Here is a 57,671-nt window from a genome sequence, read left to right on the forward strand (position 1 = left end):
TCTGAGGTGGAAGCGTGGTGACACGTGGAGCTGACAGATACTAATAGATCGAGGACTTAACCACATTTGATTGCTTTGTAATTCTTCTTCTGCATTATCTAGTTTTGAGGGAATAAAAACCTCATCTAAATAGTCTGGTGGCGATAGCGAGAAGGTCACACCCGTTCCCATACCGAACACGGAAGTTAAGCTTCTCAGCGCCGATGGTAGTTGGGGGCTCTCCCCCTGTGAGAGTAGGACGCTGCCGGGCAAACGAAGAACAGTCTTTGAGACTGTTCTTTTTTTGTGTTTTCTTAGTGAAATGGAGAAGGTTTTAATAAGAAAAGGGTTCTTGAGCGGAAATTAGTGGCGGTGTGGGCAGATTAGCAGGGTTTTTGATTAGATTGATGGGGAGAGCAGCTGCTTTGATTGCGAATTTCATTAATTTGTCCGATAATCTACCAACTTGGCGGTTTATTTAATCAATTGGCTGATTAATTTACCGACTTCCCCATTTAATTTACCAACCTTGGCATTTATTTTACCATTTGACCCAAAACAACCATATCCTGCCGCTAGAATGCTGATATTGCTGGAAAAAGAACGTCGGGTGGCCAAAGAGCAATATTTTCAATTAGAAATTTGAGAGAGCAGCGGCTTGAACCATGAATTTCTTCAATTCGCCCAATAATCTACCAGCTTCGCGATTTATTTAACCAATTGCCCCGATAATTTACCAACTCCCCATCATATTCAACCAATTGCCCTAAACCTCAACTTACCACCAACATTTTTACCAGCTGAGCTTAATCCTGTCCAATCTTCCAACCCCAACCCCCGTCAGTCAATCCGCATACTTAATAATCCAAAACCATCCTGCTGGTCCTTGACTCCTAACCGCCCCGCCAGCCCATGCCGTCTGAGAAAAAGGCATCATTCCTCGCAGCTTTCCTTCATTTCCCTGCTCACCCGCTCCCTGCAGCGGTTTTATGATTGGCAGAATAGGTTAACATAACAAAAAGATCATTTTATTTTTTTCTAAATGGTTCGCAAATGAAGATTTCTCTTGTACAATAGGGATTTACGTTGAATTAAGGCAGAGGCTTGGAGGAGGTTTATTTTTTGCTTGAAAATAGTTTAGTGATGGTTGCCATCATACTTGTCATTAATATTGTATATGTCTCCTTTTTTACAATCAGGATGATCCTTACACTGAAAGGGCAGCGTTATTTGGCTGCTTTTATCAGCATGATCGAAGTGGTCATTTATGTAATCGGACTGGGGCTAGTACTCGATAATCTGGATCAGATCCAGAATTTGGTCGCATATGCTGTGGGCTACGGAATCGGTGTTGTTGTCGGCATGAAAATCGAAGAGAAGCTTGCTCTTGGATATATAACGGTTAATGTAATAACAAAAGAATATGATAAAGACGTTCCCAGGGTGCTGAGGGAAAAAGGCTATGGTGTAACGAACTGGGCTGCCAATGGGCTGGAGGGCGACCGGATGGCTATGCAGATTCTGACGCCGAGGAAATATGAGCTTAAGCTGTACCAGACGATCAAGGAGCTTGATCCTAAAGCCTTCATTATCGCGTATGAGCCTAAGACGATCCATGGCGGCTTCTGGGTGAAATCTGTCAGGAAAGGAAAATTGTATTCATGAGCAAGGAAAAGAAAAAGAAGCAGTTTGAAGTCCTTGAAAATGAAACGATTGGCCAATGCCTGGACCGCATAGCAAAGGAAGGCTATGTGCCTGTCAGAAGGACGGAGAAGCCGATATTTAAAGAAGTGAAGACCGGCGGATCGGTCTCTTATGAGCCGGCAGGACGGCAGATAGTCTTTGAAGCGAAAAAGGAAGAGTAAAACACGAACATTATCCTATTATCAATCCTTATTGTTCGAATAGTGGTTGACACCCTCATAGGATAGTTGGTAAGATGTTGTTAGATAAGATTACAATTAAAATTATATTTATATAAAGATTTACCCTTATATAATAATGGGGATATGGCCCATAAGTTTCTACCTGGCTGCCGTAAATGGCCGGACTATAAGGGAAAGCTGATATGACCGGTTCAAGGGTCTGCTTCCTTGTGTATATTAGGAGCTGTCCTTTATTATCCGAGCCCGGACAGATTACTTTCTCTATTAGTGAAAAGTAATCTGTCCGGGCTTTTTATTTTTGAGGGAAGAATAATTTTCTGTTGGGGGAGAGGCATATGCAAGTGGCTGTTATTATGGGCAGCAAATCTGACTGGGAAACGATGAAGCATACATGCGGCATGCTGGATAAGCTTGAGATTTCTTATGAAAAGCAGGTGGTTTCTGCCCATCGAACCCCGGATTTGATGTTCCGTTTTGCAGAAGAAGCAAGGGACCGCGGGATAAAAGTGATCATTGCGGGAGCTGGGGGAGCAGCTCACTTGCCAGGGATGGTGGCAGCGAAAACGACATTGCCGGTCATTGGCGTGCCAGTCCAATCCAAGGCGCTTAATGGACTCGACTCGCTGCTGTCCATTGTTCAGATGCCAGGCGGTGTTCCTGTAGCTACAGTGGCTATCGGAAAGGCAGGTGCAGTCAACGCGGCCCTCCTTGCTGCACAGATGCTTGGAGCCTTTGATGCGGAGATTGCAGACAGGATTGAGAGCTTAAGGCTGCAGACTAAACAGGAAGTAATGGAGAGCAGTGATGAACTTGTCTAAACAAACAATTTTGCCTGGACAGACGATAGGAATCATCGGGGGCGGACAGCTGGGGAGAATGATGGCATTGGCAGCGAAGGCACAGGGGTTCAGGATTGCCGTCCTTGATCCGGCACCGGATTCTCCCTGCGGCCAGGTTGCCGACCGGCAGATTGTCGGCGGCTACGATAACCTGCTTTGTATAAAGGAGCTTGCTGAGGCGAGCGATGTGATCACTTATGAATTTGAAAATATCAATGCCGAGGCGCTTGACTGGCTGACAAGCCATGCCTATGTTCCCCAGGGATCTGAACTGCTACGCACAACGCAGGACCGCCTGACGGAGAAGATAGCGATCGAACGGGCAGGGGCAAAGGTGGCGCCTTACGCCCGCATCGAAAAGACGGCCGATATTTATGATAATATAGAGAAGCTTGATTTTCCTGCGGTACTAAAGACGGCACGCGGCGGCTATGATGGCAAAGGCCAATATGTGATCCGTTCAAAAGATGATATTCCTGCTGCTGCAGAGCTGCTTGAAAAAGGTATTTGTGTTTTGGAAAAGTGGATCTCTTTTCAAAAGGAAATCTCTGTGATCATCGCAAGAAATCCTGATGGGGAGACAGCTGTTTTTCCAGTAGGAGAGAATATTCATAAAGATAATATCCTGCATGAAACCATTGTACCGGCTGATATCAGCGAGAGTGCCGCGCGCAAGGCTGAAGACTTGGCCAAAAAGATCGGCGAAGCGCTTGGGCTGGTTGGTACGCTTGCAGTGGAGATGTTTCTATCTGACGGGGATGAGATTTACATAAATGAATTGGCTCCAAGGCCGCATAACTCAGGCCATTATACAATCGAGGCCTGTGAAACTTCACAGTTTGAGCAGCATATCAGGGCTGTGTGCAATTGGCCGCTTGGAAGCACAAGGCTATTAAATCCGGCAGTTATGGTCAACATATTAGGAGAGCACCAGTCAGATGTAATCAGGGCAATTCCGGGCCTGAGGGATTGGAAGATCCATCTGTATGGGAAGGATGAACCGAAGCATAAGCGGAAGATGGGGCATGTGACCCTTTTACGGCCGTCAGCGGCAGAAGCGCTTGCCGAGATAGACCGCAGCGGAATATGGAGCAAAGCAAAAGAAGGTATGGAGGTTTTACGATGATTGGACGTTATACAAGACCTGAAATGGGAGCGATATGGACAGAGGAAAATCGCTTTAAAGCCTGGCTGGAAGTAGAAATCCTTGCTTGTGAAGCATGGGCGGAGCTCGGGGACATCCCAAAAGAAGATGTGCAGAAAATCCGTGAGAATGCCTCATTTGATATCGAACGCATCAATGAAATCGAGCAGGAAACCCGCCATGATGTGGTGGCATTCACACGCGCGGTTTCAGAAACGCTCGGCGAAGAGCGGAAATGGGTGCATTACGGCCTCACTTCCACGGATGTAGTGGACACGGCTCTTTCCTACCTGATCAAGCAGGCTAACAGCATCCTTCTTCAGGATCTGGAGAATTTCGTTGAAATCTTGAAGAATAAAGCAAAAGAACATAAATACACAGTAATGATGGGGCGCACGCACGGTGTTCATGCCGAGCCGACAACTTTCGGGCTGAAGCTGGCTCTATGGTATGAGGAAATGAAGCGGAACCTGGAGCGCTTCAAGCAGGCCGCTTCCGGCGTTGAGTTCGGGAAGATGTCCGGTGCTGTCGGGACTTACGCCAATATCAACCCATTCGTGGAAAGCTATGTGTGCGAGAAGCTGGGCCTCCAGCCTGCACCTATTTCAACGCAGACACTTCAGCGTGACCGCCATGCCCACTATATGGCCGCCATCTCGCTGATTGCGACTTCCATCGAGAAGTTTGCTGTTGAGATCCGCGGACTTCAGAAGAGTGAAACCCGTGAAGTTGAGGAGTTTTTTGCGAAAGGGCAGAAAGGATCTTCTGCAATGCCGCATAAGCGAAATCCAATCGGTTCTGAGAATATGACAGGCCTTGCACGCGTAATCCGCGGCCATATGCTCACAGCTTATGAAAATGTGCCGTTATGGCATGAACGCGATATTTCACACTCTTCGGCAGAGCGGATCATTCTTCCGGATGCAACGATTGCCCTGAATTACATGCTGAACCGATTTGGGAATATCGTTAAGAATCTCACCGTGTTCCCGGAGAACATGAAGAGAAATATGGACCGCACCCTTGGCCTCATCTATTCTCAGCGCGTGCTGCTTGCCTTGATCGATAAAGGAATGGCCCGTGAAGAGGCATATGACGTTGTCCAGCCGAGGGCGATGGAGGCATGGGAGAAGCAGGTAGCGTTCAAATCGCTTGTGGAAGCTGATGAAACGATTTCTTCCAGGCTGTCTGCAGAGGAAATTGAAGACTGCTTTGATTATAACTATCACATCAAGCATGTGGACACCATTTTTGACCGCTTAGGCTTATAAAATCAGGGGGCTTCGGTCCCCTTTTATCAGGAAGATTCCCAATATTCTTACCAAGGAGGCTCTGCCATGGAAAAGAGAGAGCAACTATATGAAGGCAAGGCGAAAAAAGTATATCTGACCGATGATGAAAATATTGTCTGGCTTGAATATAAAGATTCTGCAACTGCATTCAACGGGGAGAAAAAAGCAGAGATTGCCGGCAAAGGCCGTTTGAATAACGAGATTACAAGTCTGCTGTTTTCAGAGCTTCATAAAAAGGGCATCAGCTCTCATTTCATTGAGAAAGTTTCAGAAACTGAGCAGCTTGTACAAAAAGTCGAGATTATTCCTATTGAAGTGGTTGTAAGGAATGTGGCTGCTGGAAGCATGGCGAAAAGGCTTGGAATGGAAGAAGGGGCTCTTCTGAAAAAAACGCTTGTGGAGTTTTATTTGAAGGATGACAGTCTGGGCGATCCGATCATTACCGATGATCATGTGTTTGAGCTTGATCTTGCTTCTCCTGATGAAGCTGCCCTGCTGAAGAGCAAAGCGCTTGAGGTTAATGCATTTTTATCAAGCTTCTTTAAGGAAATGGGCATTCGTCTCATTGACTTTAAGCTTGAGTTCGGAAAAAATGCTGCCGGCGATATTCTGCTGGCAGATGAAATCTCTCCTGATACTTGCCGCCTTTGGGATATGGAGACAAATGCGAAGCTTGATAAGGATGTATTCCGCCGTGATCTGGGAAGCTTAACAGATGCCTATGAAAATATTTTAACAAGATTGGGAGGACGCCAGCATGTATAAAGTAAAGGTGTATATCACATTAAGAGAAAGTGTATTGGATCCGCAGGGAACAGTTGTGAAAGGATCGCTGCACTCCCTGGACTTCAATGAAGTGCAGGATGTCCGGATTGGGAAATATATGGAGCTGACAATCGATAAGACAGATCGTGATATTGATGCAGCTGTAAAAGAAATGTGTGAGCGCCTGCTGGCTAATGTGGTGATTGAGGACTACCGCTACGAAATTGAGGAGTGTGTTGCACTGTGAGGTTTGCAGTCATCGTTTTTCCGGGCTCCAATTGTGATATTGATATGTTCCATGCGATCCAGGATGAGCTTGGGGAGCAGGCAGAATATGTGTGGCATGATACAGAAAGCCTTGATGAATATGATGCGATCCTCCTGCCGGGCGGCTTTTCTTATGGAGATTATCTCCGTTCCGGCGCGATTGCCCGTTTCAGCAAGGTGATGAAGGCTGTTATCAAAGCAGCAGAGGAAGGAAAGCCGGTCCTTGGTGTCTGCAATGGCTTCCAGATCCTCCTTGAAACCGGCCTGCTGCCAGGAGCGATGCGCAGGAATGAAAGCCTGAAATTTATGTGCCGGCCCGTTCAGCTGCAGGTAGCGAATAATCAAACGATCTTCTCTTCCGCTTATGAACAGGGTGAAGTGATCACAATCCCGATTGCACATGGAGAAGGCAATTATTACTGCGATGAAGCCACACTAGAATCACTTAGAGAGAATAATAGGATTGTATTCACATACAGCGGCGATAACCCGAATGGAAGCCTTGGCGACATTGCCGGAATCATCAATGAAAAAGGAAATGTCCTTGGCATGATGCCGCATCCTGAAAGGGCCGTCGATCAGCTAATGGGCGGTGCCGATGGACTGAAGCTTTTCCAATCAATCGTCAAACAATGGAGGGAATCTTATGCCGTTAATGCTTGAGCCAAGCCCGCAGCAGATTGTAACAGAAAAAGTCTACAAAGAGATGGGATTGACGGATCAGGAATTTGCAATGGTTGAGGACATCCTTGGCAGATTGCCGAATTACACAGAGCTCGGATTGTTTTCCGTCATGTGGTCAGAGCATTGCAGCTATAAAAATTCCAAGCCGGTCCTGAAAAAATTCCCGGTCAAAGGCGGACGCGTCCTGCAGGGCCCTGGGGAAGGAGCTGGCATCGTTGACATCGGAGACGGCCAGGCAGTTGTATTTAAAATCGAAAGCCATAACCACCCATCTGCAATCGAGCCTTACCAGGGAGCGGCAACGGGTGTGGGCGGCATTATCCGGGATGTATTTTCAATGGGAGCAAGACCGATCGCTCTCCTTAACTCTCTTCGCTTTGGAGAGCTGGATTCTCCTCGCGTTCGGTACCTTTTTAAAGAAGTAGTGGCAGGCATTGCCGGGTACGGAAACTGCATCGGCATTCCGACTGTCGGGGGCGAAGTGCAGTTTGATGCTTCCTATGAAGGCAATCCGCTCGTCAATGCCATGTGTGTGGGGCTGATTGACCATAAGGATATTAAAAAAGGCCAGGCGCACGGCGTCGGCAATACAGTCATGTATGTAGGCGCTAAAACAGGCCGCGACGGCATCCACGGCGCGACCTTTGCTTCAGAGGAACTGACAGAGCAGTCTGAAGAAAAGCGCCCTGCCGTCCAGGTCGGCGATCCGTTCATGGAGAAGCTGCTGCTCGAGGCATGCCTTGAGCTGGTCAAGTCTGATGCGCTTGTCGGCATCCAGGACATGGGAGCAGCCGGGCTGACAAGCTCTTCTGCCGAAATGGCCAGCAAAGCAGGATCAGGCATCGAAATGAACCTTGACCTTGTCCCGCAGAGGGAGACGGGCATGACTGCCTATGAAATGATGCTGTCTGAATCACAGGAGCGTATGCTGATTGTCGTCCAAAAAGGGCGTGAGCAGGAAATCGTTGATCTTTTTTCAAAATATGAACTCGAAGCCGTGGCGATCGGCCGGGTGACAGATGATAAAATGCTTCGCCTCATCCATAAAGGGGAAGTGGTGGCGGACGTTCCGGCTGATGCACTTGCCGAGGAAGCGCCTGTGTACCACAAGCCTTCACGCGAGCCTGAGTATTTCCGTGAATTCCAGGCTATGGAGAAGGAAATTCCGGCAGCAGGGAATGCGGGGGAAACTCTGATGCGTCTGCTGCAGCAGCCTACCATCGCAAGCAAGGAATGGGTTTACGACCAATATGACTATATGGTTCGCACGAGTACAGTTGTTTCTCCTGGTTCTGATGCGGCGGTCGTAAGGATCCGCGGAACGCGCAAGGCACTTGCGATGACAACGGACTGCAATTCGCGCTATCTGTATCTGGATCCTGAAACAGGCGGAAAGATTGCCGTGGCTGAAGCAGCTAGGAATATCATAGCTTCCGGTGCCGAGCCGCTTGCCATTACTGACTGCCTGAACTTCGGCAATCCGGAAAAGCCTGAAATCTTCTGGCAGCTGGAGAAAGCGGCAGACGGCATGAGCAGCGCCTGTCTGGCTTTGAATACGCCGGTCATTGGCGGAAACGTATCACTTTACAATGAAACCAACGGTACAGCCGTTTATCCTACACCAGTAGTCGGGATGGTCGGGCTTGTAGAGGATGTTGACCATATTACGACTCAAAGCTTCAAACAGGCCGGAGATCTGATTTATCTTCTAGGAGAAACAAAGGCCGAATTTGGCGGCAGCGAGCTGCAAAAGCTTGTTCACGGCGAGATATTCGGAAAAGCGCCGGAGCTTGACCTGGAAACAGAAGCAAAGAATCAGGAGCAGGTGCTAAAAGCCATCCGTGCGGGGCTTGTCTCTTCCGCTCATGACCTGGCAGAAGGCGGACTTGCAGTGGCAGCTGCTGAAAGCGTGATTGGCTCTGAGGGGCTTGGCGCTTCCATCCGCATTTCAGGAGACGAGACCAGCGCACTATTCAGTGAATCTCAGTCCCGCTTCCTCCTAAGTGTTAAAAAGGAAGATCAGCAGGCATTTGAAAGAATGGCTGATGCGGTTCTGATCGGCGAGGTGACAGGAGAGCCTGTGCTTGAAATCCACTCTGACAGCGGCCTGGTTATGAAAGAACAAACAGAAGTCCTGAAATCAGCCTGGAAAGGAGCGATCCCATGCTTGCTGAAATAAGAGGCCTGAACGAAGAATGCGGCATCTTTGGCGTCTGGGGGCATGAAAATGCCGCCCAAATCACCTATTACGGCCTTCACAGCCTGCAGCACCGGGGCCAGGAAGGTACAGGGATGGTCGTGACAGACGGGAAAAAGCTAAAGGGTCTGAAAGGTGAAGGGCTTGTTGCGGAAATTTTCACAGAGGATGCCATGGAGGCAATGGACGGAAAGTCGGCCATCGGCCATGTCCGCTATGCAACAGCAGGAGGCGGCGGATATGAAAATGTCCAGCCTCTGCTGTTCAACTCACAAAACGGCGGCCTGGCACTTGCGCATAATGGCAATCTGGTAAATGCCACTGCACTGAAAAATCAGCTTGAAGGACAGGGGAGCATCTTCCAGACCAGCTCAGATACAGAGGTGCTGGCTCATCTGATCAAGCGCGGCGGTTTTTCAGCCTTAAAGGATCGGGTTAAAACGGCCCTATCCATGGTAAAGGGCGCGTATGCTTTTCTGATCATGACAGAAACCGAATTGATGGTGGCGCTTGACCCGAACGGGATGCGGCCGCTATCGCTCGCGAAGCTTGGCGATGCCTATGTGGTAGCTTCCGAAACCTGTGCTTTTGATGTGGTCGGGGCAGAATTCATCAGGGATGTTCTTCCTGGCGAGCTCTTGATCATTGATGATGAAGGCTTCCGTTCCGAGATGTTTGCGGTTGCCTCAACAACAGCCATGTGTACAATGGAATATGTTTATTTTTCAAGGCCTGACAGCAATATCAACGGCATCAATGTCCACACGGCCCGTAAAAGTCTTGGGAAGAAGCTGGCTGAAGAGTTTCCTTTTGAAGCAGATGTGGTAACAGGAGTGCCTGATTCAAGCATTTCAGCTGCCATTGGCTATGCGGAAGCATCCGGGATTCCTTATGAAATGGGGCTGATCAAGAATAGATATGTCGGCAGGACATTCATCCAGCCGTCCCAGTCATTGAGGGAACAGGGCGTCAAGATGAAGCTTTCCCCTGTGCGGGGCGTTGTGGAAGGCAAAAGAGTTATCATGGTCGATGATTCCATTGTCCGCGGCACAACAAGCAGAAGGATCGTCACCATGCTCCGCGAAGCAGGCGCGACTGAGGTTCATGTCGTAATCAGTTCACCGCCGATCAAGAACCCTTGCTTCTACGGGATCGATACATCGACAAGGGAGGAATTGATTGCCTCCGAGCATACTGTTGAAGAAATTCGGGAAATCATCGGGGCAGACACACTTTCCTTTTTAAGCGCGGAAGGGATGATTGAAGCAATCGGCAGGACAGATTCGGGAGCATTGAAAGGCCAGTGCCTTGCATGCTTTACCGGGAACTATCCGACTGAAATCTATCCTTCTACCATTCTTCCTTACGAAAAAGTCTAAAAAAGCGGCATTCAGCAATGCTGCTTTTCTTTTCAAAAACTACAAAATCGAGGGGGAACTGTAATGGCTAATGCCTATAAGCAGGCTGGCGTGGATATAGAAGCAGGATATGAGGCAGTATCCCGGATGAAGAAGCATGTGCAGAAGACGCAGAGAGCTGGCGTAATGGGAGGCCTCGGCGGATTTGGCGGCATGTTTGATCTGTCAGTCCTGAACCTGAAGGAGCCTGTGCTTGTATCAGGGACAGACGGAGTCGGCACAAAGCTTATGCTCGCGTTCATGATGGACCAGCATGATACAATCGGAGTGGATGCTGTGGCCATGTGCGTGAATGATATTGTCGTGCAGGGCGCTGAACCGCTGTATTTCCTTGACTATATTGCCTGCGGAAAAGCGGATCCGGCAAGGATTGAAGCAATCGTCAAAGGCATTGCAGACGGCTGCGAGCAGGCCGGCTGTGCGCTTGTCGGCGGAGAAACAGCCGAAATGCCCGGCATGTACAATGAAGAAGAATATGACCTGGCCGGTTTTGCAGCAGGGGCCTGTGAGAAGTCAGCACTGATTGACGGCAGCAGAATTAATGAAGGCGATGTGCTTGTCGGCCTTGCATCAAACGGAATCCACAGCAATGGCTATTCTCTTGTCAGAAAAATCCTGCTGGAGGATGCCGGCCTGGCGCTGGACAGTTATCAGGAGGAACTCGGCTGCACATTGGGCGAGGAGCTTCTGAAGCCGACGAGAATTTATGTGAAGCCTTTGCTTGATGCGATGAAAAAATTCGACATCAAGGGATTGGCCCATATCACAGGCGGCGGATTCATTGAAAACCTTCCAAGAATGCTTCCGGAAGGGCTGGGAGCTGAAATTGATGAGAGCGGAAGGGATATCCCGCCGGTATTCGGACTTATGGAAAAGCTGGGAAATCTCGATCGGCTGGAAATGTACAATATTTTCAATATGGGCACGGGAATGGCCGCGGCTGTCAGCCCGGAACAGGCCGGCATGCTCATCAGCCACCTGAATGCTTCAGGGGAAAAAGCCTACAGGCTCGGAACGGTTACAAGGAAAGAAGGAATTCAAATTACCGTGTAAAACGGATTTCGGAGGTTCCCATGAAAAAGATAGCGGTATTTGCTTCCGGAAGCGGAACCAACTTTCAAGCTATAATAGATGCGGTAAAAAGCGGTGAACTGGATGCGGACATCAGGCTTTTGGTTTCTGACAGGCCGGGAGCTTATTGCCTGGAGAGGGCTGAGGCCAATGGAGTCCCAAGCTTTGCCTTCCGTGCAAAAGAGTTTGAAAGCAAGCAGGCATATGAAGAGGAAATTCTCGGCAGGCTCAGGGAGTGTGGAGCTGAGTTCATCATTCTGGCAGGCTATATGAGGCTGATCGGTGAGGTTCTCCTTGCTGAATATGAGGGAAGGATCGTCAATATCCATCCTTCGCTTCTGCCCTCCTTTCCGGGTAAAGATGCCATCGGCCAGGCGCTCGCGGCCAGGGTGCCGATCAGCGGCGTAACGGTTCATTATGTGGATGCCGGCATGGACACAGGGCCGATCATTGCCCAGCAGTCTGTGAAGCTTGATGAAGACGAGACGAGAGAGAGCCTGCAGGAGAAAATCCATCAGATCGAGCACAAATTGTATCCTGCTACTTTGAATAAGATATTTGCAGAAGATGCAGCAAGAGTCAGCAGCAGTAAATAAGGACAGTCAACAGGAGGAATTCAAATTGAAAAAGCGAGCATTAATCAGTGTGTCAGACAAAAACGGAATTGTCGATTTTGCCAAGGAGCTCGCCAGTCTTGGCTATGAGATCATATCAACGGGCGGCACAAAGAAAGCACTCCAGGAAAGCGGCGTTGAAGTAATCGGCGTGAGCGATGTCACCGGTTTCCCGGAAATTCTCGAAGGCCGTGTAAAGACATTGAATCCGATGATTCATGGGGGCCTTTTGGCAAAATTCGATCAGCCCGGTCATCATACCCAGATGGAGGAGCATGGAATTGATCCGATCAGCATCGTCTGTGTCAATCTGTATCCTTTCCAGCAGACCATCGCCAAGAGTGATGCCTCAGTCGAGGATGCGATTGAAAACATTGATATCGGCGGACCCGCAATGCTGCGCGCGTCAGCAAAAAACCATCAATATGTCACAGTGGTCATCGATCCTGCAGACTATGGCACAGTCCTTTCAGAACTCAATGAAAATGGCGAAACCCAGGCCGCGACACGCCGCAGGCTTGCAGCGAAGGTCTTCCGCCATACAGCTTCCTATGACAGCCTGATTGCTGAATATATGACTAAGCTTGCAGGTGAAGAAAATCCGGAAAAAATGACTGTTACATACGAATTGAAACAAACGCTCCGCTATGGCGAAAATCCTCATCAGAAAGCTTCCTTTTACCGGAAGCCGCTTGGCTCTGAGTTTTCGATTGCCAATGCCGAGCAGCTTCATGGGAAAGAGCTTTCCTACAACAATATCAATGATGCTGAAGCTGCCCTGCAAATTGTCAATGAATTCAAGGACCCGGCTGCTGTTGCTGTGAAGCATATGAATCCTTGCGGCGTTGGAACCGGCAAAGATACCTATGACGCATTTACAAAAGCATTCGAAGCAGACCCTGTTTCCATCTTTGGGGGAATCATTGCGCTGAACCGGGAAGTGGATGCAGAAACTGCAGGGAAGCTTCATGAGATTTTCCTTGAAATCGTCATTGCCCCGTCCTATTCGGAAGAGGCGCTTAAGATATTGACAGGCAAAAAGAATATCCGCCTCCTGACCATTCCTTTTGATATAGAAAAGAAGGAAGAGGCAAGGCTGACAAGCATTGAAGGGGGACTGCTCGTTCAGGAATATGACCGCTGCTCCCTGGAAGACGCCAACGTTTCTGTTGCAACCAGGAGAGAGCCGACAGAGGAAGAATGGGCGGCGCTGAAGCTTGGCTGGAAGGTTGTTAAGCATGTGAAGTCCAATGCGATTGTCGTGAATAATAGAGAGATGACTTTAGGTATCGGAGCCGGACAGATGAACCGCGTCGGTGCAGCCAAAATAGCCCTTGAACAGGCTGGAAACCGTGCGGAAGGAGCAGTGCTCGCCTCAGATGCGTTCTTCCCGATGGATGATACAGTCGAAGCGGCAGCCAAGGCAGGCATCACTGCAATCATCCAGCCTGGGGGCTCCATCAAGGATCAGGATTCTGTGAAAAAGGCAGATGAATATGGAATTGCAATGGTATTTACAGGAGTAAGGCATTTTAAACATTAATCAGGGAGCTGATGGATGGTGAACGTATTAGTCATCGGGCGCGGCGGCAGGGAGCATAGCATCTGCCGGAAAATGAGCGAAAGCCCATCTGTGGATAAAGTATATGCTGCACCTGGGAATCACGGGATGGCCGATTGTGCAGTCCTGGTGCCAATTGATGAAATGAATTTTCCGGAACTTGCAGCCTTCGCAAAGGAAAATGAAATCGGGCTGACAGTAATCGGCCCGGAGGCACCCCTTCAGGCCGGGCTGGCGGATTTTCTGGGCAGTCTGGGAATGAAAGTGTTCGGTCCGAAAAAAGAGGCTGCTGTCATTGAAGGAAGCAAGTCCTTCGCCAAAGAGCTGATGGAGAAATACGATATTCCCACTGCCGAATATAGAGCATTCACTGACTATGAAAAAGCCAGGGCTTATTTGGACGAAAAAGGCGCTCCCATCGTCATCAAGGCAGACGGGCTTGCAGCAGGCAAAGGAGTCACGGTCGCCATGACCCTGGATGAAGCCCATCAGGTGCTGGAAGAAATGATGGTCGGTGCCCGCTTCGGGGAAGCCTCCGCCAAGGTAGTCATTGAAGAGTTCCTTGAAGGGGAGGAGTTCTCCCTGATGGCTTTTGTCAATGGAAGCACGGTGGTGCCGCTTGACATTGCCCAGGACCATAAGCGGGCATATGACGGAGACCAGGGGCCGAATACAGGCGGGATGGGTGCCTATTCACCGGTTCCCCATATTGGCGAAGATGTGGTCCAGGAGGCAGTCAGAACGATCCTTGAACCCGCTGCAAAAGCGATGGAGCTTGAAGGCAGAAGCTTCTGCGGAGTATTGTATGCAGGCTTGATCCAAACGGAAAGCGGCCCGAAGGTCATTGAATTCAACGCGCGCTTCGGTGATCCGGAGACCCAGGCAGTGCTTCCGAGGATGCAGTCGGATCTTGCTGAAAGCATGCTGGCTGTCATTGATGGCGGGAAACCGGAAATAGAGTGGGATTCCAATTTTGTGCTTGGTGTTGTGGCTGCGTCCACAGGCTATCCGGGGTCATACGGAAAGGGAGCCGTGCTGAAAGGGCTCAGCGAGATGGACCCTTCCCTGTTTGTCTTCCATGCCGGCACAAAACAAAATGAAGACGGTGAGTTTATTACTGACGGAGGACGGGTGCTTCTCGCCGGCGCCAGGGCCGAAAGCCTTTCAGAGGCGCAGGAAAAGGTATATGCCGGGCTTGAAAAGCTTCAGTGCGAAGGTGTTTTCTACCGCAGGGATATAGGCGGCAGGGCTATCGCGCGCCTTTCCTCCCAGACTTCCTTATAAAAGCATAAAGGATTGCGACGATGCTGCCGATCAGGATGATCAGGACAAACGACATATCGGTAACATATTCAAGAAACATTTATATCATCTCCTTAAGATTCAAAAGCGGCAGGCACCTTTATACAGGTGTCCGCCGCTTTCTTTTTTCTCATTTAAGCGTGTTATTCTGCATCAGGGTCTTTTCAAGCATCGCCAGGTCCTGATCATTCAGGTCCTGTTTATCCCCGCCTGCCTGGGGTTCGTTATGCTTCTGTTCAGAATGATCTTTGCGGCTGCCGCTGCCGCCTCCATTCATCATATCCTGCCCGCGGTCAAGCATGGCTGTCACCGGACAATAGCGGACAATCCCTTCTGCCACCTTCATGGCCCCGAGCATCGCCATTACCAGATAAGAATCGCGCCAAGGCATTTTCACCAGCTTGGCTGTGCTCCAGGAAAGGACTGTAAGCCCGATGGTAATGCGGATAAGGGCATTCAATATGCCTATGTTCTGTTTGATTTTCATGGACTGCTGCACTCCTTCACAAAATTTTCAATTTCTTTACTGCGTTAAACAGCGAAATATGCTAGTATAGATAGAACAGCTCTGAAAGGGCTTTCTTTTTTAAAATATGATCGCTTACGATCTTAAAAAATATATCAAAGCCGCTTAGCGGCAAGTAAACGGAGGGGACATTGTTGCTCGAACAGCGGTATCGGTGGAAAAACAAACAAATAAGGGAACAGGTCTCCGTTCTGGATGGAAAGCTTGCCCCGACCATGCTTTTGCAAAATGCCACATACTTGAATCAAGTACTGAATAAATGGATTACCGCCAATATCTGGATCTATGACGATCGGATTGTCTATGTCGGAGAGAAGCTTCCGGCAAGGACAGACGGCTGTGAAATCAGGGACTGTCAGGGCGAATGGCTTGTTCCAGGCTATATTGAGCCCCACGCCCATCCATTTCAACTTTATAATCCCCATTCTCTGGCGGCCTATGCATCGCAATTCGGCACAACGACACTCATCAATGATAATATGTCGCTTGTTTTGCAGATGGATAAAAAGAAAGCGTTTTCTTTTTTGAGGGAGATGCGCAATATTCCTTCTACGATGTATTGGTGGTGCCGGTTTGATGCTCAGACAGAGATCCAAAACGAAGAACAGGCCTTTTCCCATGGAAACATCAAATCCTGGCTTGAACATGATGCCGTCCTGCAGGGAGGGGAACTCACAGGGTGGCCGCGGCTGTTGGATGGCGATGACATGATGCTTCACTGGATACAGGAAGCCAAACGGATGCGCAAGCAGATCGAAGGGCATTTCCCGGGTGCATCGGAAAAAACATTGGCGAAGATGATGCTTTTTGGGGCAGACTGCGACCATGAAGCGATGACAGGAAAAGAGGCATACGACCGGCTGATGCATGGATATACGGTTTCCCTCCGCCATTCTTCCATCAGGCCGGACCTGCCTAAGCTGCTGGAAGAGATTCATGAGCTGGGAATCAATGTGTATGACCGGTTTATTTTTACAACGGATGGTTCGTCGGCCTCCTTTTATGAGCAGGGCATGATCGATAATATGATCAGGATAGCCATCGAAAAAGGCGTGCCTGTGATAGATGCCTATAATATGGGGACAATCAATCCGGCACGGCATTATAATATCGATTATCTGCATGGCAATATAACAACAGGCGGGATTGCCAACATCAATTTCCTTGAGGATGAAAAAAGCCCTACACCGGTCTCTGTCCTTGCAAAAGGCAAATGGGTTAAGAAGGACGGCAAAGAAGTGGAAGGCGCCTACGGATGGAGTACCTGGGAAGAACATGGCTTCGAAAAGCTGGACATTGACTGGAGCCTGACGGGTGATGATATGCAATTTTCAATGCCGTTTGGGATCAAAATGGAGAACGCAGTGATTACAAAACCGTATTCCATCTCCATTGATGTTTCCTATGAAGAGCTGTCAGAAGACCATGATGAATGCTTCTTCATGCTTGTTGACAGGAAGGGCAAATGGCGGATCAACACAATGCTGAAGGGCTTTGCCAGCAGGGTTGGGGGCATGGCAAGCTCCTTCTCCAATACTGGCGATATTATTCTGATCGGGAAGAACAAACAGGATATGCTGACAGCCTTTGAACGGATTAAAATGCTCGGCGGAGGGATTGCCATTGCCGGCAGCGGCACGATTGAATGCGAGGTAGGACTTCCGCTGAATGGCGGGATGTCCGCAAAGGCTGTTCCAGACCTGATTAAGGATGAAAAAAAGCTGCTGAGGCTGCTCGAGGAAAAAGGGTATAAATTCGAGGACCCAATCTATTCGCTCCTCTTTTTCTCATCAACCCATCTTCCGTACATCCGGATCACTCAGCATGGAATGTATGATGTCATGAATAAAACGGTACTCTTTCCAACGATAATGCGTTAAAATATAAAAGAATAGACTATAAAGATAGATAGGGATCAACAGGGGTGAAAAAGATAAAGAAATGGATGATGCTTTCAGCAGCAGTGCTGATGCTTGTTTCTGGGTGCAGCAAGTCAAATGATGATGCAGAGCCTGAGAAAGGGAATAATCAGGCTCCGGCCGAACAAACGTCCAATGAAGATAAAGGACAGGAAACAGAGGCAGAATCGCCCTATGCCTTCCCGCTGACAGGGATTGGCACAGAGAAGGAAGCCGCAGGCCGCGCCGTCGCAGTGATGATCAATAATCATCCGGCTGCAAGGCCGCAATCCGGGCTTCCGGAAGCTGATATCGTTTATGAACTTTTAGCGGAGGGAAATGTAACCCGGTTCCTGGCCATCTACCAAAGTGAACAGCCGGAAAAGGTCGGTCCGGTCAGGAGTGCCCGTGATTATTACATCGAGCTTGCCAAAGCGTATGATGGGCTCTATGTCTGCCACGGAAACAGCCCGGATGCGAAGGAGCTTATGGACAACGGCTATATCGACCATCTGAATGGCCTTTATTATGACGGGACTCTCTTTCAAAGGGCCGGTTACCGTAAGGCTCCGCATAACTCGTATACCTCTTATGAGAATATCCTGAAGGGGGCTGCGGAAAAGGGCTATGAAATGGAAGAAGCCCCCGGTCCCCTCAGCTTCATGACAGCTGAAGAAGCAGGGCAGCTCACAGGCGAAGAAGCAGAGAGTGCAAAGGTTTCATATTTTTCTAATGAAACATTCTCGAGCAACTATGAATACGACAGGAATCTTCATAAATACAAAAGATATTCCAGTGGCGAACTGACCGCTGATTATGACAGCGGCGCCCCCGTCCTGATTGACAATATATTCATCATAGAAGCCTCCCACAAAATTGTTGACAGTGAAGGCAGGCGTGAGATTAACTTAACATCTGGGGGAAGAGGCTATCTGCTTCAGAAGGGCTTCCTTCGGGAAGTTGAGTGGAAAAATGAAAATGGAAGGCTGCTTCCTTTTATTGATGGCAAGGAAGCGCCGCTGGTCCGCGGAAAGACATGGATCAATGTAATTCCATCAGACCCGGGCCTCGGCCAGGCGGTCAGCTTGAATAAAGCTAATTAATTCTTACAAATTTTGTTTAAATAAAGGAGACCCTATATGCAAATTGAAAAACTGAGAGGCAAAGAGCTGGATCAATTGTTCAAATCGGTTCTGTCCCTAAAAGACCTGGAAGAATGCTATCGATTCTTCGACGATCTTTGCACGGTAAATGAAATTCAATCTCTTGCCCAGCGCCTGGAGGTTGCCCGGATGCTGCGGGAAGGAAAGACCTATCATAAGATAGAAACAGAAACAGGAGCAAGCACGGCAACGATTTCCCGTGTCAAACGCTGCCTGAATTACGGCAATGACGCCTATGAAATGGCCCTTGAGCGCATAAAGGACGAAGAAGCACAGGCCGCTGCTGAATAACTGATGAAAAGCCGCAGGATGAAGATCCAGCGGCTTTTTTATTAGGAGAAATATACATTCCGCTGCGTTCGCTCTTTGTTTTCGCTGCTGCCCCCGCATTCTCCAGTAAGGACTTTTCTTCTTCCATCAATATGCAGGAAATGTCCTTCCCGCTTTCCTTTTTGATTCCAGTGTCTAATGCTATAATGTTGTAATGGAATGATAGAATGGAGGCAAGTATGCATGTATGATGTTCGCGAGTGGCGCCACGCCTTTAAACTCGATCCCGATAAAGAAATTTCTGACCAGGACCTGGAGCGGATCTGTGAATCAGGGACAGATGCTGTAATAGTCGGAGGTACTGACGGCATTACACTTGAAAAGGTGCTGGACCTGATGGCGAGGATACGCCGCTATACAGTGCCCTGTGTACTCGAAGTTTCAACGATTGAGTCTGTAACTCCGGGCTTTGATCTGTATTTTATTCCGTCTGTCCTGAACAGCGGGGACAGCAAGTGGATCACCGGGCTTCATCATCAGGCGGTCAAGGAATACGGAGAGATCATGAGCTGGGAGGAAATCCTTGTCCAGGGCTATTGCATCATGAACAGCGAATGCAAGGCGGCAAAGCTGACAGGGGCGAAGACGGATCTGGATGCAGAGGATGTTGTGGCCTACGCGATGATGGCGGAGAAAATGTTCCACCTTCCCATCTTTTATCTGGAATACAGCGGGACATATGGCGATCCCGGGCTTGCGGCGGAAGTAAAGCGCACCCTTGAGGAAACAACCTTTTTCTACGGCGGCGGAATTTCCACGGAAGCACAGGCAAGGGAAATGGCTGAGGCAGCGGACGTCATTGTTGTCGGCAATATAATATATGAAAATTTTGATGAAGCTTTAAAGACGGTTTTGCCTAAATAAAGTTGCTTGCAGAAGGACTTAAGGATACACTTACTATAAAGAACATATGTTTGTTTGGCGGTGAATAAGAGATGCAATATTTAACGGATAAATTATTAAACGGATTGAATCCCCAGCAGCAGAATGCTGTAAAGGCTACGGACGGGCCGCTGCTCATCATGGCCGGTGCGGGGAGCGGAAAGACGAGGGTGCTGACCCACAGGATCGGATATCTGATGGTTGAAAAAGGGGTAAACCCGTATAACATCCTGGCCATCACCTTTACCAACAAGGCGGCAAGGGAAATGCGCGAGAGGATCCAGAACATGATGGGCGGAGCAGCCGATGATATTTGGATTTCGACGTTCCACTCTATGTGTGTGCGGATCCTCAGGAGAGATATAGACAGAATCGGCTTTAACCGGAATTTCACGATACTTGATACAACAGACCAGCAGTCTGTCATTAAGGCAATTCTCAAGGAAAAGAACCTGGATCCGAAAAAATACGACCCGCGTGCAATCCTGGGCAGCATCAGCTCGGCAAAAAACGAACTGATCGACCCGGAGGAATATGCAAAGGCGGCCGGCGGCTACTTCGAGCAGATCGTCAGCGATGTATACACAGAATATCAAAGGCGCCTCCGCAAAAATCAGGCGCTGGACTTTGATGACCTGATCATGACAACGATCCAGCTATTCCAGCGGGTGCCTGAGGTGCTGGAATATTATCAGCGCAAATTCCAATATATCCATGTTGATGAGTATCAGGATACAAACAGAGCACAATATATGCTTGTAAAGCTGATGGCAGACAGATTCAAGAACCTTTGCGTCGTCGGAGACTCCGACCAGTCGATCTATCGCTGGCGCGGAGCTGACATTGCCAATATCCTCTCTTTTGAAAAAGATTACCAAAATGCCCGAACGATTCTCCTGGAGCAGAATTACCGCTCAACAAAGCGGATCCTGTTGGCTGCCAATGAGGTGATTGCCAAGAACCTCAACAGGAAGGCCAAGAATCTCTGGACAGAAAACGCAGAAGGCAATAAACTGTTCCATTACCGCGCAGACAGCGAGCAGGGAGAAGGGCAGTTTGTCGCAGGGAAAATCAAAGAAATGGTCGACAGCGGCAAGCGGAAGTACTCCGAGATTGCCATCCTTTACCGGACCAATGCCCAGTCCCGTGTAATGGAGGAAGTACTTCTTAAATCAAACATTGAGTACTCCATTGTCGGCGGCATCAAGTTCTATGACAGAAAAGAAATCAAGGATATCCTTGCCTATTTGAGGCTGATTGCCAACCCTGATGATGACATCAGCCTGCAGCGCGTGATTAATGTGCCAAAACGGGGAATAGGCTCAGGGTCCGTGGACAAAATCGCCAACTTTGCGCAGATGCATGATATGACGATGTACCAGGCACTCGATGCCCTTGATCTGATTGGCCTGAGCCCGAAGATCACGAAGGCGGCAACCGAGTTCCGCGATTTGATCAGAAGCTATGAACAAATGCAGGAATACCTTTCTGTGACAGAGCTTGTTGAAGAAGTGCTGGAAAAGTCCGGCTACAGGGACATGCTGAAGGCAGAAAAGTCTATCGAAGCACAAAGCCGCCTGGAAAACATCGACGAGTTCTTGTCTGTTACGAAAAACTTCGAGGATGGCAGCGAGGATAGGTCACTTGTTGCCTTCCTTACAGACCTGGCTCTTGTGGCAGATATCGACAAGCTTGAAGACGATGGCACAAAGACCGATTCCGTCGTCCTGATGACGCTTCACTCTGCAAAGGGGCTGGAATTCCCGGTCGTATTCCTGATCGGGCTTGAGGAAGGCGTCTTCCCTCACAGCCGCTCCCTCATGGAAGAGGCGGAAATGGAAGAAGAGCGCCGTCTCGCCTATGTGGGAATCACCCGTGCAGAGGAAGAATTATATATTACAAATGCGCAGATGCGGACATTATTCGGACGGACGAATATGAACCCCCCATCGCGCTTTATCCAGGAAATCCCGGCAGACCTAATCGAAGGGATCGAGCCAAAGAAGGCATCACCTTCTCCATTTGGCAGCCCTGCAGGAGGGCGGTCACTATCATCCACAGCCCCGCGGCAGGCTATGCGCAAGGCTGTGGTCAAGCCGGCTGCGGCCTCGACCGGCGGGGATGCACTCGGCTGGCAGGTCGGAGACAAAGCCGTCCATGGGAAATGGGGCACCGGAACAGTTGTCAGCGTAAAAGGCCAGGGAGAAGGAACGGAGCTCGATATCGCCTTCCCGAGCCCGACCGGCATCAAGCGCCTGCTGGCAAAATTCGCACCGATTACAAAAGGCTGATAGAGTACAGAAATATAGGATAAAAGCATAATTGCTGCGGAGCTGCCTTGCCTTTTTGGAGGCGGGCAGCGGCCGAGTTTTTTATGAAAGGGCTGGATAAGATGGACCTTCACAATGCCGAAGCAAAAGTAAAAGAACTGCATAATCTGCTGAATCAATATGGCTATGAATATTATGTCCTTGATAAGCCGTCAGTGCCGGATTCTGAGTATGACCGGCTCCTGAAAGAGCTGATGGAGCTTGAAAATGAGCATCCGCAGCTGAAAACTGCTGATTCCCCTACCCAGCGGGTCGGCGGCGAAATACTCGATATGTTCGAAAAGGTCGAACACCAAACACCTATGCTGAGCCTTGGCAATGCCTTCAACGAAGAAGATCTGCGCAGCTTTGACCGCCGGGTGCGGCAGACTGCAGGAGAAAATCTTTCTTATGTGTGCGAGCTGAAAATTGATGGCCTGGCCGTCGCCCTGAAATATGAGGATGGCCTGTTCATCCAGGGTGCAACAAGGGGAGACGGGACAATCGGGGAGGATATCACAGTAAACCTGCGGACAATCCGCTCCATTCCCCTCCGCCTTTCAGAGCCTGTATCCATTGAGGTGCGCGGGGAGGCATTCATGCCGGGCCGATCCTTTGAAGCATTGAATAAAGGGAAAGAAGAGCGGGGCGAGGAGCCGTTTGCAAATCCGCGCAATGCGGCTGCAGGTTCCCTGCGGCAGCTCGATCCCCGCATTGCTGCTTCCCGTAATCTTGATATCTTTTTATACGGGATATCAAACACCGGCGATACAGGTGTAGAATCACACAGTGCCGGACTGGATTATCTGGAAACACTCGGATTCAAGACGAACAAAGAGCGCAGACGATGTGCCAATATAGAAGAAGTCATCGAATATGTCAGCAGCTGGACCGAGAAGCGCCCTAACCTGGATTATGACATAGATGGAATCGTCATCAAGGTCGATTCGCTTGCTCTTCAAGAAGAACTGGGAGCAACAGCGAAAAGCCCGCGCTGGGCGATTGCCTATAAGTTCCCTGCTGAAGAAGTGGTCACCACTTTAAGGGATATAGAACTGAGCGTCGGCCGCACCGGCGTTGTCACGCCTACAGCCCTGCTTGAGCCGGTCCGCGTTGCCGGGACGACTGTCCAGCGTGCATCGCTTCATAATGAAGACCTGATCCGCGAAAAAGACATCAAGATCGGCGACAAGGTCGTTGTCAAGAAAGCCGGAGATATCATCCCCGAGGTTGTCAATGTGCTGGCCGAGCAGAGGACAGGTGAGGAGCGTGAGTTCGTGATGCCGACACACTGTCCGGAGTGCGGAAGCGAGCTGGTCCGCCTTGAGGGTGAAGTGGCCCTGCGCTGCATCAATCCGAAGTGTCCCGCCCAGATCCGTGAGGGACTGATCCATTTTGTCTCCAGGAATGCGATGAATATTGACGGACTTGGCGAAAAAGTGGTCAGCCAGCTGTTTGCAAAAGAGCTGATCAAGGATGTAGCTGACCTTTACAAGCTCACGCATGAAGCTTTGATCGGAATGGAGCGCATGGGCGAAAAGTCGGTCAATAATCTGCTGGAGGCCATAGAGGCATCCAAGCAGAACTCCCTTGAAAAACTGCTGTTTGGATTAGGAATCAGGCATGTCGGCGCAAAGGCAGCAAAAACACTTGCCCAGCATTTTGGCACCATTGATAACCTGATGGGTGCCTCTGAAGAAGATTTGACGGCGATCAATGAAATCGGCGGTAAAATGGCTGGAGCGATTGTCGCATTCTTTGAGCAGGAAGAAGCGAAGGAGCTTATCCGCGAATTAACAGAATCGGGCGTCAACATGGAGTACAAAGGGCCGAAGCCGGTTGCGGCAGAGGACTCCGACTCATTCTTTGCAGGAAAGACAATCGTGTTGACAGGCAAGCTTTCCATATTGAGCCGAAATGAAGCAAAAGAAAAGATCGAAGCACTGGGCGGAAATGTGTCCGGAAGCGTCAGCAAGAAAACGGATCTCCTGATTGCAGGCGAGGATGCCGGCTCCAAGCTTGCGAAAGCCCGGGACCTGGGGATAGATATTTGGAATGAGGAGCAGCTGGTTGAAGAATTAAATAATTAAGAGGTGTAAAAGCAGTGAGAAGAACATCAATAATCGCCTTGTCCCTTGCCCTTTTGCTGACAGGCTGCGCCCCCAACTTCCAGAAGCAGGAGGAAGTGGTGCAGGAGCAGGATGACTCAAAGGAAAATGCGATTATTCCAAACTATAAGATCTCGGATCAGTACTATCGTACGATCCTGCCTTTTAAGCCCGGGGAAGCACGCGGATTGGTCGTCAATAATATCAATACCAGATATGACCTGAATGAATTTGAGACCGGCCTCATGAGGGTGGCCCAAAATTCATTCGATCCTGATAAGTTCTTTTTCCAGGAAGGCCAGTATCTGAAAAGAGATATGGTCAGCAAATGGCTGAGCCGCAAGTATACGGCCGCACAGCTGAAGGAAAAGAACCTCGAGGAAGAAGACAATCTTGGCCTGAATCCGGTGGATGACGAGAAAGGCGATATCAAATCGAGGGAAGAAAGAAACCCGATTTACCTGGCCCATATCCTTGAGCATAACTACCTCCTGAAAAATGAAGATGGCAAAGCCTATCTCGGAGGAGTCGTCATCGGTCTCGCAATGAACTCTGTTCACTACTACAGAACAGTGGAGTATGGAGATGTTTTTGAGAAAAAAATTGACCATGCCACTCTTGAAAAAGAAGGAAAGCAGATTGCCGATCAGGTATTAAGCAGACTCCGCAGCATGGACGAGCTTAAAAATGTACCGATCACCATCGCCCTTTTCGAGCAGGAAAGCAATAAATCAGTCGTGCCTGGCACCTTCTTCGCCTATGCCCAGGCGGACAAAGGAAGCAGCAAGCTTGGCGGCTGGGAAAATGTAGATGAAGAATACGTCCTATTCCCATCCCCTGGAGCCACCGAAGATCACAGGGAAGACGTCACCTCATTCCTTAACTTCAAGCAGGACGTCGAAAAATACTTCCCGAACTTCAACGGGGTCATCGGAAAAGCCTTCTATGCCCAGGATCAGCTTCAGCAGCTGAACATCGAAATCCCGATCCAATTCTACGGGAAAGCAGAAGGCATCGGCTTTACCCAATATGTGACCGGACTCGTCATGAAGCATTTCCCTGACTATATATCCGTCCAGGTCAGCGTCACCTCCGTCAACGGCCCGGAAGCACTCATCGTCCGGAAATCCGGGGACCAGGAACCATTTGTGCATATTTATCAGCAATAGAAGAGCAGGCAGCCGCTTTGGGGCTGCTTGTTTTTTTGTGGCGGGTGCGGGAGGTGTGCGTGGGGTTGGGGGTTGGTAGAAAAAAGCGTGAAATGGTAGAAAAAAGGCTAGATTGGTTAAATTATTGCGCGAATCGGTAGAAAAAAGGCTTCAGTCGGTAGAAAAAGCTGCAGAATGATGAAAATGCCTTCAGTTCGCTCTTCGAAATGGGGTATCTGAGAGGCTTTTGTGGAGAGTTGTGCCTTTTTTAGAGGATTCAGCCCGCTGAGATGCCCGTCGGGAGGGAGTTGGTAGAAAAAAGCGTAAAATGGTAGAAAAAAGGCTAGATTGGTTAAATTATTGTGTGAATCGGTAGAAAAAAGGTGCCAGTCGGTAGAAAAAGCCGCAGAATGATGAAAAAGCCTCCGATCTCTCTTCAAAATGAACTATTCGAGCGCCTTTCATGGGACGCTGTGCCATATTCTAGAGGATTCAGCCCGCAAAGAGAGCTGTTCAAAGGGAGTTGGTAGAAAAAAGTGTGAATTAATTAAAAAACGAGCTGAATTAGTGAAATTATTGCGCGAATCGGTAGAAAAAAGCTGCAAGCCGGTAGAAAAAGCCGCAGAATGATGAAAAAGCTCCCCCCGACCTCTTTTCAAAACAAGCTTTTAAGCTAAAAGAGAAAGCTTGGCAGGTCCACGAAAGCCCTTTTATGTGAGACTCACCTGAAAATGTGCAATTATAGCTAAAAAACCTCATGTAATTCACAAAGCAAGCCCCAATTATACAAACTCCGCCCACCAGCTGCCCAATCACTGCCCGGAATGACTCATAAGATGCTCCACCTTCTGGCCACCCGCCCCCTCTCCAAAAGTCCAAACAAAATTTCCCCATAAAAACAGGATTTCCACACCCAAACCAAGTATATAAATACTAGAAAATAAGAAAGGAGCTTTCTATGATCATAAAAAAGTTAGAAATGCCTTTAACATTGCAAAAGCTGCAGGCCCTTCATCGAAGATTGCCGCAGAACCACCCCAAATACCAGGTTATCCAGGAAAAAATGGCGAAGGGGCTTGCCGGTTACAGGGGGGAGCTTGCGGTGGAGTACCAGCTCAGTTTTCTTCCTAAAGATCAGTATTTAATATTCCACAATATCCGTCTGCAGGAACAGGAGCATTTTTTTCAAATGGATTTCGTCCTCTTATCCAAAGAATTCGTTCTCTCTATTGAAGTAAAGAATATGGCTGGCACTTTGTATTTCGATCCTGTTTTCCAGCAGCTGGTCCGGACGCAAAACGAAAAGGAGGAGGCATTTCCTGATCAGCTTATCCAAATTCAGCGCCACAAATCCCTCATGGCCAATTGGCTTAGTACTCATAGCTATCCCTCCATCCCGATTGAATCCCTCATAGCCATAAGCAGCCCATACACATTATTAAAAACAAGCCCCAGGAATGAATCGATCTCCAGAATAATCCTTCATAGCGAAGCGCTTCCAGCTAAAATAAAGAAGCTTGAATTAACCTATAGAAAGAGCTGCCTGGATGATAAACAGTGGAGAAAGCTCGGCCGCCTGATTCAAAAGAAAGATACCCCTTTAAATGCCGATATCCTTGATCAATATGATATCCGGAAAGATGAGCTCATCAGAGGTGTAATCTGCCCATCCTGCCATGCCTTTCCGATGGGAAGGACACATGGGACATGGTTGTGTCCGCAATGCCACTTCAAGGCAGCAGATTGCCACCTGCCTGCTCTTGAAGATTATCGCTTATTGATAGGTGGGACAATCACAAACAGAGAGGCCAGATTTTTTTTGGATATATCGTCACTTCAGCTTGCAGGGCGCCTGCTTCATCATGCACAGTCTGATGGAAAAACAAAGGGAAGGATCTATATATTAAAATAATAACCTGCAAAACTTTTGGAAAAATAAACATTTCTCAGAATGTTGGAGATAAATAGAAAGACATGTTAAAATGGAACCTGGATGTAAACGTTTTAGTACATAGGAGGCGTTATAAATGGTACAACCTTACAAGCATGAACCTTTTACTAATTTTTCTATTGAAGAAGAGCGCGATGGCTATTTGCAGGGCTTAAAGACTGTTGAGGGCTATCTTGGCCAGGATTATGATCTGCTGATTGGCGGAGAGCGCGTTTCGACTGAAGATAAAATAGTTTCCTATAATCCTTCTAATAAAGAAGAAGTGATCGGCCGTGTATCAAAGGCGACGCAGGAGCATGCCGAGCAGGCAATGCAGGCGGCTGTCGAAGCTTTCAAGACGTGGAGGAAGGTTAAGCCTGAGACGCGTGCTGACGTGCTTTTCAAGGCAGCTGCGATTATCCGCCGCCGCAAGCATGAGTTCTCTGCTTTGCTGACAAAGGAAGCGGGCAAGCCTTGGAATGAGGCTGATGCAGATACTGCGGAAGCGATTGACTTCCTTGAGTATTATGCGCGCCAGGCACTGAAAGTGAAAGACGGCATGCCAGTGAACAGCCGTCCGAATGAATATAACCGCTATGATTATATTCCATTGGGCGTTGGCATCGTTATTTCTCCTTGGAACTTCCCGCTTGCGATCATGGCTGGTACGACTGTAGCTGCCATTGTTGCCGGAAACACAGTACTGCTTAAGCCGGCTTCAACTACTCCTGTAGTAGCGGCGAAATTCGTTGAAGTCATGGAGCAGGCAGGCCTGCCGAAGGGCGTCCTTAACTTTGTACCTGGTAGCGGCGCAGAAGTGGGCGACTATCTTGTTGACCATAAGGACACACGCTTCATTTCATTTACAGGATCACGTGATGTTGGTCTGCGCATCAATGAGCGTGCTTCTAAATTGAATGAAGGCCAGATCTGGCTCAAGCGCGTAATCGCGGAAATGGGCGGAAAAGATACAATTGTCGTTGATAAAGAGGCTGACCTTGAGCTTGCGGCACAGTCAATCGTTGCTTCTGCATTCGGTTTCTCCGGACAGAAATGCTCTGCCTGCTCACGTGCAGTGGTGGTAGAGGATGTATACGATCAGGTGCTTAACCGTGTGGTTGAGCTGACAAATGATCTGACACAGGGCAACCCGGAAGACAAGAGCAATTTCATGGGTCCTGTTATCGACCAGAATGCATTTGATAAGATTATGAGCTATGTTGAAATCGGCAAAGAAGAAGGCAAGCTGATGACAGGCGGAGAAGGGGACAGCTCTAAAGGCTACTTCATCAAACCGACTGTGTTCGCTGACCTTGCTCCTGATGCACGTTTGATGCAGGAAGAAATCTTTGGGCCGGTTGTCGGCTTCACAAAGGCTAAAGACTTTGACCATGCATTGGAAATTGCCAATAATACAGAATACGGATTAACAGGTGCGGTCATCACAACGAACCGCGAAAACATCCAGAAAGCGCGCGAAGATTTCCATGTCGGAAATCTGTATTTCAACCGCGGCTGTACAGGAGCGATCGTTGGATACCAGCCATTCGGCGGATTCAACATGTCAGGTACAGATTCAAAAGCTGGAGGCCCTGACTATATCCTTCTGCATATGCAGGCGAAGACTACTTCTGAAATGTACTAAATCCGGACTGCCGGACGGCCCGCTTCCCATTATGGGATGCGGGCTTTTTGTGCTGCATCGATTCTAGTAGAATAGTCATATTTTTATCTTAATATTTATACTATTAAATTAATTGTGTATAATCTTATTAGTTTTACCCTCTTAAAGCCGCTTGTTAGGAGGGGGGAACAGGATTTAATCAAACGTTTGATTAAGAAGCTTTTACTAAAAAAAATGGAGGTGGGGGGAGATGGGCTTGAGCGGAATGACGATTTTCTGGCTGTTTGTGCCAATGCCGGCATTGATTTTGCTTTCTATCATCACATATTTTACGGAGAGGAGAATGGAAAGATGATGTCTACGGCTACATTGGTTACTTTTATTGTCTATCTGGCCGGGATGCTGGCGATTGGCCTGTTTTTTTACCGGATGACCAGCAATCTGTCTGATTATGTATTAGGCGGGAGGAGCCTGGGGCCAGGGGTGGCAGCGTTAAGCGCCGGAGCCTCTGACATGAGCGGCTGGCTTCTTCTGGGACTGCCGGGTGCCGCCTATGTTTCCGGATTCTCTGCTGTCTGGATCTGCATCGGCCTTTCTGCAGGCGCTTATCTGAACTGGCAGTTTGTCGCACGGAGGCTGAGGGCCTATACAGAGGTTTCCCGGAACTCCATTACGATTCCTGATTATCTTGAGAACCGCTTCAGGGACGATTCGAAAGTGCTGAGGGTGATTTCTGCATTTGTTATTTTATTATTTTTTACCTTTTATGCTTCATCAGGAATGGTGGCAGGAGGCAAGCTGTTTGAAAATTCCTTTGGGCTTCAGTATGAAGCTGCCTTGTGATCGGTGCCATCGTCATCATTTCCTATACCTTCCTTGGCGGCTTTCTCGCGGTAAGCTGGACTGACTTTGTACAGGGGATCCTGATGTTCATTGCCCTGTTGATTGTACCGATTGCGGCCATCAGTGAAGTCGGCGGCTGGAGCGAGGCTGTTGATAAGGTGGGAAGCATCAAGCCGGACGGCCTTGATGTTTTTGCCGGCACAACGGCAATCGGGATCATATCTTCCATGGCCTGGGGTCTTGGTTACTTTGGGCAGCCGCATATCATCACCCGTTTTATGGCATTGAGGTCAACCAGGGATGTGCCGATGGCAAGGCTGATTGGGATGGTATGGATGATTGCGGGGCTGTTTGGTGCCATTTTTACCGGTTTTGCAGGCATTGCTTATTTTGCGGATGCACCGTTAAAGGATTCAGAAACCGTCTTTATGGACTTTAGCTCTCTGCTGTTCAATCCATGGATCTCCGGCATTCTACTTGCTGCCATCCTTTCGGCCATTATGAGTACGATCGACTCCCAGCTGCTTGTGTCCTCAAGTGCAGTGGCCGAGGATTTTTATAAAGCCGTCTTCAGGAAGGGAGCCGGGGAAAAGGAGCTTGTATGGGTAGGCAGGATCTCGGTCATCGTGATTGCCCTGATTGCCATCATCCTTGCCATGAACCCGGAAAGCTCTGTCCTTGATCTTGTCAGCTATGCGTGGGGCGGATTTGGCGCGGCATTCGGTCCAGTGATCATCCTGTCGCTTTTCTGGAAGCGAATGACAAGGAATGGTGCGCTCGCGGGGCTTATCTCCGGAGCGGCCACTGTTGTCATTTGGGAAAAATTAAAGGGAGGCATCTTTGATCTGTACGAAATTGTGCCAGGTTTTCTCGTATGTACAGCGGCTATTATTATTTTCAGCCTGGCATCTTCTTCACCGGATAAGGAAATCGAGGAAGAGTTTGAAAAGGCAAAGGAATCCTCTTTTAATTGAAAAAATCTATCTATCGAAAAGCAGGCTATTATGGCCTGCTTTTTTATATTTCGGAGAAAACCCTGACTTAATTTTATAAATTTAGATGAATAGATACTCGTGTATAACCGTTTTCTTAATTATATATGCAAATTTACTGAATAAATATAAATGGTATTTTAGAAAACTGAATATTTTCCCTGTTCTGATTATTCATCTGTGTTACGCTTATTAACGGCTGTTAAACGGCGGGAGTGAGGATTGTTTTCTTTCAGTGTTTTTTCGAATGATGATGCCTGCATAAGGTTGCAGAAAAACTGCATAGAAAATGATGCTCGTATTTAAAAACTCAATTGGTTAAGGAAAGGAGAATGCTTTAAAACAATGGAAACTGCTACGTTAATTACTTTTATTGTGTATTTAATTGGAATGCTTGCAATTGGACTTATTTCATATAAACTGACAAGCAATCTGTCTGACTATGTACTCGGAGGGAGAAGCCTAGGGCCTGGAGTGACAGCTCTTAGTGCCGGCGCTTCTGATATGAGCTCCTGGCTGCTGCTTGGACTCCCGGGCCTTGCTTATGCAACAGGACTTGATTCTATTTGGATGTGTATCGGCTTGATTATTGGTGCTTATCTAAACTGGAAATTTGTTGCTTCCAGGCTGCGCGCCTATACGGAGGTTGCGAATGACTCCATCACAGTCCCCGATTTTTTCGAAAACCGCTTTAAGGATGGATCACGGCTTCTCCGTGTTATATCCGCTCTCGTTATTTTAATATTTTTCACTTTTTATGCTTCATCCGGTCTTGTAGGGGGAGCCCTGCTTTTCCAGGAGACTTTTGGGATGACGTATAATACGGCCCTGCTGATTGGGGCGATAGTCATCATTTCCTATACCTTCCTTGGCGGCTTCCTGGCTGTGAGCTGGACAGACTTTTTCCAGGGTCTTCTAATGTTCCTGGCGCTTGTAATCGTTCCTATTGTAGCTTTCACAAAGCTTGGCGGATGGGGAGAAACGATAGATACAGTCAGGTCCATCGATCCGTCATATCTGGATCCGATTGATACGATGTCAGGTCTGGGAATTGTTTCTCTTATGGCTTGGGGGCTCGGCTATTTCGGCCAGCCGCATATCATTACCCGATTCATGGCGATCAGGTCCACAAAGGAAATTCCTAAAGCCCGTTTTTATGGGATGTCCTGGATGACTATTTCTATTATCGGCGCCATTTTGGTCGGCCTTGTAGGGATCCCGTCATTCGCGGATAACCCGCTGATTCAGGGTGATGTGGATAATAGCGAAAAGGTGTTTATTTTCTTTGCCGATATCCTGTTTAATCCATGGGTATCAGGCATCCTGCTGGCTGCAATCCTGTCAGCAATCATGAGTACGATTGATTCCCAGCTGCTTGTATCATCGAGTGCATTGGCGGAGGATTTTTATAAAGGCATCATCCGTAAAAATGCGGGCGATAAAGAGCTTGTCTGGGTCGGGCGCATCGGTGTTATCGTCATTGCATTGATTGCGATTCTTCTCGCCTATACAGGCAATCCGAAAAACGGCGGGGCTTCAATTCTTGACCTGGTCAGCTATGCATGGGGCGGATTCGGTGCCGCATTCGGTCCGGTTGTTCTTTTGTCACTGTATTGGAAGAGGATGACCCGCAACGGAGCGCTTGCAGGTATGCTTACCGGCGCCATCACAGTGGTCGTCTGGAAGCAGCTGACGGACAAAGAAATTATTCCGTTTGAGCTGTATGAAATTGTTCCCGGCTTTTTCCTTGCTCTAATAGCGATTGTCATCTTCAGCCTTATCGGCAATCAGCCAAGTAAGGTCATTGAGGAAGAATATGAAGAAGCAGTCGAAAGGGATCACGAAAAAAACTGATTATGGAAAACCGGTTTAAAAGCTGGAACGTCATAATCAAATGGAACACATAATGTAAGAAATATTCCCGTGGATTTTTATAAAGTGTAAAAAAAACGCTATGCGGCCTTTCCCGAATGTGGGAAAGGCCATTTTTTATGGAGGAAGTAAGCCTTTTTAATCGGATCTGAGCCGGGTGCATACCAGCGGGAGGAAGGGAAAATGAATTAATTGCGTTTTCGTTTTAATCTTTCCAAGCCCATATCCATACGATAACGTAGAACGTAATAAGGGAGAGAGTTCCTTTGCTGGGAAAATTCATCTTTATAAATGGCCTTGTTTCACCGAGAATATATAAAACCTGCGATGGACAATTGCCGGATAACCAGCAAACATATTGCACAGGATTTCTGGAAGAAAAGATATGTGAGCTGGAGGAGAAAATAAATTTTTACGAGGAAGAGAACGGATGCTTGAGGAGCCAGATATGCAATCTGCAGATTGCTTACAGCCAGCTTTCTCAGCTGCTTATTTGCCAGGAATATTACACCGGCTGCCTGTCATCGCAGAAATACAAAGAAACATCTCAACATAGACAGCCAGTATATTGGCACAGTGCTTCAGGAAAGTATAATAGTCCAGATCCCGGAAGAATGGCTGGAAGCCTTGAGGGTAAAACCAATCCTTCTGAGCCGCAGGATATTCGGCCGTATTGGCATCAAGAAAGAATGTTTAAAAAAATGGAACAGGCCAGGCCTGAGGGCCGTTCTTCGGATGCTGAAAAAATTCCGCTGATTCAGCCGCCGGATTATTATACTCTAGTCTCTATGGAAGATAACCCCTCCGATTCAAATGTAAACAGCATAGAGGATCTATCTAAGGCAGAAGTCCCTGATGAATCAGCAGATATTGAATCAGGGAACTTATCCGCTGATTCTAATGAAACAATTGAATTCTATAGCAATCTTGACGAGAGCTCTGAAGAAAGCGCTGCAGCAGATGACATGGAGCCCGATGACGTGAATCACGCCTTTGACGAGAAAGTGGATGAATCTGATCAAGGTCAAGCTGATAGCTTTATTTCTGACTGGGAACAGCCCGGCACAGAATCTGCAGAATTTAATTTTGAGGATGGTGAGCTGATAGAATCGAACAGCACTTCTGAGAAAATTCCACACGAAGAGGCAGGGGATTATGATTCACCCGTAGAAGATGATTTTGATTTACTCATAGAGCAGGATGCCGCTGATTCAGCAGCCTTCCATACTACTGAAGAAATTCTTCCTGACACAGAAAATATGAAAGAAACAGAGACGGAGAAAATGGAAGAGTACCCTGGTTCTCAAAGGGAAGCAGAGGGGGGATCAGCAAGCCGGCTTCCTGAAAAAAGTGAAGGTGATTCGGCGGATTTATGGCAATTGGCTGCTGAAGGACTGCCATTGCATCAGGTGCAGTTAATAGAATGGCTGTTTATGCTTCCCCCCGACTATCCTGTTGATTATGTATACACAGATAGAGCCGCAATAAAGGTAATCAGATTTGAAGGACTTAACACAGCGGAGAGGCTGGCAAACTTCATCAGCAAGGACGGATTAGTTTCTATTCCATTTAAAGATATTAACGGAATTGTATTTCCGGAAGATAAATGATTTCTTATCCAATAACAGAGAAAAATGGGGAAACACATAGCTTCCCCATTTTATTCTGACAAAACTTATGCTTCTTCTTCCTCTTCTAGATCCGCTGCATCGCCTGCAGGGGCATAAGGATGTGCAAAGCAAATTCCGTTAATTCTATCCGCATCAAAAACACACACATGGCAATCTTTGATAAAGTAAGCCAAACCGTCGCAATAGTTGCTGAATCTATCCACATATGCTTTAGCACCGTTTACAAACACAGAGCCTACTGGATAATTTGGAGGCAACTTTCTTAGCAATCCCTCAACATTGCTTTCATATCTTTCCATTCTCTTCACTCTCTTTTCTAAAATATTTCTCCTTGAGGAGATAGTATATAGTATTCGGAATGGCAGTTAATGTTTGGACAAATACCCTGCTAGAGTAAAATGGGTTTTTTACCATTCGGACGATTCATCGGAAACCTCATCTGGAGAGGCCACTATTTTAATGGACCTAATAGCGTCCAGTGGTATGATACGGAAGGTATGACACTGGCAGGGTTCCCTGCTATTCTCCTTATCATCGTTACACTCGGCTGCTTTCTTGTCCTCTGATGGCTTATCCTTTATAGGTTTCTTCTTCTTCAGTCCTTTTTTCTTTATACAATTTTTTAGTGCGATCTGCTGAAGGGCTGCCAGAATTTCAAAAGAGTCCGCTGAAGGATCTATAATTTTCGTATAGCAGCCCTGTTTACAACAATTTCCTCCCATGACATTCTCTCCTTATAATTTTGCTTTTGCTTATTGAAATTTTCGGGTGGTCTCTTGGAGATACCGTTCAGTTAGAGGCCCTATATGATACTCCACAATCACCCCGTCCTCATTTATAAAATAGGTGCTGGGCAAGGAAAGAATGCGGTACTTTTCAAACACACTGCCAGAATGGTCAAGGAGGATCGGGAAGCTTATTTCATATTCCTTTACAAACTGCATAACGGCCGTCTTGGAGGACTCGTTGTCAGTCATGTTGATGCCTATAACCGTGATGTCTTCTGATTGCTGGGAAAACTGATTCAGTGCAGGCATTTCCGTGTTGCAGGGGCCGCACCAGGTTGCCCAAAAATTCAGCACAATCAATTTTCCATCATAGTCAGTTAGTTTCATTGATTTACCGTGAATGGATGCTAATTGAAATTGTGGAGCCGTATGACCCTTTTCAGCATATTCATCCTGATCTCCTTTAAAGCCGGCAAATAGGGTCCAGGCAAACAAGGACACCAGAAGGACCAAAGAAATCCTCTTTGCCAATAGAACGCCTCCTTTCCTTCCTAAAGATATGCTTCCTTCATCTTATTCAGCCCCAAAAGAACAGCCAGTGCGATTTACCTATACTGTGATAGACTGTTGTCCATTCCAAAACCCTTTTATTGCATATTATAGGAGAAATATGTAAATGGAGGGGGAGTAAGTGGCAAGCACCTATATAGGATTGCTTCTATATTTAAATCTTACAGCCAACATTTTATTGTATAGGGAACTCTACAAGGCCAGGAAGCTGATCGGTTTCCAGCTGGGTATGAATATCTCCATCTTAATGGGCGGAGTGACGGCACTTTGTACAGGCGTGCTCCTCATCTCTCAATTTCCATTCTCTTTTACTATGGTCACGATTATCAGTACAGTTGCAGGCATGGCAGCAGGTGGGGCTTATGGGGCATTATTTGATTATCAAACGCTTCTTACCGGGTATGCAAATGGGCTGATGATTGGTTTGATGGCTCCCATGATTGGATCGATAATAGATAACGATTGGCTGTTTATTTGTTTTATGGAACTGCTGCTCGCTGTATCTTCCATATTTGTCATATCAGCTTCCAGAAGAGCCTGACCCTGAGATCTGTGAATGAAATGGAAAGGAGCTGCCGGTATGGATTTTCTTCTGGCGTTAACGTTTTTATTAAACCTGTCTGCCGGGTTTATCAGCTTTTTTGTTTTATATAAGTCCCGGAAGCTTTTTAACGACAGATACGCCATGACAGTAGCTATGAGTGCTTCCTCTGTTTTATCCATCTTCTTAAGCATGACCGGTTCACTTTTTTTCTCCGATAATGTTCTTATCACCATGGCAAGCATGCTCCTGGGAGGAGCCATCGGGATCCTATTTGGCATGATGGGAAGGCTGCATGCTGTCCTGTCAGGCTTTATGGGCGGAACGGCAGGGGGGATGGCAGGTGCTATGATGGGCGCTGTCATTAAAGACCCGGCTTTATGCAATTTGCCTTCAGCCGGAAATGGTATTGCGTTCAGCATGGCAGTCTTCAGCAGCTTTGGATCTTTTATCGTCATTCTATCTATGTTTTTGATTTGCTATTCTTTGAGAGTTTAAGCTGACAGCTATAGAGAAAGGGGATGAGCAATTGAGCAGGAAAAGCAGATTGGATGAGTATACTAAGCTGCTGCTGGAACAGAGGGAGAAAGAAGAAAAAAAAGAAGACCCGCTGAATCATTTTCAGGAAAAGTCAGGCACAGGGCTGACTTCGCCCCATTCTGCAATGAGCAGTGAAGAACTGCGGGTGTTCATGAAATACAAGGACCATAAAAATCTCCTTGCCATTTCAGAGGGAGCCAAGGAACGCAAGAAATTTCTTATATTGAAAGAATTTTTAAAATCAAAACGCAATCAGCCTGTAGAGATTTTGTATTTCAATCCATCTCTGGCAAAGGTTGAAGCAAAAGTGAGTACAATTGGAAGAGATTTTGTCATGGTGACAGATTTAAGAAAGAGGATATGGATTCCTTATAATGTGATCCAGTCTGCAACCATTCCTTACGATGTCCCCAATTACTCGAACACCCATCAGCATTTTATTTATGACAATGATTTAAGGAGTAAACTGCTCCGGAATTTCGGCAGTACTGTTCATAAAAGAGTTGCACTCGTTCAGCAGTTTTATGAAGAAACCCTGCACACCAATCTGCAGTCATGGAAAAAGACAATGGTCCGTGTCGTTACTCCCGGCAAGTCCTTTTTTGGAAGAATTGAAGGAGCTGATAAGTCTGTCCTGCAGTTAAAGCTGTTCAATCGCATGCAGGAAATTCCCATTGGAGAAATCCATTCGGTTCAAACACTCCGTTTTCTGCAGTTCATAGGTGAATTAATCAAATTTCGCAGATAGAACGATTCTATGCCAATTTACACAGGAATAGTGCCCGAAATTGAATATGATAAACGGAGAAATCATTTTTGTTTGTTTATATAAAGGAGGATTTAAATTGGCATCAGAACTAGAAGATCTCCAGGATGATCGTTTTTACCAGGAGCTTATGAAGCTTAAAGGGACAGACATCCTGCTGATAACCCAGTCAAGTCAGCTGAACCTGCTTGGGCAGACATTTCGCCCCATCTTTTCCGGCACGATTGTTGAAGTTGAACATGGCCATATTACTCTTTTTCCTGTAACAGTTAAACTGATCAATGCTCCATTCTATAAGTTTCCTAATCCGCTGAGCTTTCCCGTAGAAAAAATCTCACAATATGCTCCAGGCTTTGATAGCAACACCATATTCCCTTTAACGTAAGGAGGTATAGAAGTTGTCAAAAAACGAGAATGGATCGACTTATTCACATGACCCTGCTTTTGAAAATATTAACTTGGTGCATGATGCGGCATTAATCCAGCATTTTGTTAATGGAACTGGCAGAAAGGCAATTTTGCTGACACCCTCTTTTCCATTTTTATTCATCGGAAGAATTGTTGGTGTAATTGATGATATTTTGGAGTTAGATGTAGAAACAACCCATTTTTCCCAGCTGGAAGGGCGCATCTGGCATATTCATATCCACTCCATTGAAACTTTTTATATTGAACGGGATGATGGATTGAGAATTCCGGAACTGAAGGATTGAGGTGAACGAAATGAAAAGATTTTTCCATGTCGTTGCCATTCCGATCAGGATGGTCCTTAATAAATTTGGCGACTACGATCCTAATGGGAAAATGTATATATTAAAAGAAAATGAAGAAAAAGTGAATAAGCTGGTCAAAAAGAATCCTTTCTCTCCTGTAGACCTGGTCCAGCCGCTGACCATAAGGGCCAATGAAGGGGACGAAGTAGAAGTATTGTTTGAGAACCAGCTGGAAGAGCCGGCTGGGATCCACTTCCAGGAAGCGGATTATGATGTAATGACCTCGGATGGTGCCAATGTAGGATTCAATCAGGACACAACGGTAAAATGCGGTGAAAAGATCCTTTACCGCATCAAGGCAAATAATGAAGGAATATACTTTTTCTCGGATCTTGGTAATCCAATCAGTTCGGAAAAGGGATCGAATATACATGGTCTCTATGGAAGCCTGATTGTACAGTCAAGAGGCTCCTGGTGGACTGATCCGATTACAGGGGAGTCTATCAGCAGCGGTGCATTCGCGGATATCCACCATCCCTTTCTGCCTTCTTTCCGCGAATATGCCTGGTTCTTCGGTGATGAGCAGCCAAGCTTAGATCTGACAGGGAATGCTCCTCTCGACCCCATGACCGGCCAGGAAAGGGAATCCACACATGCAGTCAATTACCGGTACGAGCCGCTGGGAAACAGGAAGCGCCTGATTGAGGAAGGAGTTGTCTGTCCTGAATGCGACGGCGAGGAAGTCCACCATGACTCCTGGGTTTTTGGCGATCCAAGCACGCCGATTTTAAGAGCCTATAAAGGGGATCCCGTAAAAATCCGGGTGATTCATGGAGGGGTCAAGGAAACCCATGTCTTCCACTATCATGTTCACCAATGGTTCAGGGATCTAAGCAATGTCAATTCAGAAATCATTGACTCCCAGTCAATCAGTCCGCAAATGCATTATACTGTAGCACCCTTATATGGGGCAGGCAGTCTGCAGCAGGCAATAGGCGATATCATCATCCATTGTCATTTGTATCCCCACTTTGAAGTAGGAATGTGGGGACTTCAGCGTATTTTCGACACACTGCAGGATGGAAGCCAGTGCTATCCAAACGGGGAGCCCATCCATGCGCTTCAGCCATTGCCTGATCGGCCGCTGCCTCCAGTCCCGACAGCAGAAAGGCCTGGCTTCCCTAACTTTATTCCCGGGAAGGTAGGCAGTAAAGCACCAAGGCCGCCTTTGGGCATTGTGGGCGGAAGGGGAATGACAGAGCTTGAGAAAAATGCGGCAGTGCCAAACGCCAGGCCTGGGGCTGTGTTTGCAGATGCCTGCCTGGGAAATCCGTTAGTATACGAGTTTGATATTTCTGTCATAGAGATGCCCCTTACCTACAATAGGGAAGGCTGGAATGATCCTGTAGGAAGATTCTACGTATTGGATAAAGACCTTGATGATGTTCTTTCAGGCAAGAAGAAACCTGAGCCGCTCGTGTTTCATGTTCCGGCAGGTGCCTGCATCCGGGGGAATTTTACTAATCGCATTCCGAATGTATTGGACGGGAGCGCTTTTCAATTGGTAACCAGAACGTATGAATGCGGCATGCACATCCATTATGTCAAATTTGATGTTCTCTGCTCAGACGCAGCCAATGTAGGCTGGAACTACGACAGTTCCGTCCTTCCGGGACAAACCATCCGGTATGAGTGGTATGCAGAGACTGAGCTGAAGGCCTGGTTTTTTCACGATCACTTGTTTGCAGCTGTACAGGAGAACCATGGAGTGTTCGGCTCCGGGGTTGTACATCCCCGGTTTTCAAAAATCCTGGACAGTACAACAGGGGAAGAGACTGACAGGGGAGTGGAGGTTACAGTCACCCATCCGCTGATTCCCGATTATCGTGATTATGCTATTTTCGCACAGGATTATACCATGCTGTTTGATAAAAACGGCTGTCCTTTGGCTCCTCCGCCTTATCCGGGATCTTTGGACGACCCGGGAGTATTTGGAGTGAACCTGAGGAATGAGCCGCTTCAATTCAGGCTCGGGAAAGATTGCGATCCGGCTTATACCTTTAGCTCGTTTGTTAAAGGAGATCCTTATACGGCTGTATTCAAGGCTTATAAGGGCGATTCCATCAGGATCCGCCTCCTGCAGGGTGCGCATGAGGAGTCTCACAGCTTTATCCTCCATGGTTTGAAGTGGCTCTCTGAAAGGAGGACACTCGATTCTGCCATGGAGAATCAGAAGCATATAGGCATATCCGAGTCTTTCACCTTTGAGACTTACATTCCGAGAGCGGGAGATTATTTCTGGGCGTTTGAAACCGAAGAGGATTTGTGGAATGGCTTATGGGGGCTGATCAGGGCTTATAGTGAGCTTGAGGATGACTTGATTCCGCTGACGGACCAGCCTTTGCCGCCACCGAAACAAAGTGCGCAGCCTGTATGCACCGGACTGCCGCCATGCCAGCCGCCAGAAGCGATCAGCACAGCACCAGCTGGGGCGCCAGTTAGGAAATATCATGTGGTGGCTTTCCAGAGGCCCGTCATTTACAACCATTATCATGATCATGATCCGTATGCGGTTATCTTTGCCCTGGAAGAGGAGCTGGAGGATATCCTGTCAGGTAGGAAGAATCCTGAGCCGCTGATCCTGCGGGGCAATGCCGGGGACTCAATAGAGGTAACACTTACCAATATGCTAGTGCCGGAATTATTCCCCTTTGCTGACGGCATCTATCCTTATCCACAGGTAAAAGAGCAGGCTCCTTATCCGCCTTCTTTGAGAATTTCTCTGCATCCCCAGCTTTTGGACTATGATGTCCGAACGTCTGCAGGGGAAACAGTAGGATTCAATTATGATCAAACAGTCGGTCCTGGTGAATCATTTACCTATAAATGGTATGTGGAAGATGCGGCTGGCACCTGCGGCCTATGGGATATGGCTGATATTCGAAACCATCGCTCCCAAGGGGCATTCGGCATGTTCATAGCAGAGCCGAGAGGCACACAATATTTGGACCCGGAAACACTGCTTCCGGTAAAAACCGGCAGCCAGGTTGTCCTTCGGCATCCACTGCTGCCTGATATAAGAGAATTTGTGCTCATCATGCATGACGGAGTGCGCCTGGTTGACAAGAAGAATCAGCTGATAGTCGATCCTGCTGAATCGATCATCCCTGAAGAAGACCAGGAAGAGGATTTGCTGGACACCTACGATCAAGGCTCAAGGGGCTTCAACTATAGAAGTGAGAGGCTTATCAACAGATGGAGAAAGGTTCAGAGATTGGAGGATCTATTCAGCTCGAAGGTGCATGGAGACCCGGCGACACCTGTATTTCATGCTTATCCCAATGATCCAGTCATTATCCGGCATGCGTATCCTGCCGAGAGAAGAAGGTCACAGACCTTTCACGTTCATGGACACTACTGGCATGTCGATACAGAAAACCTGAATTCCAGCATCAAATCCGTACAGGGTGAAAATTTAATGGGAAGAGTGAATGATTTAAGGATCTTATATGGAGCAGGTAGTCTTTATGGCTATCCGGGAGATTATATGTTCCGTTCAGGCAACATACGCTGGGGGATCGAGCCGGGCTTTTGGGGCATTATGAGGGTTCATAAGGAGCTGCAAAATTGCCTGGCCAGGATTAAGGTTGATAAAACAGGATAAGGGGAATCAATTCCCCTTATCCTTAAGGAGGTGAATGGTTTGAGATTGGAAAAAGAATACAGCCTTTCCAGACAGCATACTCGTAATCCTTTTGATATTCCGTTTGAATGCTGCCCTCCGGGAATCGTTCAAGCAGGACTGCCTTCGCCGACCGGCTGCCAGTCCATGGAGGAGCTTGAGTTACTCGAAAGGAAAATAGATGCGGTAAATCAGTTCTTGCTGGATATCGGGATAAGGAGAGAGGATAATCAATTTGGAAGAGAAAGAAACCAGGTGCTGGAGCGCGCATTGGAAGGTCTTACTGGACAAGTTGCAGGATTTGAAATTGCAGGCCTTTCGCAGAACCTGGAGGGAAGGGTCCATCTTGCAGGCAGGGACTTTGCTATTATCCGGTCTGAGGGCAATCAATTTATTATCCCTTATCAAAACATCTGTTTCATCAAGCCGGCCAACCGGTTTGCTGAATCTGATGAAGGCCCAAGGCTGTTAAATATAGAACCATGTCTAAGAAGAGCAATTGCATTTGACTTTGGCAGGACAGTCTCGTCTTCCCCGGAACTGATCCAGCTGTTCTTTGGCCTTACCCTGGAGATATATTTGCTTCTGCTGGAGGGGAAAATGGCTGAGATGGTAACAGAAGACTTTAAGGAGAAAGGGATTATCAAGGCTGTTCACCGGGAACATCTAAGCTTCTGTTTTAAAGAAACTACAAGAAGTATTCCATTAGATGAGATTCTCTATATAAGAAGAAAAATGAAAAATGCCTGCAGCTAGCCGAAGGCATGAGGCTGCAGGCAGCTGTTAGAAGTGGACGTGCCCGCAGTCTTTTCTGTTTGTCGCGGAAACTGTTAATTTTCATTTACAGTCGCCCCTCTGCCGACCGGCAGCTTTAGAAGCACTGCAGTCAAAATATTGTGCAGTGTCTAGCATTGAAGATGCGAGTAAGGATAAAACACCTCCTGAATGACACTCGAATTAAGTGCGGCTCAGGAGGTGTTTTTTTGCATATTATATCTATCATTTAACTGAGATAACTGTGTGGGGTAGTATATTAATTGGTACTTAAAGAGTACACGATAGAAAAACAGACCGCCAATTGCAATAGTGCAAAAATGGCAGCCCAAAAGAAAATCTATTGGCGATTCTGCTTACCAGGCCAGTCTTCTTATGAGTCAGCAATGGCCGCAATCACATTTTCGTTCTTTGAACTCGACCCATTTAACATCTTCCATTGGAACAATACGAAAGGTGTCTTTCTTCTTCTTCTTTTTCTTTTTCTTCGGCTTTTCCTCGGCGTCCTCTTCCTCTTCTTCTTCTTCCTCCAAATCTTCCTCTTCTTCCGGGTTTCCTAAAACTTCAATAACCTTTACTTCAACAAAGTTCGAGCCTACAAAGCAGATTTTGGCCAGAATTTCTTCGCAGCTGCTTCCGCATTCCAGCTGCATTTTTACTTTACAGTCAACAAGCTGCCTTAACCGGAAAGCGAGGTTTCCTTGCAGTCCTCCAAGCCTGATTTGAAATCTATCATCACACAAGAAGCTGTCAGCCGCTTGTGAGTGGTGGATGTCGTGATGGCAGGAGCAAGAATGCTTATCGGGATGAGAATGGGGATGGTAGTGGTGGTTCCTGTCAAAATGGTCATAATGATAGCCTCCACAGCTGGAACAGCGTGGATGATGATGATGTGAATAGCTCATGTTGTTCCTCCTTGATTATAAATATATGTTAATCGTTAACTTGTTTTGCAATTCTGAATCAGCCTGTTTTTTGGTTCTTGATTTACGAATATTGGGCAGGCTTTTAATGCTATCAATCTTATATTTGGGGTAAGGGGCATCCAATTTATTTATAGAAGCGTATTGTCTATTTAGTCCGTCCTGATAACGCAGACTGGCTGAGTGGTAAAAAGTATTAGCTTTGTCCTGATACAGCGGAAGATAGCTGTCAGGCCGTGCTGTATGGCCGCATTGGCAGCTGCTGCGGGACTTATCTGCATAATATGTCAATGTTCAATCCCTCTTTTCCTTCTGCAATGGTAATCCCTGGTTCTTAAAAGCAATAAGTGCTCGAGCATGAGCAGTCATTATAGGAGTATTTTTTGTTTAAGCATCCGTAATATAAATTAGCTATCTCACACGGTTTTTTGCATCCGCATAGAGATATACACCGCTTTTTCCGCTGACAGCAGCAGGAATTAGGATAATAACAGCCCACAAATTTCACCTCCTTTAATTCAATTTATGTAAACAGGCCTCTATTTGCTTGTACACCTGCCGCTTTCAGTGAAATATAGTTTGTCCTCCAGATGAAGAAAAAGACGCCAGGCCGGGACAAGTGGCCAAACATAAATTTTAAAGAAGAATAAAATTATAGAAAGAATAGATTAAATTAAATGAATAGGCGGGATAAAATAATGATCGTTCGTATATGTGCATTCCTGGCTGTAATAGCCGGCTTTTGCCTGACATATGTCTTCTGGCCTGAAAGTGAAAGCCTGCCGAAAATCAAAAAAGTAGAAGCATTCAGCCTTGAAGCAATTCAGAGCCCAGAATATGATTCAGCTAACAACAAGATAAAGCTCGTAAATTTCTTCTATACAAGCTGTCCGGATGTCTGTCCTTTAACCATGACAGATTTAAAGAAGGTGCAGGATGGACTGAAAGATGAAAATCTTTTTGGCAGTGAAGCTGAAATTGTATCCATATCATTTGATCCGGTAAATGATACTGAAGAAAAAGTCAGGGAATATGCCAATCATTTTCATGCAGACTTTAAAGGATGGAAGTTCTTGAGCGGAAGGGAAACAGATATTAAGAGAGTAACGGAAAACTTCAATATGAATATCAGAATGGACAATGGCGGCGTAGTAGCCCACAGTACTAAAATGTACCTGGTTGACCAGAATCATTATATCCGGGCAGAATATGATATGGCCGGCTTAAAGGAAAGTATTTCTGTTCAAGAAATTCTGGCGGATATTAAAAGCCTTGCACGCTAAATGCAATTTTGCAGGATTATAAAAATATAAAATTCACTCAAAAAGCTGTTCCTTTTTTGGATTTTCTGTTATATAATACAAAACATAAGTTACAAACTGTATTATAACATTGAGGAGGAATGAAAATGGTGAATGAAACGGCTGCCGCATTGCAGGAAAACTGGGATATGGATAAGAGGTGGAAGGGGATCGAACGGCCATACTCGGCGGAGGATGTCTTAAAGCTGCGGGGATCTGTCCGGATTGAACACACGCTGGCAAGAAGAGGTGCCGATAAACTGTGGAAGCTGGTTCATGAGGAAGACTTTGTGAATGCACTTGGGGCTTTGACAGGAAACCAGGCTGTCCAGCAGGTGAAAGCCGGGCTGAAGGCGATTTATTTGAGCGGCTGGCAGGTTGCGGCAGATGCCAATCTTTCCGGCCATATGTACCCTGACCAAAGCCTCTATCCTGCCAACAGTGTTCCGCAGGTGGTCAAGCGGATCAATCAGGCGCTGCAGCGGGCTGATCAGATCACTCACAGTGAAGGCGATCATTCCATTGACTGGTTCGCCCCGATTGTTGCAGACGCAGAAGCCGGGTTCGGGGGACAGCTGAATGTGTTTGAGCTGATGAAAGGGATGATTGAAGCAGGAGCGGCGGGTGTCCATTTTGAAGATCAGCTTTCCTCCGAAAAGAAATGCGGCCATCTTGGCGGAAAGGTGCTCCTGCCGACACAGACAGCCGTAAAAAATCTGATCGCTGCCAGGCTGGCGGCAGATGTAATGGATGTCCCGACTGTGCTGGTAGCACGGACAGATGCCAATGCGGCTGATTTGATCACCAGTGATGTCGATCCATATGATCACCCGTTCATCATGGGGGAGAGGACGCCGGAAGGCTTTTTCCGAACCAGGGCAGGGCTTGATCAGGCCATCGCCCGCGGGCTTGCCTATGCCCCTTACGCTGATTTGATCTGGTGTGAAACATCCGAACCGGACCTGGAGGAGGCGAGAAGATTTGCGGAGGCCATCCATGAAAGGTTCCCGGGAAAATTGCTTGCCTACAACTGCTCGCCTTCATTCAACTGGAAGAAAAAGCTGGATGATGAAACCATTGCAAAATTCCAGAAAGAGCTCGGCAGGATGGGCTATAAATTCCAATTTGTTACGCTGGCAGGATTCCATGCTTTGAATCACAGCATGTTTGAACTGGCACGGGGGTATAAAGAAAGGGGTATGGCCGCCTATTCCGAGCTTCAGCAAAGGGAATTCGCCAGCGAGGAATTCGGCTATACGGCCACCCGCCATCAGCGCGAGGTCGGTACAGGCTATTTTGACCAGGTTTCCATGGTTGTCTCAGGAGGCACATCCTCCACCACTGCACTGAAGGGATCGACTGAGGAAGATCAGTTTACGGTGTCCCAATAGCATTCGGCTCTCCCTCCTTGAACAAAGGAGGGTTTTTTTTATCCGGGAAAAGGAATAGTAAAAAGAGGAGCATCACATTCTTAGACAAATTGACATACATAATAGTAGCCTGATACTGGAGGAGGTGCGGAGATGCCCCAAAATGTGGATGATTACGTGAAGCAGGGGATGTATGGGCAGAAGCAGACAAAACCGGATGAACGGAGAAAATTCCTCGGAACGATCAGGGAGCGGATTGTGGTTGCGCTCACCCAGCCCCAGGTCAGAAGAGAGGGGACGATCCGGGAGGCGGAAGCTGCGCTGAAGGAAAACCCATCGGCCCATCTATACTTAAACGGGAACATGAATTACTCTTATTTATCAAAGTATATAAAGCTCGCGTCACAGTATGGAGTCGAATATACCATTGTCACAAACAAAGAGCACAATTCGGAAATTGGGCTTGTCCTTGCTTATGATCATGCGATAGATAAGGAAGAGATTTATATCAGCAGTGACAAGGCTGCAAAGAAAGCTCCTGAGAAAAAGGCAAAAAAGGGAGTGGCTGGTTTTTTGAAGAAACTTTTCAAAGGTAATTAAAGAATGCTGAGGCCGATGGTCTCAGCATTTTATGTTAAAATTAAGAAGTATTTCCAAAACTCTATTTCTTCAGTCAATTGACATCCCCCATATAAACAGGCAGCCCTGTTTCACCATCTGCATGCCTGATGATCAGCTCCCTGATGGGGGCAGGAAATAAAGGACAGTCTGCCAATTCTTTTAGGGGAAGCCATTCAATCCCAACCTGATTTTTATCAGGGATGCTTCCAGATTTCGGAGAGACTTCAGCCTGAATGCTGCAGGCAAAAAAGAATTCTACTTGGTGCAGTCCTGCGTGACCTTCATAGCCATGGCTGCTGCCGATATAATCACGTACAAACAGCAGGCTGCCAATTTCGACAGGTATGCCGACTTCTTCCAGGCATTCGCGCTGCAGATTGGCATGCAGATTTTCGCCGTTTTCCTGTCCGCCGCCGGGAAGGACATAGAAGTCCTCCCCGCTGTCATGCATTTTGATGGCAAGCAGGCAGCCATCCTTGATAATAATTGCTTTTGAAGCTGTTCTGATCATTTTTATAACCTCCTTGGTATAGCATTCATATGGGGTCTGTTTATTTCCGTTCCAGGCACTTCGCTTTCCGCGGGGCGACGCTGAGCCTCCTCACGCTGCGCTCTGCGGGGTCTCAGCATTGCCGCTACTTTCCCGCAGGAGTCTACGTGCCTTCCACTCCAATAAACAGAGGCTCCTGAACTTTTACTGACTCAACAAAAAATGGAATCTGAATGTCTCCATACCATGAAATTGACTCAAGAATGCATTTCCTTTTGACGAACCAAACCATTTTCCCCTATTTATTTTACTAAGCGAGGTGCCGCAAGGATGAATATTGCCGATTTGCGTCCTAAAAAAAGGTCAGAATTAAGAATCAGAGCCGGCACATGGTTTTATATATGGAAAAGGTATGGCCGCTGGCTGGCAGACGCCCGTACATACAGCAGAAAAAAAGAAGCAGCTGCTCTGCCATTTCCGGTATTCAGTCACCAGACCCCGCTTCTCCGAAAGCTGAAGAATGTGGACATGGTCTATCAATATAATAAAATCAAAAATCTGGAGATTGCTATAAAGCAGCTGGACGGCACCGTCATTTACCCTGGAGAAACATTCAGCTACTGGAAGCTTATCGGCAGGCCGACCGCAAGGAAAGGGTATCAGCCCGGCATGATCCTTCATTATGGCAGCTTTAAGATGGGAACGGGGGGAGGTCTCTGCCAGCTATCCAATTTAATTTATTGGATGGCTCTGCATACGCCGCTGACCGTGACGGAAAGGCACCGCCACAGCTTTGATGTGTTCCCTGATTCAAAGCGCACCCAGCCGTTTGGGAGCGGGGCGACCTGTGCCTATAATTATCTCGATCTGCAAATAACCAATCATACTGAAGAGCCTTATCAGCTGATCCTTTATCTGACAGATGCCAATTTATGCGGCGAGTGGCGGACAGTTTCAGAGCCTTTATACACGTATGAGGTGTATGAAAGGAGCCATGCCATCACGCCTGCATACTGGGGCGGTTATGTCCGCCATAATGAAATATTCCGCCGGTCCTATAACCGGCAGGGAAAGCTGTATGAAGACGAATATATAACAGAAAACCATGCCATCATGATGTATGAGCCATTGCTGGAAGGAAAGTCCCGCTCTATTTGACAGAGCGGGACTTTTCTTTAAAGAGGCTGAAGCTGGGAAGAAGGTTCAAGTCCAGGGCCTTCAATAATAATGGCGGTCATGCCAAGAGCAGAGCCGGATTCATGTTCTTCCCCATCTTCCCAGAATACAGCCGTTCCTAGATCTACTGCTATTCGTTCACCATCCGCACTTCTAACCCAGCCCTCACCGGAGACAATCAGGAAAAGCTGCGGACAGACAGCAGGATGCATGCCAAGGACGCTGTCCTCCTTCAGGTGCATGCAGCCGATCGTGACTGGAATTTCTCTTGATAAGAGGGTGTAATAGCTGTTCAGACTGCCAAACTTTGGGACCTCTTTTCCAGCAGAATCAAATCGAAATAGCTTCATCTTAAACTCTCCTTTAATGAATTAAGCTTTCATTATAACTGAAAAGATAGAAAAGAAGTAAATATTAGAAATAATCCGGAAATTTTAGGGTTAAGACAGTATAATAACTTTATCAGGCAGAGTATTCTGCCATACAAGGAGGAATTCATTATGACAATCGAGGTGCTTGTTTCCTAGTCTGGGACGGGGAGCTTGTCACGAGATCTCCGTTTCGGACTTTCTTAGTTTTCATTAAGAAGGAGAAGCGGAGGAAGGGCAATGGAGGCAAAAAAAGTATATTTTAGGCTCACGGGAATTCGGGCATTTTTATTTCAGATCATTTTTACCGTAAATGCGATTTATTTTATTGTGGAGGCTGGGCTTAATCCGCTGCAGCTCGTTCTGATCGGGACGATTATGGAATTATCCATTGTGCTGTTTGAGGTGCCGACAGGAGTCATAGCCGATCATGTCAGCAGGAAGAAATCCGTCATCATAGGGACGATCCTGCTCGGACTGGCTCATCTTCTGGAGGGATCGGTGCCTGCATTCTGGGGAATCGCAACAGCTTATGCTGTGTGGGGCCTTGGCTATACGTTTCTCAGCGGTGCCGAAGAAGCTTGGATTGCCGACGAAGTGGAAGGAAAGGGTCTGGATAAGCTTTTTCTAAAAGGATCGCAGATTGCGTCTATCGGCAAAATTGCCGGTATCATGGCAAGTATGGTTATATCGATGCTCTTTTCTGTTCAGGCAGCGATTCAGATTGCGGGCGGTTCTTTCATTATATTGGCTGTCTGGCTTTGGTTCCGGATGCCTGAACACCGGTTTGAAAAGCTGGAGCGGGAAGAGACGTCCCAGCTCCGCCAGCTTGCCGGCGCCGTCCAAAAAGGATACAGGACAGTAAAGGGCAATCCGGTTCTTGCCGGCATGGCAGGCATTGCCCTTATGTGGGGGCTCGCAAGCGAAGGTTTCGACCGGCTGTGGGCTGCCCATTTCCTGGAGGATATCCAGCTTGCCGAGAGCTCTGCAGTTCTCTGGTTCGGATTGATCAATGGGATTGCATTGCTTCTGAATATTGGGTTGGTCGAGTGGATCAGCAGGAGGCTGAATGGGGATGGGGAGCCGACATATGTCCGCCTGCTGCTCTTCGTAAACGTGGCGCTAGCGGCCAGCACACTGATTTTTGCGCTTAGCGGGGAGCTTTGGCTTGCCCTTGCGTCTTATTGGACCAGTTTTACACTGAGAGGCCTTAACAGCCCGCTTTACAGCATCTGGCTTAATCAAAAGCTGGAGTCAAAGGGAAGGGCCACCATGCTTTCCCTGTTCGGACAGATTGATGCAATCGGGCAGATTGCAGGAGGGCCGCTTGTCGGCTGGATCGCGTTCTCTTTTTCGATCTCGGCTGGATTGTTTGCTACAGGGCTTTTTACAGTGCCGGTCCTGATTTTTCTATGGATTGCCGGCCGTTATGCAAACAGCAGAGTGTCCGAGTCTTCTGGACAGGAAGATACAGGTTGAAGCCGGACAGATTCAATATATAGAAAAACGGGAAAGGCGTCTGGGATATCCAGGCGCCTTAGCTTTTCACTCCTGCAGTCATTATAATAAGAGAAAACACGTATTTCCTTTGCTTCCGGCAATTGCTTTAAAGCGCTGGAGTCTGATATGATTCTATCTATACTTATAGCATTCTAAAATATTTGGAGGTGACAGAGATGTCTAGAATATCAGAAGATCAGGTCAGGCATGTAGCCCACCTGGCACGTCTGGAAGTGACGGATGAGGAAGCGGTGCGGATGCAAAAAGAGCTGGAAAAAATGCTTTCTTTTGCGGAGCAGCTTAATGAACTGGATACAGAGAACGTTGAGCCGACTTCCCATGTACTGGATATCAAGAATGTATTCCGGGAAGATATCGCGAAAAAAGGGCTGCCGCAGGAGGACGTGCTGAAAAACGCGCCGGACCACCAGGATGGACAGATCAAGGTGCCATCCATACTGGAATAGGGGGAAAGCAAATGAGTTTGTTTGATCATAAGGTTTCAGAGCTTCATGAACTTTTACATAAAAAAGAAATTTCCGTATCTGATCTGGTTGAGCAGTCTTTTAAACGGATTGGTGAAGTGGACAGCCAGGTGGGGGCATTCCTGACCTTAAATGAGGCAGAAGCACGGAAGCAGGCAAAGTACTTAGACGAAAAGCTGGGCACAGAAGAGTCGAAGGGCCTCCTTTTTGGCATGCCGATCGGGATTAAAGATAATATTGTCACAAAGGGCCTGAGAACTACCAGTGCAAGCAGGATTCTGGAAAATTTCGACCCGATCTATAATGCAACGGTAATGGATCATCTACATAATGCCGGGACCATCACAATAGGAAAACTGAATATGGATGAATTCGCGATGGGGTCCTCAAATGAGAATTCAGGATTCGGAAATGTCCGCAATCCATGGAATCTTGAGAAGGTGCCAGGCGGCTCTTCAGGCGGTTCAGCTGCAGCGGTCGCAGCAGGAGAAGTGCCTTTTGCCCTTGGGTCAGATACAGGGGGTTCCATCAGACAGCCTGCTTCTTACTGCGGTGTGGTTGGGTTAAAGCCTACCTATGGGCGTGTTTCCCGGTTCGGGCTTGTTGCGTTTGCTTCGTCACTTGATCAAATCGGCCCGGTTACAAGGAATGTTGAAGATAATGCCTATCTGCTTCAGGCGATTTCGGGGCTGGATCCGAATGACTCTACCTCAGCAGATGTTCCTGTCGATCATTACGCCCGCGCCTTGACTGGAGATGTAAAGGGTCTCAGGATCGCTGTGCCAAAAGAGTACCTTGCTGAAGGCGTGGATGAAAAAGTCCGCCAATCTGTCCTCGATGCGCTTAAGGTGCTGGAGAATCTTGGAGCTGTATGGGAGGAGGTATCCCTTCCGCATTCCAAGTATGCTTTGGCTGCCTATTATCTGCTTTCGTCCTCAGAAGCGTCTGCCAACCTTGCCCGCTTTGACGGCGTCAGGTACGGCTACCGTGCCCCGGATGCTGAAACACTGATGGAGCTTTATAAAAAGTCGCGCGCCCAGGGCTTCGGCGATGAGGTGAAAAGAAGGATTATGCTCGGAACCTTCGCCTTAAGCTCAGGCTATTATGATGCTTATTATAAAAAGGCGCAAAAGGTCCGTACTTTGATTAAAAAGGACTTTGAAGAGGTATTTCAATCTTATGATGTCATCATTGGACCTACAGCACCGACCCCGGCATTCAATATCGGGGAGAATATAGATGATCCGCTTACTATGTATGCCAATGATATACTAACAATCCCTGTTAACCTGGCCGGTACGCCTGCCATTTCGGTGCCGTGCGGATATTCGGATGGTATGCCGCTTGGACTGCAGATCATCGGCAAATATTTTGACGAGAGCACAATCTACAGAACAGCCCATGCCTTTGAGCAGGCCACTGACTTCCATAAGCAAAAACCGGGACTGTAAGGGGGGAACAGACATGAACTATGAAACGGTTATCGGACTTGAGGTCCATGTTGAATTAAAAACAGATTCGAAAATTTTTTCCGCGAGCCCGAACCATTTCGGAGCGGAACCGAATACAAACACAAGCGTTGTGGAACTCGGCTATCCTGGCGTGCTGCCGGTGCTCAACCGCAAAGTGGTCGATTATGGAATGAAGGCCAGTATGGCGCTGAATTGCCAGATTGCCGATGTAACGAAATTTGACCGCAAAAACTATTTTTATCCGGATAACCCGAAAGCCTATCAAATCTCGCAATTTGATAAGCCAATCGGTGAACATGGCTGGATTGAAATCGAAGTGGACGGATATAAGAAGAAAATTGGCATCACCCGGATCCATTTGGAGGAGGATGCCGGCAAGCTGAACCATGAAAAGGGCTATTCCCTCTGCGATTACAACCGCCAGGGAACCCCGCTGATCGAAATTGTTTCAGAGCCGGATATCAGGACAGCTAATGAAGCTTATGCATATCTCGAGAAACTAAAAAGTATTATCCAATATACAGGTGTATCTGATTGTAAGATGGAAGAGGGGTCGCTCAGATGTGATGCGAATATCTCCATCAGGCCTGTTGGCCAGGAGGAATTCGGCACCAAGACTGAACTGAAGAACCTGAACTCTTTTAACTTTGTCAGAAAAGGCATTGAATACGAAGCAAAGCGCCAGGAGGAGGTGCTTCTTGCCGGTGGGGAGATCCAGCAGGAAACCCGCCGCTATGATGAGTCTACTAATACGACCCTCCTCATGCGTGTAAAAGAGGGCTCTGATGATTACCGCTATTTCCCTGAGCCTGATCTGACTGATATTTTCATTGACCAGGAGTGGAAAGACCGGATCCGTGCCGAGATTCCAGAGCTGCCGGACGCTAGGCAGAAGCGGTATGTAGAAGAGCTTGGCCTTCCTGCTTATGATGCTGCAGTTCTGACGGTAACAAAGGAGACAGCAGACTTCTTCGAGGCAGCGGTGGAAGCGGGTGCGGACGCCAAGCAGGCCTCAAACTGGCTGATGGGTGAAGTATCTGCTTACTTGAATGCTGAGCAGAAAGAGCTGGCTGATGTAAAGCTGACACCGGAAAACCTGGCCGGAATGATCAAGCTGATTGAAAACGGGACAATCTCCAGCAAGATTGCGAAAAAGGTCTTCAAGGAGCTCATCGAAAATGGCGGCACTGCGGAAGCCATCGTTAAGGAAAAAGGCCTCGTCCAGATTTCTGACGAAGGGGCGCTCCTCCAATATGTGACGGATGCGCTTGATGCGAATCCGCAATCAATTGAAGACTTTAAGGCAGGCAAACAAAAAGCAACCGGGTTCCTGGTCGGGCAGATTATGAAGGCCTCCAAGGGACAGGCGAATCCACAGATGATCAACAAGCTGCTGATGCAGGAAATAACAAAGCGATAGAAAATAAGCCGCTGGGGAAATCCAGCGGCTTCTGTTTATTATGGGGAAATTTGCTGGTCTGGTTTAGACAAACTTCCTCTTTATTTCCCAGGAAAGGATGAAATACGGCAAAGTCCTGCAAAAAAAGGAATGTACTATAGCCATCGAGAATAAATAATAGATGGGACAGCCCATAATCGATATTGACAGAAAAGGAAGTGCTTGTATGGAATTGAAGGACTGGTTTGCGAAGGGACTGACATTCTCTGAATATGTGGAAGGTATGAGTGTTAATAAGCAGGAGATGAAAAGCATAGACAGCAAGTTTTCTCTCACAGAAGAGGAAAAGGCCAAGCTGGTGTCTGTGAAGGATAAAGGGTTGAAAGTGATTGTCCTTACAGAGGACTGGTGCGGGGATGCGATGCTTAATATTCCGATCCTTATGCATATAGCAAGAGAGACAGATATGGAGACAAGGTTCATTCTGCGGGATGAAAACCTTGAGCTGATGGATCAGTATTTAACCAACGGAACGGCCCGTTCGATCCCTATTTTTATCTTCATCGATGGAGACGGACAGGAAAAGGCTGTATGGGGACCGCGGGCAGAAACAGTGCAGCGCTTTGTCGACAAGGAACGGGCTCAGCTTCCGCCAGCAGACAGTGAAGATTTCAAAGAAAAACAGGGCATCATGTTCAAAAAGATGAAAGCGGCATACCAGGAAGATGAACAGGTCTGGCATGATGTGGCAGCAAGCATTATAGCTAAACTTCAATGAAGCAGGTGAGCTGATGGAATGGAACAAAAGCAGGGCTGCAGCGAGGCTTGGCATCAGATATCCGATTCTCCAGGCCCCCATGGCGGGCGGGATTACGGTCCCGGAGCTGATTGCGGCTGTGTCGGGGAGCGGCGGCCTGGGAAATATGGGAGCAGGCTATATGTCTGCTGAAGACATGGATAGGGACATCAAAAAAGTAAAGGAAATGACTGCCGAGCCATTCGGAATCAATCTGTTTCTCCCTGCCGAGCCTCTGGTTGATGAGAACAAGCTTCATAGGATGTTCCGGAAGCTGGAGGAGCTGCAAAAGGAGCCGGGAATCAGCACGGCTGCAGCTTACAAAGAAAAAGATCTCCGGAAGCTCTTTGGCGAACAGCTGGAAACGGTTCTGCGGCTAAGGGTTCCTATTGTCAGCTTTACATTCGGCATTCCTGAGAGAGAAGCTGTTTCCGAGCTTCATAGGAATGGCACTGTGATCATCGGAACTGCTACAAATGTTCTGGAAGCAGAGGAACTGGAAGAGGCTGGTGCAGATCTTGTAGTGGCCCAGGGCAGTGAGGCAGGGGGCCACAGGGGGACATTTCATAGTGAGGAGAGGGGCTTGATTGGAACGATGGCCCTTATCCCGCAGGTTGCAGACCGGGTTAAAATCCCCGTCATAGCAGCCGGGGGCATCATGGATGCAAGGGGCATCGCAGCCGCCTTTATGCTGGGCGCCCAAGGGGTCCAGCTGGGAACTGCCTTCCTTCCCTGCAGTGAAAGCGGTGCCCATCCAGCTTACAAGGCAGCCGTGCTGGATGGCAAGGGAGAAGAAACAGTCCTTACAAAAGCTTTTTCCGGAAAACTGGCCAGGGGAATGGAGAATAGTTTCATCAGGGAAATGAAAGACATGGAGGACGGGCTTCTGCCTTTTCCTGTTCAAAATGATCTGACAGGACCGATCCGCAGAAAAGCAGCAAAAGACGCCAATAAGGATTATATGTCATTATGGGCAGGTCAGGCGGTTTCTCTTTCGAAGGAATTGCCTGCAGCCAGGCTGATGGAAGATTTGATTGCAGGCACTGACAGTCTTCTTAAATGATAAATAAAGCTTCCGCATTTCAGCGGAAGCTTTATTTATTTTTTTACGAAAACAAAAAAGAAATTCCGAGGGAAGCAGCGAGCATAAGCAGGGAGGATGCGAGCAGGGGATTGACTCTAATGTGGAACATTTCCCTGGCTTCCCTGTGCCCGGTATCCCGATGATTCATGAATGAACTGGCGATGACACTGCTGGTCCAAGCATCGCCTGTGCTGGAAAAAAACAAGACGAAAGCAAACCATAGAGCGGAAAATAAGAATGAGAAATCAATCAGGCCATAATCGGAAAAGAAGAAATGCCAGATGGAGAAAAGCAGCAGGGCCTGGATGGTGAAGGAGCAAGCAAGGATGATGGCAAAACGTTTCACGAATTCATCTCCTTTCAATTATTGGAGGAAGCGGCGTGTGGCAGGAGGAGTGTTTCAGAGTATGACGGCTTGCTCCCATTTTTCTTTTTTACGAATAAAGAAAGAAAAAAGTTCCAAAAAAAGTAAAAGTCATGAAAGGTTATGAAAAAAAGAGAGAGGAATTGAACTTTGTTTCAGTATAGAGCGGGCTATCTGCCTGATGACACCAGGTTCCCGCAGCATACTCTCGTCCATGTCAAGAATTTCCCGGGCGGTGAACCAGCTGTATTCTGTGATTCCATTTTCTAATTTGATAGATCCGCCGGCAAATTCAGCAAGAAATTGAAAAAGGAGAATAGGGTGGCCTGTCCTGCTGGTAAACTGGAAGATTCCTGCCGATTCCGCAATTTTGATATCCAGCCCTGTTTCTTCTTTTGTTTCCCGCCGGGCGGCCGCAATTATATCTTCCCCGGGCTCCACATGGCCGGAGGGGAAATTCCAGGTGGGTCCAGCCTCATTTTTATGTTCCTTAATCATGAGCAGGCGGCCATCCATCAGGACGGCAGTGCTTGCAATCAAGATAGAATCCATTGAATACTCCTGTATACTTTTTGGTTCATTATAACATGAGAAATGCCCCCTTCATTCAGGGGGCATGGTGTTAAATGATAGCTTCCTCTTCTTTTTCAAAGTGTTTATCCATCCAGTCTTTCCCCTCCAGCTGTTTGGTGACAAGCATGCTGGAAACAGTATCTCCGGTGACATTGACTGCAGTGGCTGGCGGATCGACCACTACGCCGATTGCTGAAATGATCGGAAGCGCCTCGATTGGCAGGCCGTAAAGTGTGATGATCATCATCTCGCCAATAAAGCCTCCTCCTGGCACACCGCTCATGACTGTCCCTGCAAGCAGCGAGATGCCGATCGCCGTTAAAAAGGTGTCCAGGCCGGTGAAATCCATATTGAAAATGCCGAATACAAAAGATATCTTCAATATGGCCGCCAGGCAGGAGCCATCCATATGAATGGTTGCGCCGAGCGGAAGAACGGTTTCCCTAATATCTTTAGGCACGCCGATTCGTTTGGCAGCCTGCAGGTTAACAGGCAGTGAGCCAACGCTGCTTCCAGTGGCAAGAGCGGTGGCAGCAGGGGAAAAGATATTTTTCCAAAAGCGGGCCACTCCTCTGCGTCCGCCGGCAATAAAAGCATAAAGCGTAAAGCCGATCAAGAAATAAAGAATGGCAGCAGGGTAATAGACGATGACAGCCCGGGCATAATCGCCAAGCAGTTCGGGTCCGAATACGCCTATCAATGACGCGAAGTAAGCACCAAGCCCGATGGGTGCATAATACATGACAAGATTGATCAGCCTCATAAAGACTTCTGACCCGCTGACCAGAAACTTTGTGAAAGGGCGTCCTTTTTCACCAGTAAGCCCTGAAGCCACCCCAACCAGGACCGAAAAGACTATTAAAGCGAGCATATTCTTGCGGGAGAAGAGCTCGATAAAGTCAGGCACAGTAAAGGTTTTGACCAACTGATCGGGCAGGCTCAGCTCTTCTGTGTTTTCCGGCTGTGTCAGAGGGATGTCAGTCCCCTGGGCCGGCGGGAAGGCTGTTACCGCAACCAGCATTACAATGGAGGCAATAATGCCTGTAGCAATGAATACAACCATCATGCTGCCCATGATTTTCCCGAGCCGCTTCATGCTGTTCATATTGGCAATGGCCGATGAGATTGTGAAAAAGACGAGCGGTACTACTAGCATGAAT

Annotated in this window: 56 protein-coding genes, 1 rRNA gene, 1 pseudogene and 1 riboswitch (1 of these 59 running past the window's edge); of the genes and pseudogenes, 45 read left to right on the forward strand and 13 right to left on the reverse strand. The window is 47.6% G+C overall.

Going from position 1 to position 57,671, the window contains the following annotated elements; translation table 11 throughout:
- The first annotated feature begins 133 nt into the window (after positions 1–133).
- The 15 genes from rrf (at position 134) to purD (ending at position 15,001) form a co-directional block, all read left to right on the forward strand.
- Positions 134–250: ribosomal RNA gene (rrf, locus tag LCM00_RS20220) — 5S ribosomal RNA — on the forward strand.
- Positions 251–1,122: 872 nt separating this feature from the next.
- Positions 1,123–1,644, forward strand: coding sequence for a DUF2179 domain-containing protein (locus LCM00_RS20225; RefSeq protein ID WP_187445823.1), 522 nt, complete (start codon positions 1,123–1,125; stop codon positions 1,642–1,644).
- A complete protein-coding gene (locus LCM00_RS20230; RefSeq protein ID WP_148976113.1) occupies positions 1,641–1,844 on the forward strand; it encodes an NETI motif-containing protein in 204 nt (67 codons plus the stop codon). The genes LCM00_RS20225 and LCM00_RS20230 overlap by 4 nt, the downstream gene beginning before the upstream one ends.
- 106 nt (positions 1,845–1,950) lie before the next feature.
- Positions 1,951–2,052: riboswitch (purine riboswitch) on the forward strand.
- Between the two features lie 148 nt (positions 2,053–2,200).
- Complete coding sequence (gene purE / locus LCM00_RS20235) at positions 2,201–2,683, forward strand: 5-(carboxyamino)imidazole ribonucleotide mutase (RefSeq protein WP_224905418.1); 483 nt, start codon at positions 2,201–2,203, stop codon at positions 2,681–2,683.
- On the forward strand, positions 2,670–3,830 hold the full coding sequence (gene purK / locus LCM00_RS20240) for a 5-(carboxyamino)imidazole ribonucleotide synthase (RefSeq protein ID WP_224905420.1): 1,161 nt from the start codon (positions 2,670–2,672) through the stop codon (positions 3,828–3,830). Before purE ends, purK begins: the two co-directional genes overlap by 14 nt.
- Positions 3,827–5,119 (forward strand): adenylosuccinate lyase, encoded by a 1,293-nt coding sequence (purB, locus tag LCM00_RS20245; RefSeq protein ID WP_009792569.1) that lies wholly within the window; start codon positions 3,827–3,829, stop codon positions 5,117–5,119. Before purK ends, purB begins: the two co-directional genes overlap by 4 nt.
- A 66-nt stretch (positions 5,120–5,185) precedes the next feature.
- Positions 5,186–5,905, forward strand: a complete 720-nt coding sequence (gene purC / locus LCM00_RS20250; protein WP_224905422.1) for a phosphoribosylaminoimidazolesuccinocarboxamide synthase — start codon at positions 5,186–5,188, stop codon at positions 5,903–5,905.
- Positions 5,898–6,152, forward strand: coding sequence for a phosphoribosylformylglycinamidine synthase subunit PurS (purS, locus tag LCM00_RS20255; RefSeq protein WP_224905424.1), 255 nt, complete (start codon positions 5,898–5,900; stop codon positions 6,150–6,152). Before purC ends, purS begins: the two co-directional genes overlap by 8 nt.
- Positions 6,149–6,835 (forward strand): phosphoribosylformylglycinamidine synthase subunit PurQ, encoded by a 687-nt coding sequence (gene purQ / locus LCM00_RS20260; protein WP_224905426.1) that lies wholly within the window; start codon positions 6,149–6,151, stop codon positions 6,833–6,835. Before purS ends, purQ begins: the two co-directional genes overlap by 4 nt.
- A complete protein-coding gene (purL, locus tag LCM00_RS20265) occupies positions 6,819–9,035 on the forward strand; it encodes a phosphoribosylformylglycinamidine synthase subunit PurL (RefSeq protein WP_224905428.1) in 2,217 nt (738 codons plus the stop codon). The genes purQ and purL overlap by 17 nt, the downstream gene beginning before the upstream one ends.
- Entirely contained in the window at positions 9,020–10,432 is a 1,413-nt protein-coding gene (gene purF, locus LCM00_RS20270; protein WP_224905430.1) for an amidophosphoribosyltransferase, read from the forward strand. The genes purL and purF overlap by 16 nt, the downstream gene beginning before the upstream one ends.
- Positions 10,433–10,495: 63 nt before the next feature.
- Complete coding sequence (purM, locus tag LCM00_RS20275; protein ID WP_224905432.1) at positions 10,496–11,524, forward strand: phosphoribosylformylglycinamidine cyclo-ligase; 1,029 nt, start codon at positions 10,496–10,498, stop codon at positions 11,522–11,524.
- 20 nt (positions 11,525–11,544) lie between these two features.
- On the forward strand, positions 11,545–12,138 hold the full coding sequence (gene purN / locus LCM00_RS20280; protein ID WP_224905435.1) for a phosphoribosylglycinamide formyltransferase: 594 nt from the start codon (positions 11,545–11,547) through the stop codon (positions 12,136–12,138).
- Between the two features lie 25 nt (positions 12,139–12,163).
- The gene (purH, locus tag LCM00_RS20285; protein WP_224905437.1) at positions 12,164–13,699 is read left to right on the forward strand and encodes a bifunctional phosphoribosylaminoimidazolecarboxamide formyltransferase/IMP cyclohydrolase; all 1,536 of its coding nucleotides are present in this window, start codon (positions 12,164–12,166) and stop codon (positions 13,697–13,699) included.
- Between the two features lie 18 nt (positions 13,700–13,717).
- The gene (gene purD, locus LCM00_RS20290; protein WP_224905568.1) at positions 13,718–15,001 is read left to right on the forward strand and encodes a phosphoribosylamine--glycine ligase; all 1,284 of its coding nucleotides are present in this window, start codon (positions 13,718–13,720) and stop codon (positions 14,999–15,001) included.
- On the opposite strand, the gene LCM00_RS24940 is transcribed toward purD, so the two are convergent.
- Entirely contained in the window at positions 14,967–15,080 is a 114-nt protein-coding gene (locus LCM00_RS24940; protein ID WP_330671659.1) for an EYxxD motif small membrane protein, read from the reverse strand. The two genes, purD and LCM00_RS24940, sit on opposite strands and share 35 nt — an antisense overlap.
- Positions 15,081–15,149: 69 nt before the next feature.
- A complete protein-coding gene (locus LCM00_RS20295; RefSeq protein WP_224905439.1) occupies positions 15,150–15,506 on the reverse strand; it encodes a YgaP family membrane protein in 357 nt (118 codons plus the stop codon).
- A gap of 173 nt (positions 15,507–15,679) precedes the next feature.
- On the opposite strand from LCM00_RS20295, the gene LCM00_RS20300 reads away from it, so the two are divergent.
- The 13 genes and pseudogenes from LCM00_RS20300 to LCM00_RS20360 all read left to right on the forward strand — a co-directional run bounded on the left by LCM00_RS20300 (position 15,680) and on the right by LCM00_RS20360 (position 34,254).
- A complete protein-coding gene (locus LCM00_RS20300; protein WP_224905441.1) occupies positions 15,680–17,425 on the forward strand; it encodes an adenine deaminase C-terminal domain-containing protein in 1,746 nt (581 codons plus the stop codon).
- 44 nt (positions 17,426–17,469) lie between these two features.
- Positions 17,470–18,546 carry a DUF3048 domain-containing protein gene (locus LCM00_RS20305; protein ID WP_455768454.1) on the forward strand — a complete coding sequence of 359 codons (1,077 nt, stop codon included), beginning with the start codon at positions 17,470–17,472 and terminating at the stop codon, positions 18,544–18,546.
- 36 nt (positions 18,547–18,582) lie between these two features.
- Complete coding sequence (locus tag LCM00_RS20310; RefSeq protein WP_009792553.1) at positions 18,583–18,897, forward strand: YerC/YecD family TrpR-related protein; 315 nt, start codon at positions 18,583–18,585, stop codon at positions 18,895–18,897.
- A gap of 222 nt (positions 18,898–19,119) precedes the next feature.
- A complete protein-coding gene (locus LCM00_RS20315; protein WP_224905443.1) occupies positions 19,120–19,800 on the forward strand; it encodes a heptaprenylglyceryl phosphate synthase in 681 nt (226 codons plus the stop codon).
- Positions 19,801–19,871: 71 nt separating this feature from the next.
- On the forward strand, positions 19,872–22,109 hold the full coding sequence (pcrA, locus tag LCM00_RS20320) for a DNA helicase PcrA (protein ID WP_224905446.1): 2,238 nt from the start codon (positions 19,872–19,874) through the stop codon (positions 22,107–22,109).
- Positions 22,110–22,210: 101 nt separating this feature from the next.
- Entirely contained in the window at positions 22,211–24,217 is a 2,007-nt protein-coding gene (gene ligA / locus LCM00_RS20325) for an NAD-dependent DNA ligase LigA (protein ID WP_224905573.1), read from the forward strand.
- A gap of 14 nt (positions 24,218–24,231) precedes the next feature.
- Positions 24,232–25,404, forward strand: a complete 1,173-nt coding sequence (locus LCM00_RS20330; protein WP_224905448.1) for a CamS family sex pheromone protein — start codon at positions 24,232–24,234, stop codon at positions 25,402–25,404.
- A 420-nt stretch (positions 25,405–25,824) separates the two neighbouring features.
- Positions 25,825–26,013: a hypothetical protein gene (locus LCM00_RS20335; protein WP_224905449.1), complete on the forward strand. Its 189-nt coding sequence runs from the start codon at positions 25,825–25,827 to the stop codon at positions 26,011–26,013.
- A gap of 328 nt (positions 26,014–26,341) precedes the next feature.
- Complete coding sequence (locus LCM00_RS20340) at positions 26,342–27,295, forward strand: nuclease-related domain-containing protein (protein WP_224905451.1); 954 nt, start codon at positions 26,342–26,344, stop codon at positions 27,293–27,295.
- 115 nt (positions 27,296–27,410) lie between these two features.
- Positions 27,411–28,958 carry an L-glutamate gamma-semialdehyde dehydrogenase gene (gene pruA / locus LCM00_RS20345; protein ID WP_224905453.1) on the forward strand — a complete coding sequence of 516 codons (1,548 nt, stop codon included), beginning with the start codon at positions 27,411–27,413 and terminating at the stop codon, positions 28,956–28,958.
- 333 nt (positions 28,959–29,291) lie between these two features.
- Positions 29,292–30,754: pseudogene (putP, locus tag LCM00_RS20350) on the forward strand (sodium/proline symporter PutP).
- Positions 30,755–31,117: 363 nt separating this feature from the next.
- Complete coding sequence (putP, locus tag LCM00_RS20355) at positions 31,118–32,626, forward strand: sodium/proline symporter PutP (RefSeq protein ID WP_224905455.1); 1,509 nt, start codon at positions 31,118–31,120, stop codon at positions 32,624–32,626.
- A gap of 719 nt (positions 32,627–33,345) precedes the next feature.
- A complete protein-coding gene (locus tag LCM00_RS20360; RefSeq protein WP_224905457.1) occupies positions 33,346–34,254 on the forward strand; it encodes a hypothetical protein in 909 nt (302 codons plus the stop codon).
- Positions 34,255–34,319: 65 nt separating this feature from the next.
- Here the strand turns inward: LCM00_RS20360 and LCM00_RS20365 are convergent, their stop codons facing one another.
- The 3 genes from LCM00_RS20365 to LCM00_RS20375 all read right to left on the reverse strand — a co-directional run bounded on the left by LCM00_RS20365 (position 34,320) and on the right by LCM00_RS20375 (position 35,534).
- Positions 34,320–34,574: a hypothetical protein gene (locus LCM00_RS20365; RefSeq protein WP_224905459.1), complete on the reverse strand. Its 255-nt coding sequence runs from the start codon at positions 34,572–34,574 to the stop codon at positions 34,320–34,322.
- 108 nt (positions 34,575–34,682) lie between these two features.
- A complete protein-coding gene (locus LCM00_RS20370) occupies positions 34,683–34,997 on the reverse strand; it encodes a hypothetical protein (protein WP_224905461.1) in 315 nt (104 codons plus the stop codon).
- A gap of 30 nt (positions 34,998–35,027) precedes the next feature.
- Positions 35,028–35,534 carry a TlpA family protein disulfide reductase gene (locus tag LCM00_RS20375; RefSeq protein WP_224905463.1) on the reverse strand — a complete coding sequence of 169 codons (507 nt, stop codon included), beginning with the start codon at positions 35,532–35,534 and terminating at the stop codon, positions 35,028–35,030.
- A 160-nt stretch (positions 35,535–35,694) separates the two neighbouring features.
- Here LCM00_RS20375 and LCM00_RS20380 point away from each other — a divergent pair, with 160 nt between their 5' ends.
- The 7 genes from LCM00_RS20380 to LCM00_RS20410 all read left to right on the forward strand — a co-directional run bounded on the left by LCM00_RS20380 (position 35,695) and on the right by LCM00_RS20410 (position 42,571).
- On the forward strand, positions 35,695–36,114 hold the full coding sequence (locus LCM00_RS20380) for a hypothetical protein (protein ID WP_224905465.1): 420 nt from the start codon (positions 35,695–35,697) through the stop codon (positions 36,112–36,114).
- A gap of 15 nt (positions 36,115–36,129) precedes the next feature.
- The gene (locus LCM00_RS20385; RefSeq protein ID WP_224905467.1) at positions 36,130–36,612 is read left to right on the forward strand and encodes a hypothetical protein; all 483 of its coding nucleotides are present in this window, start codon (positions 36,130–36,132) and stop codon (positions 36,610–36,612) included.
- Positions 36,613–36,643: 31 nt separating this feature from the next.
- Complete coding sequence (locus LCM00_RS20390; RefSeq protein WP_224905469.1) at positions 36,644–37,402, forward strand: hypothetical protein; 759 nt, start codon at positions 36,644–36,646, stop codon at positions 37,400–37,402.
- Between the two features lie 97 nt (positions 37,403–37,499).
- Positions 37,500–37,805, forward strand: coding sequence for a hypothetical protein (locus LCM00_RS20395; RefSeq protein ID WP_224905471.1), 306 nt, complete (start codon positions 37,500–37,502; stop codon positions 37,803–37,805).
- A 13-nt stretch (positions 37,806–37,818) separates the two neighbouring features.
- Complete coding sequence (locus tag LCM00_RS20400; protein WP_224905472.1) at positions 37,819–38,133, forward strand: hypothetical protein; 315 nt, start codon at positions 37,819–37,821, stop codon at positions 38,131–38,133.
- A gap of 10 nt (positions 38,134–38,143) precedes the next feature.
- Positions 38,144–41,797 carry a multicopper oxidase domain-containing protein gene (locus LCM00_RS20405; RefSeq protein WP_224905474.1) on the forward strand — a complete coding sequence of 1,218 codons (3,654 nt, stop codon included), beginning with the start codon at positions 38,144–38,146 and terminating at the stop codon, positions 41,795–41,797.
- 39 nt (positions 41,798–41,836) lie between these two features.
- Positions 41,837–42,571, forward strand: a complete 735-nt coding sequence (locus LCM00_RS20410) for a hypothetical protein (protein WP_224905476.1) — start codon at positions 41,837–41,839, stop codon at positions 42,569–42,571.
- A 398-nt stretch (positions 42,572–42,969) separates the two neighbouring features.
- On the opposite strand, the gene LCM00_RS20415 is transcribed toward LCM00_RS20410, so the two are convergent.
- The 3 genes from LCM00_RS20415 to LCM00_RS20425 all read right to left on the reverse strand — a co-directional run bounded on the left by LCM00_RS20415 (position 42,970) and on the right by LCM00_RS20425 (position 43,803).
- Positions 42,970–43,242, reverse strand: a complete 273-nt coding sequence (locus LCM00_RS20415; protein ID WP_224905478.1) for a hypothetical protein — start codon at positions 43,240–43,242, stop codon at positions 42,970–42,972.
- A gap of 26 nt (positions 43,243–43,268) precedes the next feature.
- Positions 43,269–43,439: a hypothetical protein gene (locus tag LCM00_RS20420; RefSeq protein WP_224905480.1), complete on the reverse strand. Its 171-nt coding sequence runs from the start codon at positions 43,437–43,439 to the stop codon at positions 43,269–43,271.
- A 70-nt stretch (positions 43,440–43,509) separates the two neighbouring features.
- On the reverse strand, positions 43,510–43,803 hold the full coding sequence (locus LCM00_RS20425; RefSeq protein ID WP_224905482.1) for a hypothetical protein: 294 nt from the start codon (positions 43,801–43,803) through the stop codon (positions 43,510–43,512).
- Positions 43,804–44,210: 407 nt separating this feature from the next.
- Between LCM00_RS20425 and LCM00_RS20430 the strand changes: the two genes are divergently transcribed.
- The 3 genes from LCM00_RS20430 (at position 44,211) to LCM00_RS20440 (ending at position 46,783) form a co-directional block, all read left to right on the forward strand.
- Positions 44,211–44,795, forward strand: a complete 585-nt coding sequence (locus tag LCM00_RS20430) for an SCO family protein (protein ID WP_224905484.1) — start codon at positions 44,211–44,213, stop codon at positions 44,793–44,795.
- Between the two features lie 125 nt (positions 44,796–44,920).
- On the forward strand, positions 44,921–46,204 hold the full coding sequence (gene aceA, locus LCM00_RS20435) for an isocitrate lyase (RefSeq protein ID WP_224905486.1): 1,284 nt from the start codon (positions 44,921–44,923) through the stop codon (positions 46,202–46,204).
- Between the two features lie 132 nt (positions 46,205–46,336).
- A complete protein-coding gene (locus LCM00_RS20440; protein ID WP_224905488.1) occupies positions 46,337–46,783 on the forward strand; it encodes a YueI family protein in 447 nt (148 codons plus the stop codon).
- Between the two features lie 73 nt (positions 46,784–46,856).
- Here LCM00_RS20440 and LCM00_RS20445 read toward each other — a convergent pair whose 3' ends face one another.
- Positions 46,857–47,315, reverse strand: coding sequence for an NUDIX domain-containing protein (locus LCM00_RS20445; protein WP_224905490.1), 459 nt, complete (start codon positions 47,313–47,315; stop codon positions 46,857–46,859).
- A gap of 309 nt (positions 47,316–47,624) precedes the next feature.
- Between LCM00_RS20445 and LCM00_RS20450 the strand changes: the two genes are divergently transcribed.
- Positions 47,625–48,452, forward strand: a complete 828-nt coding sequence (locus LCM00_RS20450) for a VanW family protein (RefSeq protein ID WP_224905492.1) — start codon at positions 47,625–47,627, stop codon at positions 48,450–48,452.
- A 17-nt stretch (positions 48,453–48,469) separates the two neighbouring features.
- On the opposite strand, the gene LCM00_RS20455 is transcribed toward LCM00_RS20450, so the two are convergent.
- On the reverse strand, positions 48,470–48,820 hold the full coding sequence (locus tag LCM00_RS20455; protein WP_224905494.1) for a cupin: 351 nt from the start codon (positions 48,818–48,820) through the stop codon (positions 48,470–48,472).
- A gap of 258 nt (positions 48,821–49,078) precedes the next feature.
- Between LCM00_RS20455 and LCM00_RS20460 the strand changes: the two genes are divergently transcribed.
- The 6 genes from LCM00_RS20460 (at position 49,079) to LCM00_RS20485 (ending at position 55,553) form a co-directional block, all read left to right on the forward strand.
- On the forward strand, positions 49,079–50,317 hold the full coding sequence (locus LCM00_RS20460; RefSeq protein ID WP_224905496.1) for an MFS transporter: 1,239 nt from the start codon (positions 49,079–49,081) through the stop codon (positions 50,315–50,317).
- 197 nt (positions 50,318–50,514) lie between these two features.
- Complete coding sequence (gene gatC / locus LCM00_RS20465; RefSeq protein ID WP_224905498.1) at positions 50,515–50,805, forward strand: Asp-tRNA(Asn)/Glu-tRNA(Gln) amidotransferase subunit GatC; 291 nt, start codon at positions 50,515–50,517, stop codon at positions 50,803–50,805.
- An 11-nt stretch (positions 50,806–50,816) separates the two neighbouring features.
- Entirely contained in the window at positions 50,817–52,274 is a 1,458-nt protein-coding gene (gene gatA / locus LCM00_RS20470; protein WP_224905500.1) for an Asp-tRNA(Asn)/Glu-tRNA(Gln) amidotransferase subunit GatA, read from the forward strand.
- 13 nt (positions 52,275–52,287) lie between these two features.
- Positions 52,288–53,715 (forward strand): Asp-tRNA(Asn)/Glu-tRNA(Gln) amidotransferase subunit GatB, encoded by a 1,428-nt coding sequence (gene gatB, locus LCM00_RS20475; RefSeq protein ID WP_224905502.1) that lies wholly within the window; start codon positions 52,288–52,290, stop codon positions 53,713–53,715.
- A 205-nt stretch (positions 53,716–53,920) separates the two neighbouring features.
- Complete coding sequence (locus LCM00_RS20480) at positions 53,921–54,472, forward strand: thioredoxin family protein (protein WP_224905576.1); 552 nt, start codon at positions 53,921–53,923, stop codon at positions 54,470–54,472.
- Between the two features lie 13 nt (positions 54,473–54,485).
- A complete protein-coding gene (locus tag LCM00_RS20485) occupies positions 54,486–55,553 on the forward strand; it encodes an NAD(P)H-dependent flavin oxidoreductase (RefSeq protein ID WP_224905504.1) in 1,068 nt (355 codons plus the stop codon).
- A gap of 43 nt (positions 55,554–55,596) precedes the next feature.
- On the opposite strand, the gene LCM00_RS20490 is transcribed toward LCM00_RS20485, so the two are convergent.
- From LCM00_RS20490 to LCM00_RS20500, 3 genes are all read right to left on the reverse strand, one after another.
- Positions 55,597–55,920, reverse strand: coding sequence for a hypothetical protein (locus LCM00_RS20490; protein ID WP_224905506.1), 324 nt, complete (start codon positions 55,918–55,920; stop codon positions 55,597–55,599).
- Positions 55,921–56,049: 129 nt separating this feature from the next.
- On the reverse strand, positions 56,050–56,490 hold the full coding sequence (locus LCM00_RS20495; RefSeq protein ID WP_224905509.1) for an NUDIX hydrolase: 441 nt from the start codon (positions 56,488–56,490) through the stop codon (positions 56,050–56,052).
- 70 nt (positions 56,491–56,560) lie between these two features.
- Positions 56,561–57,671, reverse strand: the 3' portion of a protein-coding gene (locus LCM00_RS20500) for a dicarboxylate/amino acid:cation symporter (protein ID WP_224905511.1). Its footprint extends 137 nt past the window's final position; the window shows 1,111 of its 1,248 coding nt (coding positions 138–1,248); its start codon lies beyond the right edge, outside the window; it ends in the stop codon at positions 56,561–56,563.

This window comes from Bacillus infantis, from assembly GCF_020171945.1.
GTDB lineage: Bacteria > Bacillota > Bacilli > Bacillales > Cytobacillaceae > Bacillus_AB > Bacillus_AB infantis_A.

What these genes read in the sequence shown, in the direction of transcription:
- LCM00_RS20445 (WP_224905490.1), bottom strand. Translation starts at nt 47,315, where the DNA reads ATGATCAGAACAGCTTCAAAAGCAATTATTATCAAGGATGGCTGCCTG.
- LCM00_RS20365 (WP_224905459.1), bottom strand. Translation starts at nt 34,574, where the DNA reads ATGGAAAGATATGAAAGCAATGTTGAGGGATTGCTAAGAAAGTTGCCT.
- purF (WP_224905430.1), top strand. Translation starts at nt 9,020, where the DNA reads ATGCTTGCTGAAATAAGAGGCCTGAACGAAGAATGCGGCATCTTTGGC.
- LCM00_RS20370 (WP_224905461.1), bottom strand. Translation starts at nt 34,997, where the DNA reads ATGGGAGGAAATTGTTGTAAACAGGGCTGCTATACGAAAATTATAGAT.
- gatC (WP_224905498.1), top strand. Translation starts at nt 50,515, where the DNA reads ATGTCTAGAATATCAGAAGATCAGGTCAGGCATGTAGCCCACCTGGCA.
- LCM00_RS20225 (WP_187445823.1), top strand. Translation starts at nt 1,123, where the DNA reads ATGGTTGCCATCATACTTGTCATTAATATTGTATATGTCTCCTTTTTT.
- pcrA (WP_224905446.1), top strand. Translation starts at nt 19,872, where the DNA reads ATGCAATATTTAACGGATAAATTATTAAACGGATTGAATCCCCAGCAG.
- LCM00_RS20495 (WP_224905509.1), bottom strand. Translation starts at nt 56,490, where the DNA reads ATGGATTCTATCTTGATTGCAAGCACTGCCGTCCTGATGGATGGCCGC.
- gatB (WP_224905502.1), top strand. Translation starts at nt 52,288, where the DNA reads ATGAACTATGAAACGGTTATCGGACTTGAGGTCCATGTTGAATTAAAA.
- LCM00_RS20405 (WP_224905474.1), top strand. Translation starts at nt 38,144, where the DNA reads ATGAAAAGATTTTTCCATGTCGTTGCCATTCCGATCAGGATGGTCCTT.
- purC (WP_224905422.1), top strand. Translation starts at nt 5,186, where the DNA reads ATGGAAAAGAGAGAGCAACTATATGAAGGCAAGGCGAAAAAAGTATAT.
- LCM00_RS20455 (WP_224905494.1), bottom strand. Translation starts at nt 48,820, where the DNA reads ATGAAGCTATTTCGATTTGATTCTGCTGGAAAAGAGGTCCCAAAGTTT.
- LCM00_RS20385 (WP_224905467.1), top strand. Translation starts at nt 36,130, where the DNA reads ATGAAATGGAAAGGAGCTGCCGGTATGGATTTTCTTCTGGCGTTAACG.
- LCM00_RS20335 (WP_224905449.1), top strand. Translation starts at nt 25,825, where the DNA reads ATGAACTATTCGAGCGCCTTTCATGGGACGCTGTGCCATATTCTAGAG.
- LCM00_RS20295 (WP_224905439.1), bottom strand. Translation starts at nt 15,506, where the DNA reads ATGAAAATCAAACAGAACATAGGCATATTGAATGCCCTTATCCGCATT.
- LCM00_RS20340 (WP_224905451.1), top strand. Translation starts at nt 26,342, where the DNA reads ATGATCATAAAAAAGTTAGAAATGCCTTTAACATTGCAAAAGCTGCAG.
- LCM00_RS20440 (WP_224905488.1), top strand. Translation starts at nt 46,337, where the DNA reads ATGCCCCAAAATGTGGATGATTACGTGAAGCAGGGGATGTATGGGCAG.
- LCM00_RS20430 (WP_224905484.1), top strand. Translation starts at nt 44,211, where the DNA reads ATGATCGTTCGTATATGTGCATTCCTGGCTGTAATAGCCGGCTTTTGC.
- LCM00_RS24940 (WP_330671659.1), bottom strand. Translation starts at nt 15,080, where the DNA reads ATGTTTCTTGAATATGTTACCGATATGTCGTTTGTCCTGATCATCCTG.
- LCM00_RS20485 (WP_224905504.1), top strand. Translation starts at nt 54,486, where the DNA reads ATGGAATGGAACAAAAGCAGGGCTGCAGCGAGGCTTGGCATCAGATAT.
- LCM00_RS20230 (WP_148976113.1), top strand. Translation starts at nt 1,641, where the DNA reads ATGAGCAAGGAAAAGAAAAAGAAGCAGTTTGAAGTCCTTGAAAATGAA.
- purK (WP_224905420.1), top strand. Translation starts at nt 2,670, where the DNA reads ATGAACTTGTCTAAACAAACAATTTTGCCTGGACAGACGATAGGAATC.
- purB (WP_009792569.1), top strand. Translation starts at nt 3,827, where the DNA reads ATGATTGGACGTTATACAAGACCTGAAATGGGAGCGATATGGACAGAG.
- purM (WP_224905432.1), top strand. Translation starts at nt 10,496, where the DNA reads ATGGCTAATGCCTATAAGCAGGCTGGCGTGGATATAGAAGCAGGATAT.
- LCM00_RS20450 (WP_224905492.1), top strand. Translation starts at nt 47,625, where the DNA reads ATGAATATTGCCGATTTGCGTCCTAAAAAAAGGTCAGAATTAAGAATC.
- purE (WP_224905418.1), top strand. Translation starts at nt 2,201, where the DNA reads ATGCAAGTGGCTGTTATTATGGGCAGCAAATCTGACTGGGAAACGATG.
- ligA (WP_224905573.1), top strand. Translation starts at nt 22,211, where the DNA reads ATGGACCTTCACAATGCCGAAGCAAAAGTAAAAGAACTGCATAATCTG.
- purN (WP_224905435.1), top strand. Translation starts at nt 11,545, where the DNA reads ATGAAAAAGATAGCGGTATTTGCTTCCGGAAGCGGAACCAACTTTCAA.
- LCM00_RS20315 (WP_224905443.1), top strand. Translation starts at nt 19,120, where the DNA reads ATGTATGATGTTCGCGAGTGGCGCCACGCCTTTAAACTCGATCCCGAT.
- putP (WP_224905455.1), top strand. Translation starts at nt 31,118, where the DNA reads ATGGAAACTGCTACGTTAATTACTTTTATTGTGTATTTAATTGGAATG.
- LCM00_RS20415 (WP_224905478.1), bottom strand. Translation starts at nt 43,242, where the DNA reads ATGCAGCTGGAATGCGGAAGCAGCTGCGAAGAAATTCTGGCCAAAATC.
- aceA (WP_224905486.1), top strand. Translation starts at nt 44,921, where the DNA reads ATGGTGAATGAAACGGCTGCCGCATTGCAGGAAAACTGGGATATGGAT.
- LCM00_RS20310 (WP_009792553.1), top strand. Translation starts at nt 18,583, where the DNA reads ATGCAAATTGAAAAACTGAGAGGCAAAGAGCTGGATCAATTGTTCAAA.
- LCM00_RS20360 (WP_224905457.1), top strand. Translation starts at nt 33,346, where the DNA reads ATGGAACAGGCCAGGCCTGAGGGCCGTTCTTCGGATGCTGAAAAAATT.
- LCM00_RS20460 (WP_224905496.1), top strand. Translation starts at nt 49,079, where the DNA reads ATGGAGGCAAAAAAAGTATATTTTAGGCTCACGGGAATTCGGGCATTT.
- LCM00_RS20480 (WP_224905576.1), top strand. Translation starts at nt 53,921, where the DNA reads ATGGAATTGAAGGACTGGTTTGCGAAGGGACTGACATTCTCTGAATAT.
- purL (WP_224905428.1), top strand. Translation starts at nt 6,819, where the DNA reads ATGCCGTTAATGCTTGAGCCAAGCCCGCAGCAGATTGTAACAGAAAAA.
- gatA (WP_224905500.1), top strand. Translation starts at nt 50,817, where the DNA reads ATGAGTTTGTTTGATCATAAGGTTTCAGAGCTTCATGAACTTTTACAT.
- LCM00_RS20420 (WP_224905480.1), bottom strand. Translation starts at nt 43,439, where the DNA reads ATGACCATTTTGACAGGAACCACCACTACCATCCCCATTCTCATCCCG.
- pruA (WP_224905453.1), top strand. Translation starts at nt 27,411, where the DNA reads ATGGTACAACCTTACAAGCATGAACCTTTTACTAATTTTTCTATTGAA.
- purS (WP_224905424.1), top strand. Translation starts at nt 5,898, where the DNA reads ATGTATAAAGTAAAGGTGTATATCACATTAAGAGAAAGTGTATTGGAT.